Raw genomic sequence first — 55,884 nt, forward strand, 5'->3', positions numbered from 1 at the left:
GCTCGGCGGGGGGGCGTGTAGGTACTCGTGGTCGGTCCGGCCCCCTCCGCCGTGGGCGGGCGGCGCGCTCAGGTCACGAGCGGGCGGCCCGCTCAGGTCATCTGCCGCCTGTTGCCCCTGACCATGTTGTAGACCAGGTCACCGAGCCCGACGACCACGACCGCCCCGGCCAGTTGGAGCAGGTGGCGGATCCAGTCGATCCCCTTGGTGTCGTGCACGCCGATCCAGCCCGCGACGGCGTTGCCGAGGATGGCGCCGATGATGCCGAAAATGGTGGTCAGCCAGAGGGGCTGGTGCTGCTTGCCGGGCAGGATCGCCCGGGCGATCAGACCCAGCACGAACCCGACGATGATCGCCCACAACCAATGCATGCCGCCTCCTCGTGGCGCGATGTGCGCATGTCAGCACAGTCTCGTGCCGGACCCGCGGGCCCGCATTCCGGGTGACTCCAATCGGGCGATACCCGCCCTCCTCGGCGCGACGGACGCGGCGTACGGTGGAAGGGTCCGGACCGGGGAGCGTCCGGCGGGCGGATCGGGTGGTGGAACGTGGAGCGGAAGAAGCGCAACGGTGCCGAGGTCTTCCGGATCACCGGAGCGCGCAAGGGCCTCGCCGAGGACGTGCGGGGCCGGGAGCGCCGGTACGTGATTTCGATGGGGATCAGGACGCTGTCGGTGATCCTGACCGTGGTCCTGTGGAACGTGGAACGGCCTGTGGCGATCGTGACGCTGGTGGTGGGCGCGCTGCTGCCGTACGTCGCCGTGGTCATCGCGAACGCGGGGCGCGAGTCGACGCCTTCGCTGCCCTCGCACTTCATCCCGGCACCTGTGCGCCCCGCTCTGGACCCGGGAAACCTCAAGAAAAGCTCAGATCAATCATGAAGTTCCGGTGCACCGCACCGGGTCCTGCGTGACATACTGCCTACGCGCTCCGCATCCCCCGTCGGAGCGACGGACCGACGCCGGGCAGCTCCCCCCGTGGCTGCTCGGCGTCGCCCTTCCGTTCGTATCGTTTGTAGGGTTGAGGCTGTGAACTCCCCTGATACGAGCGAGACCCCCGTCTGTTCCGGCAAGGGCTGCCGCGATGCCGCGGTCTGGGTGCTGGCGTGGAACAACCCGAAGCTGCACACTCCGGAGCGGCGCAAGACCTGGCTCTCCTGCGAGGAGCACCGGGAGCACCTCACCCATTTCCTGGGGGCCCGGGGATTCCTCAAGGACGTCGTGAAGATCGACGAGTGGGTACAGCCGGAGGGCTCGGAACGACCGTACTGACCGGCCGTTCCGAGCCCTCCGCGCCACCGTCGTACGGGTTCCCCCGGGGCGAACGGTGCCTGACGCGGTACTAGCCGCCGATCGCCGACATCGGGCGGTCGGGCTGGAGGAAGGCGGGGTCGTCCAGACCGGAGCCCGCCTTCTTGCCCCACATCGCCACCTTCCACAGGCGGGCGACCTCCTCGTCCGAGGCGCCGGAGCGCAGGGCCGCGCGCAGGTCGGACTCCTCGGTGGCGAACAGGCACGTACGCACCTGGCCGTCGGCGGTGAGCCGGGTCCGGTCGCAGGCGCCGCAGAACGGCCGGGTCACGGAGGCGATGACGCCGACGGTGGCGGGGCCGCCGTCGACCACCCAGCGTTCGGCGGGGGCGGAGCCGCGCTCGTCGGCGCCTTCCTCGGTGAGGGTGAAGCGGGTGCGCAGCGAGGCGAGGATGTCCCCGGCGGTGATCATGCCGTCGCGCTTCCAGCCGTGCTGGGCGTCGAGCGGCATCTGCTCGATGAAGCGCAGTTCGTACTCGTTGGCCACGGCCCAGGCGAGCAGGTCGGGGGCCTCGTCGTCATTGAGCCCGGGCATCAGGACAGCATTGACCTTGACCGGGATCAGCCCCGCCTCGCGGGCGGCGGCCATGCCGTCGATGACGTCCTTGTGGCGGTCACGGCGGGTGAGGGTCTTGAACACCTCGGGCCGCAGGGTGTCGAGCGATACGTTGACCCGGTTCAGGCCCGCCGCCTTGAGGGCGGCGGCGGTGCGCTTGAGGCCGATGCCGTTGGTGGTGAGGGACATCCGGGGGCGGGGCTCCAGGGCGGCGCACTGCTCGACGATCCCGACCAGGCCGGGGCGGAGCAGCGGTTCCCCGCCGGTGAAGCGGACCTCGGTGATGCCGAGGCTGGTGACGGCTATCCGGATCAGGCGGACGATCTCGTCATCGGTGAGCAGGTCCGGCTTGCCCAGCCACTGCAGCCCCTCTTCCGGCATGCAGTACGTGCAGCGCAGGTTGCACCGGTCGGTGAGCGAAACGCGCAGGTCAGTGGCCACGCGGCCGAAGGTGTCGATGAGCACTGTGGGCCCCCTTCCCTGTCCGGTTCTACAGAGGTTTTCGCCGCTTTGGATAAATGCGAGCGTTGTACTCGAGCCTACGCGACGGTTGTGACATGAAGCGCTGCCCGAAGGAACGAGACGCGGTGTGGCCGTGTCGTAGGGAAGTACGACACGGCCACGCTGGGTGTTCGGCCCCTCTCACAGGAGCACGCTTCACGCCGGAGCACGCTTCTCATGTGAGCACGCTTCTCATGTGAGCACAGTGTCAGTGCGCGCCCGTTCCGGTAAGGGACCGGACCTCCAGTTCCGCGAACTTCTGGGGGTCGGCCGGCTCCTTGGAGAGCAGCGTCCCCAGCCAGCCGAGGAGGAAGCCGAGCGGGATGGAGATGAGGCCCGGGTTCTCCAGCGGGAACCAGTAGAAGTCGGCGTGCTTGAACATCGAGGTGGGCTTTCCGGACACGACCGGGGAGAACAGCACCAGGACAACCGACGAGACCAGGCCGCCGTAGATGGACCACAGCGCGCCCTGGGTGGTGAAGCGCTTCCAGAAGAGGCTGTAGAGAATCGTCGGCAGGTTCGCGGAGGCGGCAACCGCGAAGGCCAGGGCGACCAGGCCCGCCACGTTCATGTCGCGGGCGAAGGCGCCGAGCAGGATGGCGGCCGCGCCGATGAAGACGGTGGACCAGCGGGCGGCCCGCATCTCCTCCTTCTCCGTCGCCTTCCCCTTGCGGATCACGTTCGCGTAGATGTCGTGCGCGAAGGACGAGGAGGAGGCGAGGGTGAGCCCGGCGACCACGGCGAGGATGGTCGCGAAGGCGACCGCCGAGATGACGGCGAGCAGGACCGCTCCCCCGGTGGTGCCGACGCCGCCCAGGTACTCGGCGAGTTGGGGTGCGGCCGCGTTGCCCGCCGGGTTCTTCGCCTTGATCTCCTTCGGTCCGATGAGGGCCGCCGCGCCGAAGCCGAGCGCGATGGTCATCAGGTAGAAGGCGCCGATGATGCCGATGGCCCAGTTCACGGACTTGCGGGCGGCCTTGGCGGTGGGCACGGTGTAGAAGCGGATCAGGATGTGCGGAAGGCCCGCGGTGCCGAGGACCAGGGCGAGGCCGAGCGAGATGAAGTCCAGCTTGGAGGTCCCGGTCGCGCCGTACTTCTGTCCGGGCTCCAGGAACGCGGCGCCCTTGCCGCTCTTCTCGGCGGCCGTTCCGAGCAGGTCGGAGATGTTGAAGTTGAACTTCAGCAGCACCAGGAAGGTCATGAGCAGCGCGCCCGCCATGAGCAGCACGGCCTTGACCATCTGCACCCAGGTGGTGCCCTTCATGCCGCCGATCGTGACGTACACGATCATCAGTACGCCGACCAGCGCGACGATCAGGATCTTGCCCGCGTCGCTGGTGATCCCGAGGAGCAGCGAGACCAGCACACCGGCCCCGGCCATCTGGGCGAGCAGGTAGAAGATCGAGACGACGATGGTGGAGGCTCCCGCGGCGGTGCGCACCGGGCGCTGGCGCATCCGGTAGGCGAGGACGTCGCCCATCGTGTAGCGGCCCGCGTTGCGCAGCGGTTCGGCGACCAGGAGGAGCGCCACCAGCCAGGCGACCAGGAAGCCGATGGAGTACAGGAAGCCGTCGTAGCCGAAGAGGGCGATGGCTCCGGCGATGCCGAGGAAGGACGCGGCGGACATGTAGTCGCCGGAGACCGCGAGGCCGTTCTGGAAGGCGGTGAACTGGCGGCCGCCCGCGTAGAAGTCGGAGGCGCTCTTGGTATGGCGTCCGGCCCAGACGGTGATGCCGAGGGTGGCGGCGACGAACACCGCGAAGAGGGTGACGATCAGCGGCCGGTGCTCGGTGGTCGAACCGGCGGCGAGCTGGACGAGGGTGGTACTGCTCACGCTTCGGCCTCCATGCGGGACTTGATGGCCTCGGCCTTGGGGTCGAGCTTCGCCGAGGCGTGCCGCGAGTAGAGCCAGGCGATGAGGAAGGTGCTGGCGAACTGGGCGAGGCCGAGGACCAGCGCCACGTTGACGTTGCCGAAGAGCTTGGTCCCCATGAAGCCGCCCGCGTAGTTCGAGAGGAACACGAACAGCAGGTACCAGGCGACGAACCCGATGGTGAGGGGGAAGGCGAAGGAGCGGTGGGAGCGGCGCAGGGCGGCGAACTCGGCGCTCTGCTGCTCCTGGACGAACGCTGCGACCGTGGGGCCCGGGTGGTGGTCGGGGCCGACGGCACCCGGGCCGTCGGGGGGCGGCGCTGTTTCGGTGGTCACGGGCGGCTCTCCTTGTGGCGCGGGTGCGGTGGGGACGACGGACAAGACGACCTCCATGAGGGGCGACGGTGACGCTGATCCCCCCTGTCAACGGCACGGTCGGCGCAACGAGACGGTTCAACACCCGCTGAATCTTCGGAGAGTGGGCTTCCGGATCGGCCGGAACGGGGACTGTTTTCTCGAACTGATGGCGCGGAGCCGAACACCGGCGCTAGCTTCACCTGTCATGAACCCGTCCTGACGCACATCCGTGTCAGGACGGCTTTTTCACGATGATGTGGAGACCCCATGGCTCATCTGGGAACCGTCCGCAGGCGCGCGCTCGCCGTGCCCGTCGGCCTGGCGCTCACGGCTTCGCTCGCCTTCCTCCCCTCGGTGGCGGCCTCCGCCGCACCGCTGGGAGCGGCTGCCTCCGCCGAGCCCACCGCCTCGGGACCGGAGCTGTCGTACGTGGTGAACCTGACCGCGTACGCCACGGCCAAGGAGGCGAAGAAGGCCGTCGAGCGCGCCGGTGGCACGGTGGTGACGGCCTATGAGCAGATCGGGGTCGTCGTCGCCCACTCCCAGAACCCCGACTTCGCCAAGGTCCTGCGGGCCCAGCGCTCTCTGGTGGTCTCGGTGGGCGCCACCCGTACGGCCCCGCTCAAGGCGGTGCAGACCGACGAGGAGGGCACCACCCAGAAGCTCAGCGCGGCGGACGCAGCCAAGGCCGCGGCGCAGGCCGCGCCGGGCGAGGAGCCGCTGGAGCCCAACCAGTGGGACCTGCGGGCGATCAAGGCCGACCAGGCACAAAAGATCAATGACGGCAGCCCGGACGTCACGGTGGGCGTCATCGACACGGGGGTCGACGACACCCACCCCGATCTGGCGGCGAACTTCTCGAAGGGGCAGTCGGCCAACTGCGTCGGCGGGGTCGCGGACACCACCGAGGGAGCCTGGCGCCCGTATGCCGACGGCAGCGACCACGGCACCCACGTGGCCGGGACCATCGCGGCCGCCCGCAACGGCATCGGCATCAGCGGGGTGGCGCCCGGGGTGAAGGTCGCCGCGATCAAGGTGGCCGAGCCCGGGACCAGCCTGTTCTTCACCGAGGCGGTCGTCTGCGGGTTCGTGTTCGCCGCCGAGCACCACATCGCGGTGACGAACAACAGCTACTACGTCGACCCCTGGTACTTCAACTGCAAGACGGACGACGACCAGAAGGCCCTCGTCGAGGCACTCACCCGGGCCAGCCGCTACGCGGAGCGCAAGGGCACCCTGACCGTGGCCGCGGCGGGCAACGCGAACTGGGACCTGGCCGCGCCCTCCATCCTGGACGGGACCAGCCCCGACGACGCGACCCCGGTACCGCGCACCATCGACCCGAAGGTCTGCCTCTCGCTGCCCGCGCAGCTGCCGGGCGTGGTCACGGTGACGGCCACCGGCGACCAGGGCCTGCGCTCGTACTACTCCAGCTACGGGCTCGGCGTGGCCGACGTGACCGCGCCGGGCGGCGACAAGTGGCAGGTCCCGGCCACCCCGGACGCCAACGGGCGGGTCCTGTCGACCCTGCCGGGCGGCGGCTACGGCTACAAGCAGGGCACCTCGATGGCGACCCCGCACGTGGTGGGCGTCCTGGCGCTGCTCAAGAGCAAGTACCCCTGGGCCGCGCCCTCGCAGCTCCAGGCGATGCTCAAGGCACAGGCCGACCCGAAGAGCTGCCCGGACAAGATCTACGACGCGACCGGCGCCCTGATCGACGCGGCCACCTGCAAGGCCAAGTGGGGCCAGACGAACTACTACGGCGCGGGCATGGTCAACGCCCTCGACGCGGTGAAGTAACCGGGCGGGACGGCCGGACGACATGAGGAGGGGCCGGGGGGGAGTGTTCCCGCCCGGCCCCTCCTCATGTCACTCCGGTCAGAGCTTGATCATGACCTTGAGGGCGCTGCGGTCGTCCATCGCGCGGTAGCCGTCCGGCACCTCGGCCAGGGCCACGGTCCGGTCGAAGACCGGCGCCGGGTCGATCGCGCCGTTCAGTACGTCCTCCAGCAGCTCCGGGATGTAGGCCCGGACCGGGGCCACACCGCCGCGCAGGGTGATGTTGCGGTCGAACATGACCCCGAGGTCCAGGCCCGTACCGCTGCCGTGCGGCACGCCGACGTACCCGATGGCCCCGCCGTCGCGGGTGATGTTCACGGCGGTGCGCATGGACTGCTCGGTGCCGACGGCCTCGATGACCGCGTGCGCGCCCTGGCCGCCGGTCAGTTCCCGTACGGCCGCCTCGGCGGCCTCTCCGCGCTCGGCGACCACGTCGGTGGCCCCGAAGATGCGGGCTATGTCGGTGCGGGCCTCGTGGCGGCCCAGCGCGATGATCCGCTCGGCGCCCAGGCGCTTGGCGGCCAGTACGCCGCACAGGCCGACCGCGCCGTCACCGACCACGGCGACCGTGGAGCCCTTGCGGACGCCCGCGCCCAGGGCCGCGTGGTGCCCGGTGCCCATGACGTCGGAGAGCGCGAGCAGCCCGGTGAGGAGGTGCTCGTCGGAGGCGGCCGCGGCGGGCAGCTTCACGAGGGTGCCGTCGGCGTGCGGGACGCGCACGGCCTCGCCCTGGCCGCCGTCGAAGCCCACCGAGCCCCAGAAGCCGCCGTGCACGCAGGAGGTGTGCAGACCCTCGACGCAGTAGGCACAGGTGCCGTCGGACCACATGAAGGGGGCCACGACGAGGTCGCCCGCGCGCACCCCGGAGACGGCGGAGCCGGTCTCCTCGACGATGCCGACGAACTCGTGCCCGATGCGCTGGCCCGGCTGCCGCTTGGCCTCGCCCCGGTAGGCCCACAGGTCGCTGCCGCAGATGCAGGCGCGCAGCACGCGGACGACGGCGTCTTCGGGCCGCTGGACCGCGGCGTCGGGCACCTCCTCCACGCGGATGTCGTGCGGGGCATGGATGACGGTGGCGCGCATGGTGCGGTCCTTCGGTTACTTCAGGGAATCAGAGTGGCCAGAGCGGTCAGACTGGTAGGACTTCCCTACGGTACGCCCGGTCGCCCGCGAGGGCTCCGTCAGCCAGCAGGTACTGCGCCGCCGCGTAGGTCGCCATCACCCAGAAGTCGGGCCGGGGCAGCTGCGGCCAGTCGGCGACCCCGGTGGCGATGAGCGTGTCCGAGAGCAGGAACAGCGCCCCGCCGAGCCCGGCCCGCCACCCCAGCGCCCCGGACCGCCAGGCCATCGCGGTGAGCAGGAGGCTGTATCCGGCGACCGGGATCCGCAGCTCCGGCGGGAGGTCCCCCCAGAGCAGGCAGACGGTGGTGACGAGCGCGAGGGCGTACGCCGCCCCGGCGAGCGGGGAGACCGGGCGCCGCCCGAAGAGCACCAGGTAGCAGACGTGCCCGAGGGCGAAGGAGCCCATGCCGAGGAGGAAGGCGGGGTCGGCGTCGAAGAGCAGCGCCAGGTCTCCGCCCCAGCCGAAGAGCAGGGCGCCGGTCAGCGCGCGGGGGGCGCGGCGGCTGAGCGCGTACCCGATGAGCAGGGGCATCAGCAGGGGCTTGAAGACCTGGTGCCCGGTCTCCCACCCGGCGAGCAGGGAGCCCAGGTCGGCGGCGGTGGCGACGACGAACCCGGCCAGGGCGGCGCGGCCCAGGGCGGCGCGGCGCGGCGCGGGACGGGGTACGGGGCGCGGCGCGGCCGGGGCGCTCACGCGGCGGGCTCGGCGGCGCCGGCGGTGGCCGTGACCACGGGAGCGGCGGGAGCGGCGGGAGCCGCAAGAGCCGCAAGAGCCGCAGGAGCCGCGGGAGCGGGCACGGCGGCGCCGGCGGGCTGCCAGCCCGGGCCGCCGAAGACCCGCCCGGCCCGCTCGCGCCAGCTGGTGGCGGCCCGTACGTCCCGGGCGATGGCGGCGTACTCGTGGGTGGCCACGCGCAGCGGGTTGTAGGTCTCGATGTTCTTGGTGAGGCCGAACTCGGGCCGCTCGGTCTCCCCCACCCAGGAACCGAACATCCGGTCCCAGACGATCAGGATCCCGGCGAAGTTGCGGTCCAGGTAGCCGCCCTGCGAGGCGTGGTGGACCCGGTGGTGGGAGGGGGTGTTGAAGACGTACTCGACGGCGCGGGGCAGCTTGCCGATGCGCTCGGTGTGGATCCAGAACTGGTAGACGAGGTTGACCGAGTAGCAGAAGGCCACGGCGGCGGGGTGGACGCCCAGCGCGATCATCGGCAGGTAGAACGGCCAGGAGGTGGCGCTCGTCCAGGGCTGGCGCAGGGCGGTGGTGAGGTTGAACTTGCGGCTGCTGTGGTGCACCACGTGGCAGGCCCACAGGACACGGATGACGTGGTGCCCGCGGTGCTGCCAGTAGTAGAGGAAGTCCTGGGCGAGCAGCATCAGCGGAACCGTCCACCACAGCACGGGCACGCGCAGCGGGGTGAGTTCGTAGACCGCCGTGTAGATCGCGACGGTCGGGATCTTCCACAGCAGGTCGAAGACGAGGCTGCCCAGGCCCATGCCCACGCTGGTCACGGCGTCCTTGGCCGCGTACCCGGCGGCGTCCTCGTCGGGATGGAGCCGGTAGCTCACCAGCTCGATGACCGTGAGCAGCACGAAGGCAGGTATGGACCACAGCACGACATTGGGCAGGTTCGGCATGTCCGCACCATAGAGGCGCGTTCCACCGGCCCGCTAGATGTTGTTACCGATCGGTATTCAACGGTGTTACCCGCGGTACCGGAGATACTGTCCGACCGGGGCGGGGAGGCCATGTGAGCGGTTTAGAGACGGTTCTCTTGAAAGTGGCGGGCACGGCGCTGGGCGCGCTCGTCAAAACGCTGCTGGCGCAGGCTCCGGGGGCGGGCACCACGGCCGATCCGGCCCGCCCGGCCCCGCGCTGGCGCCGCCCGGCGGAACTCGGCGAGGCGGAACTGGCCCGCCTCACCACCACCCTCGCCGGTCGCCTGCACACCCCCGGCTCCCGGCTCCCCGAGCACGAACGGCTGGCCGCGCTGGACGCCGTACAGGACGCCTTCGCCGGGCTCGGCGCACTGGACCCGGACGCCCTGTTCGCGCTGGACCTCGACCCGGACCGGCTCGCCGCGGCGCTGCCCGGCCCGCCGCCGGGCCTGGGCGACGCGGCGCGGGCACTCTACGGGGAGCTGCTGGAACTGTGCTGCCGGCACGCCGTCGAGTACGTCACCACCCTGCCGGGCTTCGGCGCCCGCGCGGACCTGGAGGTGATCCGGCGCACCGGGGACCTGGGCCGCGAGCTGGACGCCGTACGGCCGGGCTGGGTCCCGCGCCCGGATCGGCGGCGGCGGACTTCGAGGAGCGGTACGCGGCCTACATCGCGGTGGCCCACGGGCGCCTGGAGCTGTACGGGCTGACCTTCAGCCAGGCCCGCCAGGATTGGCCGCTGGACCTGGCCTACATCAGCCTCTCGGTCAGCGGCGACCAGCCGTACGAGGAGCTGGGGCGGCAGGCGGTGACCACCGTCGAGACGGCGCTGAGCACCTCCGGACGCGTCCTGCTGCGCGGGCCCGCCGGATCGGGCAAGAGCACCCTCGTCCAGTGGCTGGCGCTGAACGCGGCCCGCCGCAGCTTCGGCCCGGAACTGCGCGAGCTCAACGCCTACGTACCCTTCGTCCTGCGGCTGCGCTCCTTCACCTCGCGCGACGCGCTGCCGATGCCGGAGGACTTCCTGCGCGCCTGCGGGATACCGCTCCACGGGGAGGCGCCGCCCGGCTGGGTCAGTTCGGTGCTGCGCGCCGGACGGGCCCTGATCCTGATCGACGGGGTCGACGAGGTACCGCAGCGGCTGCGCAACCGGACCGAGGCGTGGATCTGGTCGCTGGTCGACGCCTATCCCGAGGCCCGGTACATCGTCACCACCAGGCCCTCCGCGGTGCGCGACGACTGGCTCTCGGGCCACGCCTTCGCCCCCATGTCCCTGCTGCCGATGGAACGCAAGGACGTCCAGGCGTTCCTGACGCACTGGCACGACGCGGCGCGCGCGGAATGCGGATCCGCCGAGGGCCGGGCCGAACTGGACCGCTACGAGACCTCGCTGGGCCAGGCGGTGCGGCTGCGCCGGGACCTCGGCAGGCTCGCCACCAACCCCCTGATGTGCGCGCTGCTGTGCGCGCTGAACCGGGACCGGCACATGCACCTGCCGCGCGCCCGCAAGGAGTTGTACGACGCCGCCCTCGACATGCTGCTCGTCCGCCGGGACAGCGAACGGGAGATCATCAGCGTCGAGGGGGTCTACCTCACCCGGGACGAGCAGACCCTGCTGCTCCAGCGGCTCGCCTACTGGCTGATCCGCAACGGCCAGGTCGAGGCGGACTGCGACGAGGCCGTGGAGATGGTCGACGAGTGGCTGGACGCCATGCCGCAGGCCCGGGCCCAGGGCACTGCCCGGCAGGTCTTCCGGCACCTGCTGATCCGCAGCGGCCTGCTGCGCGAGCCGGTCCCGGGCTCGGTGCACTTCGTCCACCGCACCTTCCGCGACTACCTGGGCGCCAAGGCGGCCGTCGAGGCGCGGGACTTCGGCGTCCTGGTCCGCAACGCCCACGAGGACGACTGGTACGACGTCATCCGGATGGCGGTCGGTCACGCCCGGCCCGACGAACGGGCCCGGCTGCTGCGCCAGTTGCTGCGCCGGGCCGACCGCGCCAAACGGGACAGCAGCCGGCTGGTGCTGCTCGCGGCCGCCTGCCTGGAGCACGCCCCGGAACTGGACCCGGAGGTGTGGCGGGAGGTGGAGACCCGCACCGCCCACCTGCTGCCGCCGCATTCGGTGCGCCAGGCCGAGGAACTGGCCAAGGCGGGCGAGCTGGTCCTGGAGCTGCTGCCGGAGCCCGCGGACCTCACCGAGGCCGAGGCGGCCGCGACGATCCGCACGGCGGCCCTGGTCGGCGGGGACCGGGCGCTCCAGGTGATCGCCGGCTTCCGGCGGGACGACCGCTATGAGGTGAGCCACGAGATCTGCGGCTCGTGGGGCCTCTTCCCCACCGAGGACTTCGCGGACGCGGTGCTCGCCGACGCCCCGGTCCGCAGCGCGCACCTGCACGTCAGCACCCCCGAGCAGCTGGCCGCCTTCGAACGGCTCCCGCACATCCGGCGGCTCCACCTCACCTGGGACAAGGAGGTGCCGCCGGCCGTCACCGCACGCCGTGACCTGGAATGGCTGGTCCTGCACCGCAGTCCCGGGCTGACCGGCCTCTCGGAGCTGACGGACCTCCCCGCGCTGCGCCACCTCGGGGTCTACGACTGCCCGAACCTCACCGGCATCGAGGCGGTCGGCGACATACCGGCGGACAGCCTCGCCTTCGGCTACCTTCGGGACGGCCTCTCGCTCGCCCCGCTGGCCGAGGTCACCGGGCTGCGCTCGCTCGTCATCGGGTACGAGCCCCGGGAGCGCCGGATCGGGGACGTCCCGGCCGCCGGGACCCTGACCTCGCTGTCGCTGTGGCAGGGCGCCCGCGGGCTGACCCTGGACGGGATCGACCGCTGGCCGGGGGTGGAGAGCCTGACGATCGCCGGGCCCTGGCAGTACGGGCAGCTGGTCGCCCGGCTGCCGCTGGGCGGGCTGCGGAGCCTGGAGATCCGGCACACCGCGCCGGTGTCGGTCGCCGCCCTCACCCCGTACCGCTGGCTGACCGGGCTGCACCTGCGCCGCTGCGGGATCGAGGGCACGCTGGAGGCGGTCGCCGAGTTCCCGGCGCTGCGGCGGCTGACGCTGACCGAGTGCTCCGGCCCGGTCGACCTGTCCCCGCTCGCGGCCCTGGACGGGCTGACCGTGGAGCTGGACCGGCGCACCACCTTCACCGGGGCGGAGCGGATCCCGCCCGAGCGGCTCACGTACGTCGGGAACTGACCGCCCCGCCCGAGCGGCTCGGGTACGTCGGGAACTGACCGCCCCGGCCGGGCGGCTCGGGTACGTCGGGAACTGACCGCCCCGGCCGGGCGGCTCGGGTACGTCGGGAACTGACCGCCCCGGCCGGGCCGCACGGGTGGGGCGTACCCGGGCGGCTCGGGTGGGGCGCACCCGGGCCGCCCGGCGGGGAGGCGCCGCTACCAGACGCGGACGGAGGCGCCGCGGGCGAAGGCCGGGCTGGTGGCCTGCGGCGGGATCTCCGTCAGGGGCTCGGCGACCTCCGAGACGAGCGGGCCGTGCTGGGCGGCCAGCTTGTCCAGGAAGGGCAGGTCGAACCCGTAGACCCGGGCCGCGTTGCCGCCGACCATGGCCGCGACCTCCTCCCGGGGCAGGCCCGCGTAGGCGATGCGCAGCCCTTCCCGGGAGTAGGGCGTGGTGCCCTCGTCATGGGGGTAGTCGCTGCCCCACATGATCTTGTCGAGGCCGATCCGGTCGCGCAGCGGCACCTCGTGGGGGCGCATGAAGCTCGCGCCCACGAAGCAGTTGTCCCGCCAGACCTCGCTGGGGCCCTTGCCCATCGACTCCGCGAGGCCAGCGCCGAACTTGGACTCGGCGGTGGTGGCCCGGGCGGCCGCGTTCACCAGACGGGCGTGGTAGTAGTCCAGCATGTCCAGGACGCCCGGGATCCAGCCGGAGCCCTGCTCCGTGAGGACCAGTGTGAGGTCCGGGTGACGGCGGAAGGCACCGCCGAAGACGAGGTGCCACAGGGCGCGGTGGGAGAACCAGGTGGTCTCCACCATGAAGACGGCCCGGGCCGCCGGTTCGTCGCCCAGCGGCGGTGAGGCCGAGCCGCCGTGGTGGTTGACCGGCACGTCCAGTTCCGCGCAGACCGCCCACAAGGGGTCGTACACCTGTGAGTACAGCTCCGGGACACCGCTGCCCGGCGGGGCGCCCGGCAGCAGGATCCCGCCCGTGAGCCCGGCCTCCTTGGTGCGCCGGATCTCCCGGACCGCCTCCTCGACGTCGTTCAGCAGGATCTGCCCCACTCCGGCCCGGCGCCCGGGGGCGTCCGCGCAGAAGTCGGCGAGCCAGCGGTTGTGCGCCCGCAGCCCGGCCCAGCGGAGCTGGAACTCGGCGGCGGTCGGGGGCGGCGCCATCAGGGCGGTGCTGGGGAAGAAGGGCGGGATGGTGTTCGGGAAGAGGACTTCCGCGACGATCCCGTCCGCCTCCAGGTCGCTCAGGCGCCGCCGGGAGTTCCAGTTCCGGTCGGCGGTGTCGGCCAGGAGGTCCTCGTACGGATTGACGTAGGCGGCGGCCCAGGCGTCGAACTCCTCGTGGTGGCGCTCCTCCAGGTACGGCTTGTAGTCCAGCAGGTCGGCGCCCGCGTGGCAGTCCGCCGAGATGACCGTGTAGCGGTCGTCGGACGTCACTGGTCCACCCCCAGCACCGGGAAGTCGCTCCCGGTCAGCCAGTGGCGGCCGGTCTCGCGGGAGCGGGACCAGGAAGCCGCCACGGCCGCCTGGTCGGCGCCCTGGCCCAGTTCGGCCGGGGTCGGGCCGATCCGGCGCGCCAGGGGGCCGAGCGCGGCGGTGTCGAAGCCGAAGACCTCGGCGGCGGCCAGGCCCAGCATCCGGCGGGTCTCCTCGACCGGGATGTCGTGGAAGGTGTTCTTCAGCCAGGTGCGCGTGTTCGGCCAGGTGCCCTCGGGGTGCGGGAAGTCCGAGCCCCACAGGATGTTGTCCACGCCGATCTCGTAGCGCTGCGCCAGTTCACGGCGCTTGGTGTTGGTCGCGCACACGAAGACCTGCCGGTCCAGGTACTCGCTCGGCGGGCGCTTCAGCTCGGCGAACGGCGAGAGCTTCTTGCCGCCGTGCGCGCCGAGGTAGAGCCGGTCCATGAACCACAGCTGGTTCGGCAGCCACCAGCAGCCGGACTCGGCCACCCCGAACTTCAGGCCGGGGTGGCGCTCGAAGACCCCCGACCAGAGCAGGAACCACAGGGGGCGGGCGGGCCACCAGGTGACCTCGGAGACGTAGATGCCGAGGTGGTCGCCGTACTCGTGGCGCGGCGCGGCCCCCGAGTGGGTGACGATCGGCATCGCGGTCTCGGCCGCCGCCGCCCACACGGGGTCGTAACGGCGGTCGTGGTAGGGCGCCTTGTCCACCCACATGGACGGGATCATCAGGGCCCCGAGTCCGGACTCCTTGGCCCGGTGGATCTCGGCGACGACCCGGTCGGGCTCGCCCGTGATGGGCAGCAGGGCCACCCCGCAGTGCCGCTCTGGGTTCTGGGAGACGAACTCGGCGAGCCAGCGGTTGTGCGCCTGCGCGCCCGCCATGCCCAGCTCGGGATCCTGGTCGCCGGAGAGCCCGAGGCCCACGCCGAAGGGCGCGGCGGTCTGGCTGTCGACCGCGTCGGCGTCGGGGAAGACCACCTCGGCGGCCACGCCGTCGCCGTCGAGTTCCTTGAGCCGCTGCGCGGGGTCCCAGCCGCCGCGCAGCCCTTCCTCGTTGTCGTGGAACCACTTCTCCGCGAAGGCCTCGTTGCGGATGCCCAGGCGGGTGGCCTCCTCGCGGCGGGCGTCGCGCTGGCCGAGGAACGCGTCGAACTGGGGGTGGAAGCGGCGGTCCAGATAGGGGCGGTACCGCTCGGTGGGCAGGCCCGCGTGGCAGTCGGAGGAGATGATCAGATACGGGTCTTCGTACGGTATGTCACTCACTGCACGGCTCCTCAGTCGAGGATGAAGCTCTCCAGGTAACCGGGGTTGGCGCGGTCGAGCATGGACTGCGACCGGGCGCGGATCTGCCGGTCGCTGTGCTCGCTGGCCGGGAGCATCCAGAAGCGGTCGGCGCGGATGCCATCGACCACGTGCTCGGCGACGTCCTCGACCGGGGTGAAGTTCACGTCGTGCCCGGCCTGCCTCATCGCCGTCTCGTACTGGTCGAGGCTGCGGTACGGCGCCTTGCGCGGGCGTTCCTTGGCGTACCGGTCGGGCCGGTTGCGGTGGGACTCCCACAGTCCGGTGCGCAGCATGTGCGGGCCGGGGAAGAGGACGGAGGCGCCGACGTCCACGCCCTCGGCCTTGAGGTGGGCGTACAGCGACTCGGTCATGGTGACCACGGCCGCCTTGGTGACGGCGTACACGGAGGCGGTGGGCAGCGGGGCGATGCCGCCGTCGCCGGAGGAGGTGTTGACGACGTGGCCGGGGGCGCCGCCCGCGATCATGCGCGGGACGAAGGCCTGGATGCCGTGGAAGACGCCCCAGACGTTGACGGAGAAGGCCCATTTCCAGTCATTGGGCTCGTGCTCCCACATCCGCCCCTCGGCGCCGGAGCCGACGCCCGCGTTGTTGCACAGCACGTGGACCGCGCCGAAGGTGTCGTAGGCGGCGTCGGCGAGGGAGAGCACGGAGTCGCGGTCGCTGACGTCGACGGCCCGGGCGAGCACCTCGGCTCCGTCGGCGGCGAGTTCGTCGGCGGCCTTGCGCAGGGCCCCCTCCTCGACGTCGGCGAGGACCACCTTCAGGCCCTCGGCGGCGAAGCGGCGGGCCATGGCGAGGCCGATGCCGCTCGCGGCCCCGGTGACGACGGCCACCTGGCGGGCTTCGAGGCGCATCAGACGCTCCCCTCGGGCGGCCCGTCGAGGATCTGCATCGGGTCGTCGTAGCGCTGGTGGATGTACGGGAGGAGGGCTTGGGCGCTGACCCGCTCGACCACCCTGCCCTTCTGGTCGGTGGTCTTCTCGCCGATGGTGATCTCGACGATCCGGCGCACCGGCAGGTCCGCGACCGGGTCGAACATCGACTCCCTCAGGACGATGTCACCGGTGATGTGTTCCAGCTTGCGGACCTTCTCGTTGCGCGTGCAGTGCACGAGGACCGGGTCCGCGTCGAAGCCCTCGCCGTCCACGGCGGGCAGGAACTTGAAGTAGAAGTCGGTCTTGGTGGTGGGCTCGGGCACGGGCAGCTCCCGGTCCACCGCGCCGCGCACCTCGACGAAGGCGATCCCGTGCCGGGCGAGGGAGGCCTGGACGACGAGCCCGTCGCGCTGGACGGCCACCTCGCCCAGCTTCTTCGGCTCGCCGAACACCTCGCGGCCGCCGATCAGGGCGCGCTCGTGGGTCATCGGCATGACGAGCGGGTACCAGCCCTCGACCCCGCCGTGCTGGGCGGCGACGGCCACCGAGCCCGCGCCGAGCGGATAGCCCGGCAGGTCGACCTTGCTGATGTTGGCCCGTACGAGCGGCCGGTCGGCGGGCTTGAGCGGCGGCGGGAGCACCGCGGCGATCACGTCCGGATCGCTCTCCCAGACGGCCACCACACCGGTGGACCAGATGTCGGGGAGCTTGGAACTCTTCTCGCGCGAGGCCGAGATCTCGGCTTCGGTCCGCGCGCCGTACCGTACGCGTGCCATGGGAAGCACCACCCTTCGGTCGGTTCTGTAACACAGTTACACTGCCGACGATGAAGGGTAAAGAGGGCTGCACCGACCAGAACTGACGTACCAACAGATTCGGGGACCACGATGGCCAGAAGCTCGCTCACCCGCGAGGAGGTACTGGAGGCCGCCGCGTCCCTGGTCAAGCAGCACGGACCGGCGGCCCTCACCATGCGCAAACTGGCCGCCGAACTCGGTACCGCGGTGACCTCCATCTACTGGCACGTCGGCAACCGCGAATCGCTGCTCGACGCCCTCGTGGAGCGGACCGTCCGGGACATGGGAGCCGTCCGGCCCACCGGCCGCACCCCGGCCGAGCGGATCGTCTCGGTGGCCCGGATCCTGCGCCGCGAGCTGCGCGCGCGCCCGCACCTGATCGCGATGGTCCACGAACGCGGGCTGACCGAGCGGATGTTCCTGCCCGCGCAGCAGGCGCTCGTGCACGAGGTGCACGCGGCGGGGCTGCGCGGGGCGCGCGCCGCGGACGTGGTCCGCGCGGTGCAGTTCCAGATCGTCGGGTCCGTCCTCATCGAGCGCAACCGCGAACGCTCCCCCGCGCAGTCCCCCGCCGAGGGCGAGGTCTGGGACCCGGCCGCGGCCCCCGACGACCCGGCGCTCTCCCGCGCCCTGGCCCGTCCGGCGGATCCGGAGCGGCTGTTCCTGCTGTCGGTGCGGACCCTGGTGGCGGGACTCCTGGCCCCCGCCGGATGACCGCCGGCGGACCGTCCTCCCCGGGTACTGACGGGGCATCGGGCTCCGGGTGTCAGTCGGGGCGGATATCCTCTGTGACCATGCCCGACGACCGTACGACCGCAGAGACGACGTGGCCGACCGCCTACCCGCAGGGGTACGCGGTCGTCGACGTGGAGACCACCGGGCTCGCGCGCGACGACCGGATAATCTCCGCCGCCGTCTACCGGCTGGACGCGCGGGGCAATGTGGAGGACCACTGGTACACCCTGGTCAACCCGCAGCGCGATCCCGGACCGGTCTGGATCCACGGACTGACCACCGACGTGCTCCAGGACGCGCCGCTCTTCGGTGAGATCGCCGAGGAGTTCGCCGGGCGGCTCGCGGACCGCGTGCTCGTCGCGCACAACGCCATCTTCGACTGGCAGATGATCGCCCGGGAGTACGCGCGGGCCGCGGCGACCGCGCCGGTCCGTCAGCGGCTGTGCACCATCGCCCTGTCGAAGGAACTGAACCTGCCGCTGCCCAACCACAAGCTGGAGTCGCTCGCCGCGCACTTCGGCGTGGTCCAGCAGCGCGCCCACCACGCGCTCGACGACGCGCGGGTGCTGGCCGAGGCCTTCCGGCCCTCCCTGCACGCGGCCGCGCGCGACGGCGTACGGCTGCCGCTGCTGGAGTGCCGCCCGCTGACCGAGTGGTCGGACACCCCCGCCACCCCGCGCGTCGGCTACCAGGCCTCCTACGGCGGCGCGTCCAGCTGGCGCCCCTCGCGCAAGCGGCCGCCGTGCCCGCACCCGAACCCTGGGCGGTACGAGGACGGCAAGCCGCTCCGGCAGGGCATGCGGATCGCGTTCTCCGGAGACACCTCGGTGGACCGGGAGCTGCTGGAGGACCGCGCGGTCGAGGCGGGCCTGCACATCGCGACGAGTGTGTCGCGGCTCACCAGCCTGCTGGTGACCAACGACCCGGACTCGTCGACGTCGAAGACGGTCAAGGCCGCGTCCTTCGGCACCCCGGTCGTCGACGAGGCCGCCTTCACCCAGCTGCTGCGGGACGTGGCTGCGGCAGACGGGTGACCCTCGGGCGACTCGCCCGGCGACCGCTTTCCCGTCCGGCCCGTCCGGTCCCACTCTGTGGCGCATGGCACGTTGCGAGGTTTGCGGAAACGATTACGGCATGTCCTTCGAGGTGCACGCGCAGGGCGCGGTGCACGTCTTCGACTGCTTCTCCTGCGCCATCCACCGCATGGCACCCATCTGCGAGCACTGCCGGGTCCAGATCATCGGGCAGGGCGTCGAGGTCGACCAGCAGTGGTTCTGCGGGGCGCACTGCGCCCGCGCGGAGGGGAAGGTGGGCGTCGTCGACCGCGCCTGACCGGCGCCCGGGCCCGGGCGGGTCACCGCCGCGGGTCACCCGGCGGCCGGGGCCCGCGCGGCGAGGGGTACCGTCAGGGGCGTGTACCGCTTTGTACTGACCCGGCAGTGGCTGGGCCTGCACCTCCTGGCCCTCGTCCTGATCCCCTCGATGATCCAGCTGGGGTTCTGGCAGTTCCACCGCCATGAGCACCGGGTCGCCCAGAACGAGCTGATCGCGGCGAACCTGTCCGCGAAGCCCGCTCCGATGACCGAGCTGACGTCTCCGGGGCACACGGTGCCCCGCGCCGATTTCTGGCGCGCCGTCACCGCCACCGGCACCTACGACACCGCGCACGAGGTCGTCGTACGCATGCGGACCTCGAACGACGAGAAGGTCGGCTTCCAGGTCGTCACCCCGCTGGTGCTGGGTGACGGCCGGGTGGCGCTGGTCAACCGCGGCTGGGTCCCGGGCAACGGCGATCCGCGCGCCTATCCCCCGGTGCCCGCCGCCCCCTCGGGCGAGGTCACGGTCACCGGGAGGCTGAAGGCCGACGAGAGCAGCGGGGACGGCGGGATCCGGGACCGCACGGGCCTCCCGGACCGCCAGGTGATGCTGATCAACAGCGAGCAGCAGACGGCGTACCTCAAGAAGCCGGTGCTCGGTGGCTACCTGGAACTGACCGGACCGGTCCCTCCCGGCGGCAGCCCCGAGCCCGTCGGTGAGCCCGACCACGACTCGATCGGCCCGCACATGGCCTACGCCGTGCAGTGGTGGCTGTTCACCGCCGCCGTGCCGGTGGGCTGGGTGATCCTGGTCCGGCGCGAGAAGCGCGACCGCGAGGAAGCGGCGGCCAAGGCCGCGGCCGCGGGCACCGGTGGGTCCGAGGAGCCGCAGCCGCAGCCCGCGACGGCGTAACGTACCGGCATGGATCTTGGACTGAAGGACCGTGTCTACGTCGTCACCGGAGCCACCCGCGGCCTCGGCTTCGCCAGCGCCCGCGAACTGACCGCCGACGGCGCGCGCGTGGTCATCACCGGCCGGGACGAGAAGCGGGCGGCCGACGCAGCCGCCGCGCTCGGCCCGGACGCGGTCGGCGCCGTCGCCGACAACGCCGACCCGGACGCCCCCGCGCGCCTGGTCGCCACCGCCCGCGAGCGCTTCGGCCGCTTCGACGGCATCCTCATCAGCGTCGGCGGCCCCGCCCCGGGCGCGGGCGCCGACAACACCGACGAACAGTGGCAGAGCGCCTTCGACTCGGTCTTCCTGGGCGCGGTACGACTGGCCCGCACCGCCGCCGCCGAACTCGGCGAGGGCGGGGTCATCGGCTTCGTGCTGTCGGGCTCGGTGCACGAGCCCATCCCCGGGCTGACCATCTCCAACGGGCTGCGCCCCGGGCTCGCGGGCTTCGCCAAGTCCCTCTCCGACGACCTCGGCCCGCGCGGGATCCGAGTGGTCGGCCTGCTGCCCGCGCGCATCGACACCGACCGGGTACGGGAGCTGGACGCCCTCTCGGGCGACGCGGCGGCGTCCCGCGCGGCCAACGAGTCCCGCATCCCGCTGCGCCGTTACGGCACCGACCGGGAGTTCGGCCGCGCGGCGGCCTTCCTCCTGTCCCCGGCCGCCTCGTACCTGACGGGCGTCATGCTGCCGGTCGACGGCGGCGCCCGGCACGGCTTCTGAACCCGGCGGCAGGAGTCAGCTGACCCGCTGGGCACGGTGGTCGGCGACCTGGAAGCGGGCCTCCGCGAGGAGTTCGGGGAGGCCCGCCGAGGCGCGGGCGTGGTCGAGGACCGGGCCCGTCAGGGAGGCGAGGACGTCCGCGGGGACGGCGTGCGGCTCCAAGCGCACCGCGAGCCGCAGCGCCGGGGCCGCGCGGCGTCCGCGCAGGGCGACCCCGCAGTGGGCGACCCCGTCCAGCGCGCCCACCTCGGCGGCCACCGCCTTCTCCAGGGCCCGGCCGCGCAGCAGGGCGAACTCCCCGTCCCCGGTGTCGACCACGACGGCCGCCAGGCGGGAGCGGCGCAGCTGCGCGAGCAGCCACCACAGGGCGAGCAGTACGCACAGGGCCAGGGCGGCGGCGACCGCCCACCACCACCAGGCCTCGGAGTGCCAGTGCCGTCGGCGGGCGGTGCTCAGCAGAGCCGCGTGGCGGCCTTCGAGCGGCCGGTAGCCGGTGAGTACGGCGCCCGCGCCCGCCAGCAGCACCAGCCCGGCGAGGGCGAGCAGGATCCGGTTCACCACCCCGAGCATCCGGATCACCCCTTTCCGGCCGGGCTGACCCGCACGCGGGGTGCGGGCGCGTGCGCCAGGCCCAGTTCGGTGAGGCCGACGGCGAGGACGGCGTCCAGGTCGGCCCGTACGTCGTCCAGTTCACGGAAGTGCGACGCCGCGCGCACGCTCACCCGGGACCGGGTCACCTTCACCCGGGCCGACTGGACCCCGGACACCTCCATGGCCCGGTCGCGCAGCACCAGGGCGGCGGCCTTGCGGCCGATCCCGGCGCGCATCCCGGCGCCCGCGCCCGGCGACCGCATCGGCAGCACCGAACGCAGCCCGGGGGCCAGCGCGAGGAACAGCAGGAGCAGCCCGGCCAGGGCCAGCACCGCGCCCGCGACCACCACACCGGTGTCGGCGGGGGTGTGCCGCTCCAGCAGCCGGGCGAGTTCGCGGCGCCAGCGCATCCCGGGCCGGTGGGCCCGTACGGCGGCGAGGTCGTAGAGGAGGAGCCCTGCGGCGCCCAGCACCACGAGCGCGGTGAGCGCGGCCGGGATGCGGCGGGCCGAGCGGAACCGGGGCACGGAGCCCGGCCGGGCGGTGTCCGGGCCCTCGCCCGGGCCGGGGGCCGCCGTCACCGCAGCCGCTCCCGGCGGGCGGGCCCGGACCGGACCGGGTGCAGCCGCTCCACGTCGATGTCGACTTCCGGGACGGCCATCCCGGCGCAGTCCTCGACCCGGTGCGCGACCTGGTGGCGCACGGCGGCGCACTGGGCGGCGAGGTCGGCGGGGTAGCCGAGTTCGAGGCTGATCCGGACCCGGGCGACGTCGTGGTGCACGGTGACGGTGGCGTGCGGGGGCGCGGCCTCGGCGGGCGGGGCGGCGGGCAGCCCGGCCAGGGCCTCCCGGGCCGCCTGGGCCGCGATCTTGGCCACGACCCGGTCGGCGATCTGGGTGGCGCCCCGGTCGGCGGGAGCCACCTTGGGCGGGGTGCTGCGGGGAGCACCGGCAGGACGGGGCGCGTTCACCGGGGCCTCACCGGCGCCGGTCGTCGCGGTCCCGGCCGCGGCCGTCGCCCCGCGGGGAGCCCCGGTCGCGGGGGCGGAAGAAGTCGCCCGGGTCGAGGTCCCCGTCCAGGAACCGGCCCACGACGAAACCGACGGCGCCGAGCGCCGCCACCAGCAGGAAGGCACCGAACCCGCCGAAGTACCCGGCGAACCCCAATGCCATGCCGGCCAACAGGCCGACGACCGCCATGCTCATACGGAGATCCTCTCGGCGAGATCGTGGTGTGGAGTGTGGAGTGCGAGGTGCGGGGGCTAATGGAGCCGGGGCTCCGGCTCCTCGTCCTCTTCGTCGGGCAGCTTGACGTCGCCGACGGCGATGTTGACCTCGACGACCTCCAAGCCGGTCATCCGCTCCACGGCGGCGATGACGTTCTCCCGGACCGCCCGCGCGACGTCCCTGATCGACACGCCGTAGTCCACGACGATCTCCACGTCGAGTGCGGTCTGCAGCTCACCGACCTCGGCCTTGACGCCCCGGCTGACCGAGGACTTCGCACCGCCGGGGACCCGGTCGCGGACCGCGCCGAAGGTACGGGAGAGACCGCTGCCGTTGCCCATGGCGTGGACGCCGAACACCTCCCGGGCGGCCAGGCCCGCGATCTTCTCCACCACGCCGTCGGCGATGGTGGTGCGGCCCCGGTCGGCCGGGTCCTTCGACAGGCCCCCCGATGCGGATGCGGATGCCGATTCGCTCATCACGGTGTCCTTTCACGCGTGTGGACTCCTGACCACCGTAAGCGCGCATACCCGTCGAAGCGCCGAGGACTACGCCGGACGGCCTACAGAGATTTGTTGATCTTGCTTGACCTCAACCGAGGTCGAGGTTCGAGACTGGAGACGCGGAGGAGATCACCGCAGCGGATCACAGAGGTCACAGGGGTCACAGGGGGATGTCATGCGCGCGATACAGGTGAATGAGTACGGCGGCCCGGAGGTGCTGGTTCCGGTGGAGCTGGCCGACCCGGTTCCGGAAGCGGGCGAGGTACTGGTCCGGGCCGAGGCGATCGACACGATCTACGTCGAGACCCAGATCCGGGGCGGCTGGGGCGAGGCCTTCGGGGTGCACCCGCCCTACGTCCCCGGGGGCGCCGCCGCCGGGACCGTCGTCGCGGCGGGCGAAGGGGTGGACCCGGCGTGGATCGGCCGCCGGGTGGTCGCCGCCCCCGGCACGAAGGGGACGTACGCGGAGCTGATCCGGGTCCCGCTGGACCTGGCCGTCCCGGTCCCGGACGGGCTTGGCACCCGGGAAGCGGCGGCGCTGGCGCACGACGCGGTGACGGGGATGGGGATCGCCGAAGGGGTCGCCGTCACGCCGGGCGAGCGGGTGCTGATCCTCGGCGCGGCGGGCGGGATGGGCACCCTGCTGGTGCAGCTCGCGGTGGCCGCCGGGGCGCACGTGGTGGGCGCGGCCCGGGGCGAGCGCAAGCTGGCGCTGGTACGGGAACTGGGCGCGGCCGCGGTGGTCGACTACTCGCAGCCGGGCTGGACCACGCGGGTCGGGGGCCCGGTGGACGTCCTGCTCGACGGGGTCGGCGGTGAGCTGGGCCTGGCGGCGTTCGCGCTGGTCAAGGACGGGGGCCGGATCTCGGCGCACGGGGCGCCGAGCGGGGGCTTCGCGGAGCTGGACCCGGTGGAGGTGGCGGCGCGGGGGATCGCGCTGCGGGGGATCGCGGAGGTGCGGTTCGGGGTGGCGGACCTCGTACGGCGGGCCGCGGGCGCGCTGGGGGAGGCCGCCGCCGGGCGGTTGCGGCCGGTCATCTCCCGGACCTTCCCCCTCGCCGAAGCCGAAGCCGCCCACCGCGCCATGGAATCCCGCAGCATCCCGGGCAAGGCCCTCCTCCTCCCGTAGCCCGTCGCCCTCGATCGCCGGGCGGGCTGGGGATTCGCCCTCAATCGCCGGGCGGGCTGAAGGTGCCGCCCGGCGGGCGACTCCAGCCTCGCCGGCGTTTGAGGCGCCCCCGGAGGGCCCGCACACCGCGGGATCCGGCCCCTACCGGTCCGCGCCGCCCCCGGCGGGCCCTCAAACGCCGGGCAGGCTGACATGCCGACGGGAGGCCGGAGCCCTGCGGCAGGCTGAAGTCTGCCGACGGAGCCGGAGCCCTGCGGGGGGCCGAAGGGTGCCGGCGGCCCGCGGCTCGCGGCGAGAGGGGTCAGTCGGCCAGGCCGGCCAGGTCGCGGAGGCGACGGGCCTGAGCCGCGCGTTCGGCGGTGCGCTGGTCGTCGTACGGGCGCTCGAGCGCACCCCGCAGCAACGCCTTAGTCTCGATCACCGCATCCCGCGGCGGCGCCACCAGCGCCGCCACCAGGTCCTGCACGGCGGCGTCGAGCTCGGACGCGGGCACCACGAGGTTGGCCAGGCCGATCCGCTCGGCCTCCTCCGCGTGGACGAAGCGCCCGGTGGCGCAGATCTCCAGGGCGCGGGCGTAGCCCACGATGTCGGTCAGCGGCCGCGTACCCGCCAGGTCCGGCACCAGCCCCAGGCTGGTCTCGCGCATGGCGAACTGCACGTCGTCCGCGACGACGCGCAGGTCACAACCGAGCGCGAGCTGGAAGCCGGCGCCGATGGCATGACCTTGCACCGCGGCGACGGAAATGATGTCGTTGCGCCTCCACCAGGTGAAGGCCTCCTGGTACTCGGCGATGGTGGCGTCCAACAGTTCGCCGGAGCCACGCGCCAGGTCCAGGAAGGACGGCTCGCCCTCGAAGCCTTCGGGCGTGAACGCCTTTCGGTCGAGTCCGGCGGAGAAGGACGTGCCTTCGCCGCGCAGCACGACGACCCGGACGGTGCCCGGCAACAACCGGCCGGCCTCTGCCAACGCCCGCCAGAGCGCGGGGGACTGAGCGTTTCGCTTGGCCGGATTGGTCAGTGTCACCGAGGCGACCGTGTCGTCGACGGTGAGCCGTACGCCGTCCTTGTCGAGCAGAGCCATCTGTATGCCTCCGGTGTGCAGTCGGCCGTGGACTCGGCCTTAAGTGACTGCACAGTAACCACCCAGTCGGCCACAGGGCCGACCGGGGGTCACCGAAGGAATCGTAGGAGCGATTCGAACCGGGCCGGATGGCCTGGATCAGGCCGAAGCCACCTTTTTCCCGCGTGTCGCGCCACCGCGACCACGGAGTGAGACTCCGGACTCGCTGAGCATCCGGTGAACGAACCCGTAGGACCGGCCAGTCTCCTCGGCCAGCGCCCGGATGCTCGCCCCGGAGTCGTACTTCTTCTTCAGGTCTGCCGCGAGCTTGTCGCGCGCGGCGCCGGTTACCCGGCTGCCCTTCTTCAGAGTCTCGGCCACCCGTGCCTCCTCATGGGAAGTGCGCTCTGGACTTCTCATGATCACCCCTCCCGGGCTTCCTGGCCACCCATTCAGCAAGGTCGGCGCGAGCGCATTTCTCAGGGAGTGCGCTCCCGAGCAGAACGGAATCTTCCCTTCCGACCCTGGGGTTCCGTCACGCTCCGCGACCCCTGACGGGAATCTCCAGGTCAGGAGGCCCGCGAGAACAACAATCGGCCCCGGGCACACTACGGTGAGTGCGCGGCCGGGGCCGTTGTACAGGGGGCGGGGGTACGAGACGTTCTCACTCAGATGATGGATCACTCGTGAGCCGAATGATCCATAAGGAACTGGATCAACGCGCCGGACCGCGCCCGACCGCTCCCGCAGGAGGTCAGGCCAGGGAGACCAGGTCCCGGTAGTCCGGGCCCCACAGGTCCTCGACGCCGTCCGGCAGCAGGATGATCCGCTCCGGCTCCAGCGCCTCCACCGCGCCCTCGTCGTGCGTGACGAGGATGACGGCGCCCTTGTACGTGCGCAGCGCGCCGAGGATCTCCTCGCGGCTGGCCGGGTCGAGGTTGTTGGTGGGCTCGTCGAGGAGCAGCACGTTCGCCGAGGAGACCACCAGGGTGGCCAGGGCGAGCCGGGTCTTCTCGCCGCCGGAGAGCACGCCCGCGGGCTTGTCCACGTCGTCGCCGGAGAACAGGAAGGAGCCGAGGGTCTTGCGTACGGCGACCAGGTCCAGGTCCGGTGCGGAGGAACGCATGTTCTCCAGCACCGTGCGCTCGGGGTCCAGGGTCTCGTGCTCCTGGGCGTAGTACCCGAGCTTGAGTCCGTGGCCCGGGGTGACCTCGCCGGTGTCCGGCTTCTCGGTGCCCGACAGCAGGCGCAGCAAGGTGGTCTTGCCCGCGCCGTTGAGGCCGAGGATGACCACGCGCGAGCCCTTGTCGATGGCGAGGTCGACGTCGGTGAAGATCTCCAGCGAACCGTAGGACTTGGACAGCCCCTCGGCGGTCAGCGGGGTCTTCCCGCAGGGCGCCGGGTCCGGGAAGCGCAGCTTGGCGACCTTGTCGGAGACGCGGACGGCGTCCAGGCCGGCGAGCAGCCGGTCGGCACGCTTGGCCATGTTCTGCGCGGCGACGGTCTTGGTGGCCTTGGCGCGCATCTTGTCGGCCTGGGAGTTGAGGGCCGCGGCCTTCTTCTCGGCGTTCTGGCGCTCGCGCTTGCGACGCTTCTCGTCGGCCTCGCGCTGCTGCTGGTAGAGCCGCCAGCCCATGTTGTAGACGTCGATCTGGGCGCGGTTGGCGTCCAGGTAGAAGACCTTGTTGACGACGGTCTCGACCAGGTCGACGTCGTGGGAGATCACCACGAAGCCGCCGCGGTAGTTCTTGAGGTAGTCGCGCAGCCAGACGATGGAGTCGGCGTCGAGGTGGTTGGTGGGCTCGTCGAGGAGCAGGGTGTCGGCGTCCGAGAAGAGGATCCGGGCCAGCTCGACGCGGCGGCGCTGACCACCGGAGAGGGTGTGCAGGGGCTGGCCGAGGACCCGGTCGGGCAGGCCGAGGGCGGCGGAGATGGTCGCGGCCTCGGACTCGGCGGCGTATCCGCCCTTGGTGAGGAACTCCGTCTCCTGGCGCTCGTACTGCCGCATCGCCTTCTCGCGGGTGGCGCCCGCGCCGGAGGAGATGCGCTCCTCGTTCATGCGCATCTTCTTGAGCAGGACGTCGAGCCCGCGCGCGGACAGGATCCGGTCGCTGGCCAGGACGTCGAGGTCGCCGGTGCGGGGGTCCTGCGGGAGGTAGCCGACCTCGCCGGAGCGGGTGATGGAGCCCGAGGCGGGCTGCCCCTCGCCCGCGAGGCACTTGGTGAGGGTGGTCTTGCCCGCTCCGTTGCGGCCGACGAGGCCGATGCGGTCGCCCTTGGCGACGCGGAAGGAGGCGGACTCGATGAGGATGCGGGCGCCTGCGCGCAGCTCGACACCGGTGGCGGTGATCACGGAAATACTCCAGGGCGGGGGGGACGGCGGAAGGGGGGCAGGACGCGTGAAGCTTCGACGCCGCTAATCCGCGAGGAGATTTGCCATAGGAGACATTCTACCGGGGGCGCGCAACTACTTTGCGGGGCGCCCACCATCGGGCGGGCGCCGGCCCGGGTCCCCCGTTCGGCCCTCGGATGGCGCCGTCGGGCGCAGGCCCGTACCAGGATGAAGGGGTTGATACCCGCAGGGGCGGGAAGGTGAACCGCCCTGCTTCATGGATAGAGGGCGGTGCGGGATGCAGTTCGACGACAACGCCGATCTGGACACTTCCGAGGTCAAGGACGTGCGGGGCAGCCGCGTCCCGGGCGGGAAGGCCACGATCGGCGGCGGCATCGTGGGCCTCATCGCGCTGGTCCTGGGGCTGCTCTTCGGTGTGGGTCCGGAGCAGCTCGGGCTGTCCGACGGGAGCCCCGAACCCGCGGCGACCTCCTCGTCGGTCGCCCAGGTGCAGCAGACCTGCAAGACGGGGAAGGACGCGAACGCGCGGGAGGACTGCCGCTTGGTCGCTGTGGTCAACAGCACGCAGGACTTCTGGAAGCGGGAGTTCACCAAGCGCGGCGGGCAGTACACCCCGGCGCAGACGGTCTTCTTCACCGGCAGGGTGGGCACCGCATGCGGGACGGCGACCTCGGCGGTCGGCCCGTTCTACTGCCCCGGTGACCGGCAGGTCTATCTGGACCTGGGGTTCTTCAACGAGCTGCGGACGAAGTTCGGGGCGAGCGGCGGCCCCTTCGCGCAGGCCTACGTGATCGCCCACGAGTACGGGCACCACATCCAGAACCTGACCGGCACCCTGCAGAAGGCCCAGGACGGCCGGCAGGGCGCGAACAGCAACGCGGTGAAGGTGGAACTGCAGGCGGACTGCTACGCCGGGGTATGGGCGAACAACGCGACCAGGACCCCGGACAAGACCAGTGGGCGGCCGCTGATCACCAGCCTGACCGAGCAGGACATCAAGGACGGCCTGGACGCGGCGGCCGCGGTGGGCGACGACCGGATCCAGGAGAAGTTCCAGGGCCGGGTCACCCCGGAGTCCTGGACGCACGGCAGCGCCGAGCAGCGCCAGCAGTGGTTCTACCAGGGGTACCGGACCGGTGACATGGCCCAGTGCAACACCTTCCGCTGACTGTCGGACCCGCTGACTGTCAGACCCGCCTGCGAGACTGTGGGGCGGGTCACATTCACGAGAGTCACGAGAGGGAGTGATCGTCATGGCGGGCGTTCCGACCATCTTTCCGACGCTGCTCTACCGCGATGCCACAGCGGCCATCAAGCAGCTCACGGAGGCCTTCGGGTTCACTCAGGCCGCGGTGTACGAGGGTGAGGGCGGCGCGGTCATGCACGCCGAGCTGGCCTACGGCAACGGCATGGTGATGCTGGGCAGCAAGGGCCGGGGCGGGCTCTTCGACGCGGCGATGGCCGACGGCGGTCCGACCGGGGTGTACATCGTGGTCGAGGACGTGGACGCCCACCACCGCCGGGCCGTGGAGCACGGGGTGGAAATCCTGATGCCGCCCACCGACCAGGACTACGGGTCGCGGGACTACATGGCCCGGGACGGCGAGGGCAACATCTGGAGCTTCGGGACGTACGCGCCGCAGGTCTGATCGCCGCCCGGCCCCAGGGCTGGGCTGTCCCGTGATCCCCGGCTGGTGCGCGACGCCGGGTGGGGCGCCTCTCCGCGGCGTCGGATCATCCGCGTACGCCCGGCATGAGGACGACCCTCCGCCATGCGGGGGGCCGCGTCTGACGCGCGCGCCGACCCGCCGCGGACGGCGGGACAGCCCTTAGACCCCGCCGGTGTGGACCTGGAAGGCGGCCCGGCGCATGGCCTTGGCGAGCGCCGGGTCGGGGTGGGCCGCGGCGAGGGCGACCAGTACTTGCACGGTGCGGGGGTGGCCGACCGCGCGGACCTCGTCGAGGAGCCGGGGGACGGTGGTGCGGACGGCCGAGTCCAGGTGCCGGGCCAGCAGCTCCGCCTCGCCGTGGTCGGCGATCGCGGCGGCGGTGTCCACCCACAGCCAGGTGGATTCCTCCCGGGTGAGCACGTCCTGGGCCTCGTCCGGGTCCACCCCGTCGTGCTCGGCGAGCCAGAGCAGGGCGTAGGGGCGCAGCGCGGACTCGCGGACCGCGGCGCGCACCTCGGGTTCGGCCGGGGCGCCGACCACGCGCAGCGCCTCGAAGGCCAGTCCGCGCAGCAGCGCGTCCTCGCCGCGGGCGGCGTGCAGCAGCTCGCTGACGGCGTGCCCGACGGGCCGGGCGGCGAGCCAGGCCTGATATTCGGCGCGGGCCGGGCCCGGGGTGAGCCGGGCGCAGCCGTGCAGCATGGCGGCGGCGGATTGCTCGATGTTCCCGGCCGGGCTCTGGGCGGCCACGCAGATCTGCTCCAGCTTGACCCAGACGGCCCAGCTGCCGAGCGGGGTCAGCGCGGCCTGCGCGGGGCCCAGGGTGACGGCGTCGACGGCGGCGAGACCACCGAGGGCCCAGCGCAGCAGCCGGGCCAGCGGGACCGGGCGGTCGGCGGACGCCGCGGGGGCGCCCTGGCCGTCCGGGGCGGGCCCGGCGGCGACGGGCACGCAGACGGGCGCGCCGGGTACGGGCGCCGGGGTGGCGGACACCGGGGCGTCGTAGGGGACTTCGCAGCGCTCGTCGCGCAGTTCGGTGACGCGCTGGCCCAGCAGGTCCAGGAGCGCGGGGACGGTCACGGGACCGGCCGAGAGCTGGAGCAGGGAGAGCACCTGGGGCATCGCCTCGACCACTTCGGCGACGGCTGCGGGGGCGATGTCGGCGGGGGCCGGGTGGACGAGCGACCAGGCGTCGAAGAGGGCGACCCAGCCGCGCAGCACGGCCGCGTCGTCACGGTCCCAGGCGCGCAGCCGCCAGCCGGGGCGGGCGTGCCCGCCGTGCACCTCGACGAGACCGGCGAGCCGGGCGCGGTCCCAGCCCACCTGGATCTGGCCGTGCGTCAGGCCCAGCTGTCCGGCGGCCCGTTCGACGTCGGCGGCGGGCAGCGCGCCCGCCGGGGCGGGCCGGGAACCGTCGGCCGGGCCGAGGTGGTGCTCGGCCCAGCGGGCCAGGCGCACGGCGTCCACCAGGGAGGCGCGGGCCCGGTTCGCGAGGTCGGGCGCGGCGGGGGTGCCCGCCGGTGGCCGGGGGGTGGGCCGGGTGCTCCGGTCCGTCACCGCCTTGCGGGCCGCGGCGACGGAGCGCGGAGAGACGAGTCGGAGTCTGGAGTCGCGAGCCAACTGCTCATCAGGCTTTCGGGACGTCACGGAAGCAGTCTCGCTCGTCACCGGCCGAAAGCCCAATCGGAACCAGCCGTTACGGCTGGAGAGCAGTAGAACAGAGCGGGACAAACCATCCTTCTGTTCACGGTGGCTACATAAGAGGGGTCAGGAATCGGCGCAGGGCTTCCTCGTAGCCCGCGGGATCGGCGTTCCACATGGCCCCGTGCGGCGCGTCGCGGACGGTGCGCAGCGTGACGAGGTCGGGCCGGGCCGCGGCGAGCCTCCGGGAGGGTTCCCAGGGGGCGAGCGTGTCCTGCGGCCCGTGGAAGATCAGTACGGGCATCCGCAGGGCTCCCGGATCGGCGCCGGGGGGCGGCTGGCCGGCGCGGAGCCCGGACCGGCCCTCGGCGGCCCGGACGGCGAGCGGCAGCAGCGCGGCCGGGATCCGCCGGGCGGCGGCGAGCCCGCGCAGGGTCGTGGGCCAGTCCAGGACCGGGGAGTCGAGGACCAGACCGGAGATCCGGTCGGCGAGGGCGGAGCGTTCGGCGGCGTACAGGGCCATGGTGGCGCCGGTGGACCAGCCGTGCAGGACGACCCGGCGGGCGCCGTAGCGCAGGGCGTAACGGATCGCGGCGTCCAGATCTCGCCATTCGGAGATGCCGAGATGGCCGAGACCATCGGGTGAGCGGGGGGCTCCGAGGTCGCCCCGGTAGGCGAGGTCGAGCACCGGGAGCCGCTGCCCGTTCAGGAAGGGCATGACCACCATTGGGTGTTCACGGGTGCCGCCGAGCCCGTGCACGGTGATAACCCAGGTGTCCCGGGCGGCGGGCACGAACCAGGCGGGCAGGGCGCCCAGTTCCCCGGGGACGTCCACGTCGGCGTGGTCCAGCCCGAGGGCGGAGCGCGGGTCGCCCAGGTGGATCTGCGGCGTGAGGCGGACCTGGGCGCCGGGGGCCAGGACGCCGTGGGTGACCCCGGTCAGGCGGCGCACGACGGTGTCCGGATCGTGCGGGACGTCGGGGAGGACCGCGCCGACGACCGCGTGCACCCCGGGCCCGGCCAGCGCGTAGGTACCGGGCCACCGCGAGGCCGGGTCGGGGGCGTTCCCGGCCGAAGGACGGGGGCGGGTCAGGACCACCCGGTCCCCGGTGACGGAGTGGACGCTGAGCCGGGGGCCGCCGGGGAGCGGGCGGCCGGGCTCGGTGCGCAGGGCGGCGTCGGCGGCGTACCGGCCCGCCACGACCGCGGCCACGCCTGCGGCGACGGTGAGAGAGGTGGTGACGGCCGCTGCCGTCGCTGTAGCGGAGCGCACGGGTCCAGTGTCGGGGAGCGGCGCCGCCCCGGCCAGTGGAGCGCCGCGAAAGGTACCGGTCCCGGCCACGGAACGGATCGCCCCGCCGGACGCCCGGACGGAGTGATCTGGGTCTCCTCCGGGGTGCGCGACGGGGGCCCGCGGGGCCGGAAGTCCCCCGGGTGGCCGACGGTTCACCCGCCTCTGACGTGCATAAATCGATATATCCACTCACCAACCGGGACCAGGTGCCCAAACCCGCCCGGCCCTGATACACCACTCCGCCCGTTTCAGTTCACCTTCCGTTCACTCAGGTTGCCTACGGTCGGCGAGCCACTGACGTCAAACAGAAGCCTGGGTAAATGGAGCACATAACGCTTCTCCTCGGGATCGTGATCATCACCGCTCTCGTGTTCGACTTCACGAACGGTTTTCACGACACGGCCAACGCGATGGCGACCACCATCTCGACCGGCGCGCTCAAGCCCAAGGCGGCGGTGGCCATGTCCGCCGCGCTGAACCTCGTTGGCGCCTTCCTGTCCGTGGAGGTCGCCAAGACGATCTCCAGCGGCCTGATCAACGAGAGCGGCATCCAACCCGAAGTGATCTTCGCCGCCCTGGTCGGCGCGATCCTCTGGAACCTGGTGACCTGGCTGATCGGACTGCCCTCCAGTTCCTCCCACGCCCTGATGGGCGGCCTGATCGGCGCCGCGGTCGCCTCGGCCGGCCTCGGCGCGGTCAACGGCGGCGTCGTCGTCACCAAGGTGCTGCTGCCCGCGCTCGCCGCACCCCTGGTCGCCGGCGTCGCCGCCCTGCTCGCCACGAAGCTGACGTACAAGCTCGGCAAGCAGGTCGGCGAGAAGACCGGCACCAAGGGCTACCGGGCCGGACAGATCGCCTCGGCGGGTCTGGTCTCCCTCGCGCACGGCACCAACGACGCGCAGAAGACGATGGGCATCATCACCCTGGCCCTGGTCAGCGGCGGCGTCCTCGTCCCCGGCTCCAACCCGCCCGTGTGGGTCATCGTCTCGGCCGGCATGGCCATCGCGATGGGCACCTACCTCGGCGGCTGGCGCATCATCCGCACCATGGGCAGCGGCCTGACCGACCTCCAGCCGCAGCAGGGCTTCGCCGCCCAGACCGCGGCCGCGAGCGTCATCCTGGCCTCCTCGCACCTGGGCTTCTCCCTCTCCACCACCCACTCGTGCTCCGGCGCGGTGATGGGCGCCGGTCTGGGCCGCAAGGGCGGCGTGGTCCGCTGGTCCACCGCCTCCCGGATGTTCATCGCCTGGGGCCTGACCCTGCCCGCCGCCGCACTGGTCGCCGCGGGCGCCGAGCTGGTCATGCGGACCGGTGACATCGGGGTCGCGGCCGTCGCGGTCTTCCTCATCGGCTCCTGCGTCGCCATCTGGCTGATCTCGCGCCGCCAGGTCGTCGACCACCACAACGTCAACGAGGCCGAGGCCGGCCCGGGCGAGGCGCCCGGCGTGGTCACCACCGCGATCGCCGCCGTCGCCGTCCCCCCGGCCGCGGGCACCACCGCCGCGGTCACGGACGAGAGCTTCAAGGCGACCATCCCCACCCCGGCCGCTCCCCCGGCACCGGCGGCTCCCGCCGCCGCGGTCTGACCACAGAGGAATCGGCAGTATGAAGATCGACTGGGCAGCACTCGGCTCCGTGTTCGGCGTCAGCCTCTCCGCGACCGTCGCCCTCGTGACCCTGTTCACCCTGGGCATCGTGGGTCTGTCGAAGCACGAGGCCGCGACCGGCCAGGGGGGCACCGCCCACCTGGCGCGCACCGGCGCCTACGCCTGCTTCGCGCTGTGCGCGGTGGCCGTCGGCTACGCGATCTTCCTGATCGTCAACTGACCCACCCGCGCACCACCGGCACCACCGCGCACGAAAGCTCCCTCCGGCCCACCGCCGGGGGGAGCTTTCGCAGGTCCGGCGACAGGGGACGGGCAGGTCAACGGCAAGTTGACGGGCGTTCGCGGTGCGTGGTGGACTGCCGGAGCCAATACGGCGGCATGAAGAGGAAGTCCGGTGCGAATCCGGCGCGGTCCCGCCACTGTCACCGGGGAGCCAACGCCCCCCGGAAGCCAGGAACTCTCGCCACCGGACACGTCGAACCAGGGCGCGGACCCTGAGTGAGGACCTACCTGCCACATGCGTGCCGATCGCGTTTTCGCGTACGGCGCGACGGCCGGCCTGATCGGCGACCGGATCCTCGGTGATCCGCGCCGCGGGCATCCCGTCGCTGCTTTCGGGCGGACCGCCGCCACCGTTGAACGAGCCCTGTGGGGTACGAGCCGGGCCCGGGGCGTGGTGCACGCCCTGGTGTGCGCCGGGGGCGCGGCCGCCATCGGCGCGCTCGGCGCCCGCGCCGTGCGCTCCGGGCCCGCCGCCGCCCGTATCGCCCTGACCGCCGCCGCGACCTGGGCGGTCGTCGGCGGTACCTCGCTGGGCCGCGAGGCTCGCGCCATCGGCGGCGCGCTCGCCGCCGGGGACACCGAGGTGGCCCGCGAGCGGCTGCCGCACCTGTGCGGGCGCGACCCGCAGGCCCTGGACGAGCAGCAGATCGCCCGCGCCGTCGTGGAGTCGGTCGCCGAGAACACCTCCGACGCCGTCGTCGGCGCCCTGGTGTGGGGCGCGCTGGCGGGGGTGCCCGGGCTGCTGGGCTTCCGCGCGGTGAACACCCTGGACGCGATGGTCGGCCACAAGTCCCCCCGCTACCTGCGCTACGGCTGGGCCTCGGCCCGGCTCGACGACGTCGCGGGCTGGCCGGGGGCGCGGCTGACGGCGCTGGCCGCCGTACTGGCCGGCCCCGACCGGCGCGGCGCCGTACGGGCCTGGCGCGCGGACGCGGCCGCCCACCCCAGCCCCAACGCGGGCCCGGTGGAAGCCTCCTTCGCGGGGGCGCTCGGGGTCCGGCTCGGCGGAACCCTGGCGTACGCCGGGCGCGTGGAGCACCGGGCGGTGCTGAACGGGGACGGGGGGCGGCCCGTCGAAGTCGCCGACATCGAACGGGCCGTACGGCTCTCCCGGCAGGTCACCTGGATCTCCCTGGGAGCCTGCGTGGCCCTGCGGCTCCTGGTCTCCCGGCTGTCACCCGGCCCGTCGGGCCGTACTACGAAGGGACGCGCATGAGCGGCGCGCGGCGCGGCGGCGGACTCCTGGTCGCCGGCACCACATCCGACGCGGGCAAGAGCGTGGTCACCGCGGGCATCTGCCGCTGGCTCGCCCGCCAGGGCGTGAAGGTGGCGCCCTTCAAGGCGCAGAACATGTCGCTGAACTCCTTCGTCACCCTGGAGGGCGCCGAGATCGGCCGCGCCCAGGCGATGCAGGCCCAGGCGGCGGGGGTCGAGCCGACCGCGCTGATGAACCCGGTGCTGCTCAAGCCCGGGAGCGACCGCAGCAGCCAGGTGGTGCTGCTGGGCAAGCCGGTGGGTGAGATGAGCGCGCGCGGGTTCTTCGGGGAGTCCGGGGCTGCCTCCTCCGGCAAGGCTCTGCACGGCGGCAGGCAGGAGCAGTTGCTCGGCGTCGTCACGGACTGCCTGGAGCAGCTGCGGGGCACGTATGACGCCGTGATCTGCGAGGGGGCGGGCAGTCCGGCCGAGATCAATCTGCGGCGCACGGACATCGTGAACATGGGCATCGCGCGGGCCGCGCGCTTCCCCGTGGTCGTGGTCGGGGACATCGACCGGGGCGGGGTCTTCGCCTCCTTCTTCGGTACGACGGCCCTGCTGTCCCCCGAGGACCAGTCGCTGATCGCGGGCTACCTCGTGAACAAGTTCCGCGGTGACGTGTCCCTGCTGGAGCCCGGCATGGAGATGCTGCGCGGGCTGACCGGCCGGGCCACCTACGGCGTCCTGCCCTTCCAGCACGGCCTCGGCATCGACGAGGAGGACGGGCTGCGGGTCTCGCTGCGCGGCGCGGTGCGCGAGTCGGTGACGGCGCCTCCGGTCGGCGAGGACGTGCTGCGGGTCGCGGTCTGCGCGGTGCCGCTGATGTCGAACTTCACGGACGTGGACGCGCTGGCCGCCGAACCCGGGGTCGTGGTGCGGTTCGTGGACCGCGCCGAGGAACTGGCCGACGCCGACCTGGTCGTCGTACCGGGGACGCGCGGCACCGTGAAGGCGCTGGCCTGGCTGCGCGAGCGCGGGCTCGCCGACGCGCTGGCCCGGCGGGCCGCCGAGGGGCGCCCGGTGCTGGGCATCTGCGGTGGCTTCCAGGTGCTGGGCGAGTCGATCGAGGACGAGGTCGAATCGCGGGCCGGGACCGTGGACGGGCTCGGGCTGCTGCCCGTACGCGTCCGTTTCGAGCGGGAGAAGACCCTGTCGCGGCCGAGCGGGCGCGCGCTGGGCGAGAGCGTCGAGGGGTACGAGATCCACCACGGCGTGGCCGATGTGCGGGGCGGGGTTCCGTTCCTGGACGGGTGCCGGGTCGGGGAGGTCTGGGGCACGCACTGGCACGGGTCGCTGGAGAGCGACGGCTTCCGGCGGGCCTTCCTGCGGGAGGTCGCGCGCGCGGCCGGACGGCGGTTCGTGCCCGCGCCGGACACCTCCTTCGGGGCGCTGCGGGAGGAGCAGCTGGACCTGCTGGGCGATCTGATCGAGGAGCACGCCGACACCGGGGCGCTGTGGCGGCTGATCGAGGGCGGGGCCCCGGTGGGCCTGCCGTTCCTGCCGCCGGGCGCGCCGTGACGGCCCGCCGGGCCCCGCGGGCGGCCGTCCCCTCCCCGCTCCTTCCCGGCACCGGGCCCTGCCCGGACCCGGTCCTCGAGCACCGGACAGGCCGGAAGACCCGGCATTCGTACGCACCACACGTCCCGCCCAGAGGAGTGAGCACTCGATGAGTCAGCCCTATCCGTTCACCGCGGTGGTCGGCCAGGCCGATCTGCGGCTGGCACTACTGCTCAACGCCGTGAGCCCCGCCGTCGGCGGTGTGCTCGTGCGCGGGGAGAAGGGGACCGCCAAGTCCACCGCCGTGCGGGCCCTGTCCGCGCTGCTGCCGCAGGTCGAGGTCGTGCCCGGGTGCCGCTTCTCCTGCGCGCCGACGGCGCCGGACCCGGCCTGCCCCGACGGTCCGCACGAGGCGGGCTCCGGGACCGCCCGGCCCGCGCGGATGGTGGAGCTGCCGGTGGGCGCCTCCGAGGACCGGCTCGTGGGGGCGCTCGACATCGAACGGGCCCTGGCCGAGGGCGTGAAGTCCTTCGAACCGGGTCTGCTCGCCGACGCGCACCGCGGGATCCTGTACGTCGACGAGGTCAACCTGCTGCACGACCACCTCATCGACCTGCTCCTCGACGCCGCCGCGATGGGCGCCTCCTACGTCGAGCGCGAGGGCGTCTCCGTGCGGCACGCCGCCCGCTTCCTGCTCGTCGGCACGATGAACCCGGAGGAGGGCGAGCTGCGTCCGCAGCTGCTGGACCGGTTCGGGCTGACCGTCGAGGTCGCCGCCTCCCGCGAACCCGCCCAGCGGGTGGAGGTGGTGCGGCGCAGGCTCGCGTACGAGGACGACTCCGCCGCCTTCGCCGCGCGCTTCGCCGGGGACGAGGCGGACGTACGGACCCGGGTGGTGGCGGCGCGGGCGCTGCTGCCGCAGGTGGTCCTCGGGGACGGCGCGCTGATGCGGATCGCCGCGACCTGCGCCGCGTTCGAGGTGGACGGGATGCGGGCCGACATCGTGATGGCGCGCACCGCCACCGCGCTGGCGGCCTGGGCCGGGCGGACGGACGTACGCAAGGAGGACGTCCGGCAGGCCGCGCTGCTGGCGCTGCCGCACCGGCGGCGGCGCAACCCCTTCGACGCGCCGGGGCTGGACGAGGACAAACTGGACGAGATCCTCGACTCCTTCCCCGACGAGGAGCCCGAGCCGGACCCCGACCCGGAGCCGGAGCCGGAGCCCGACGGCCCGGACGACGGCGGACCCGAGGGCGGACCGGACGGCGGACCCGAGGGCGGTCCCGACGGAGACGGCGGGGTGCCGCCACAGGGCCACGGGCAGGACCCCGCGTCCCGCCCCGCCCAGGAACCGGACGGCGGCGCCACGGACCCGGCCGACCCGGCGGACCCCCAGCGGGACCCCGAACCCGCGCCGGCCCGCGCCGACGCGGCCGAGGCGCCGACCCAGGCGGCCGTTGCGGCCGCCGACCCCTTCCGGACCCGGATGCTCAGCGTCCCGGGGCTCGGTGAGGGCGCGTCCGGACGGCGCTCGCGGGCCCGTACCGCGCACGGGCGCACCACCGGCGCGCAGCGCCCCCGGGGGCACCTGACCACGCTGCACCTCGCCGCGACCATCCAGGCGGCCGCCCCGCACCAGCTGGCGCGCGGGCGCACCGGGCGCGGGCTGGTCGTGCGCAAGGACGATCTGCGCCAGGCCACCCGGGAGGGGCGCGAGGGGAACCTCGTGCTCTTCGTCGTCGACGCCTCGGGCTCGATGGCGGCCCGCAAGCGCATGGGCGCGGTCAAGGGCGCGGTCCTCTCGCTGCTGCTGGACGCCTACCAGCGGCGGGACAAGGTCGGTCTGATCACCTTCCGCGGGTCCGGCGCCGAGCTGACGCTGCCGCCCACCTCCTCGGTGGACGCGGCGGCGGCCCGGCTGGAGCAGTTGCCGACCGGCGGGCGCACCCCGCTGGCGGCCGGGCTGCTCAAGGCCCACGACGTCCTGCGGATCGAGCGGCTGCGCGATCCCTCGCGCCGTCCGCTGCTGGTGGTCGTCACCGACGGGCGGGCCACCTCGGCGGGTCCGGCGGGCGGTGACGCCCGGGCGCTCGCGCGCCGGGCCGCGCTGCTGCTCCGCGGCCAGGACACCGCCTCGGTGGTCGTGGACTGCGAGGCGGGGCCGGTGCGGCTCGGGCTGGCCGGGGTGCTGGCCGCCGATCTGGGCGGGCCCGCGGTGACCCTCGACGGACTGCGGGCCGACTCGTTGGCCGGGCTCGTCAAGAACGTGCGTACAGCGGTGTCGGCCCAGCCCCGGACCGGCCGCCAGAGCGACAACTCCAGCCACAGGAAGGCCGCGTAATGCCCCAGGGACAGCCGACCGTCGTTCCCGACGACGGTCTCACGACACGCCAGCGCCGCAACCGCCCGCTGGTCTTCGTCCACACCGGACCCGGCAAGGGCAAGTCGACGGCCGCCTTCGGGCTGGCGCTGCGCGCCTGGAACCAGGGCTGGCCGGTCGGGGTGTTCCAGTTCGTCAAATCGGCGAAGTGGAAGGTCGGCGAGGAGAACGCGCTCAAGGCCCTCGGCGAGACGGGCAAGGGCGGCCCGGTCGTCTGGCACAAGATGGGCGAGGGCTGGTCCTGGGTCCAGCGTGACGCGCAGCTCGACAACGAGCAGGCGGCGAAGGAGGGTTGGGAGCAGGTCAAGCGCGACCTGGCCGCCGGGACGCACACCCTGTACGTCCTGGACGAGTTCACCTACGCACTGCACTGGGGATGGATCGACGTGGACGAGGTGATCGAGGTGCTGCGGAACCGCCCCGGGACCCAGCACGTGGTCATCACGGGCCGCAACGCCCCCGAGAAGCTCGTGGAGTTCGCGGACCTGGTCACCGAGATGACCAAGGTCAAGCACCCCATGGACACCGGCCAGAAAGGCCAGAGAGGCATCGAGTGGTGATGTCCGTGAACGTCCCGCGCCTGGTGATCGCCGCGCCGTCCTCCGGCAGCGGAAAGACCACGGTCGCGACGGGCCTGATGGCGGCCTTCACGGAGCGCGGTCTCGCCGTGTCCCCGCACAAGGCCGGTCCGGACTACATAGACCCCGGCTACCACGCGCTGGCCACCGGGCGGCCCGGGCGCAACCTGGACGCCTTCATGTGCGGGCCGGAGCTGATCGGCCCGCTGTTCGCGCACGGGTCGGCCGGGTGCGACCTCGCCGTGATCGAGGGCGTGATGGGCCTCTACGACGGGGCCGCCGGGCGGGGCGAACTCGCCTCGACCGCGCACGTGGCGAAGCTGCTGCGGGCCCCGGTGGTGCTGGTCGTGGACGCGTCCTCGCAGTCCCGGTCGGTGGCGGCGCTGGCCCACGGCTTCGCGTCCTTCGACCCGCGGGTGCGGCTCGGGGGCGTGATCCTGAACAAGGTGGGCTCCGACCGGCACGAGGTGATGCTGCGGGAGGCGCTGGAGGAGGCCGGGATGCCGGTGCTCGGCGTACTGCGCCGGGCCCCGCAGGTCGCGGCGCCCTCGCGGCACCTGGGGCTGGTCCCGGTCGCCGAGCGCCGCGCCGACGCGCTGGCGTCGGTGGCCGCGCTGGCCGAGCAGGTGCGGGCGGGGTGCGATCTGGAGGCCCTGATGGCGCTGGCCCGTACCGCGCCGGCGCTGACGGACGAGGCGTGGAGCCCGGAGCGGGAACTGCCCGCCGCCCCGGCGTCCGGGCGGCGGCCGGTGGTCGCCGTCGCGGGCGGGCCCGCCTTCACCTTCTCCTACGCCGAACACGCCGAGCTGCTGACCGCGGCCGGGGCGGAGGTCGTCACCTTCGACCCGCTGCACGACGAGGCCCTGCCCGAGGGCACGGCGGGGCTGGTCATCGGCGGCGGCTTCCCCGAGGTGTACGCGCCCGAGCTGTCCGCCAACGAGCCGCTGCGCGTCGCGGTGGCCGCCTTCGCCGCGTCGGGGGCGCCGGTCGCCGCCGAGTGCGCCGGGCTGCTCTACCTGGGGGGTTCCCTGGACGGGAAGCCGATGTGCGGGGTGCTGGACGCCGACGCGCGGATGTCGGACCGGCTCACCCTCGGCTACCGCGAGGCGGTGGCCCTCTCGGACAGCCCGCTGGCGCTGACCGGGACCCGGCTGCGCGGGCACGAGTTCCACCGCACCGTGATCGAGCCGGGCGCCGGGCGCGCGCCCGCGTGGGGGTTCACCCACCCCGAGCGCCGGGTGGAGGGCTTCGTCCGGGGCGGTGTGCACGCCAGCTACCTGCACACGCACTGGGCGGCGGAGCCTTCGGTGGCACGGCGCTTCGTGGACTCGGCGCGCGCCGCGCGGGGCGGGCGCGCCGAGGGCCCGTCGGCGGTGGAAGGACCGGTGGAAGGACCGGCGGAAGCCCGGTGACCTCAGTCCGCGAGTCCGACGACCAGCCAGATCCCGGCGACCCCGCCCACCGTGCACATCAGCGTGGACAGGGCGGGGTGCCGGTGGTGCGCCTCGGGCAGGATCTCGGCCGACGCGAGGTAGAGCAGCACTCCGGCGAAGAAGCCGAGGTATCCCCCCAGCGGTTCCTCCGGAAGGGTGAACAGCAGAGTGGACAGCGCGCCGACGACGGGGGCCACGGCATCCGCGAAGAGCATCATCAGGGCCTTGCGGCGGGCGTTCCCGTAGAGGCTGGTCAGGGTGTAGGTGTTGAACCCGTCGGCGAAGTCGTGGGTGATCACGGCCAGGGCGACGGCCACCCCCATCCCGCCGCCGACCTGGAACGCGGCGCCGAGCGCCACCCCGTCGGCGAGGCTGTGGCCGACCATCGCGCCCGCCGCGGTGAGGCCGACCTCGGGGACCCGGCCGCCGTGTTCCCCTTCCCCGGTGCCGTTCTCGCCGCCGTGGGAGGCCTGGCGCACGGCCAGCACCCGTTCCACGACGTGCGCGACGAGGAACCCGGACACGAAGAGCAGCAGGGCCAGCGGTACGCCGAACACCTCGTGCCCGGCCGCCCGCATCGCCTCCGGCAGCAGGTCCAGGCCCACCACCCCGAGCATCAGTCCGCCGGCCAGGCCCAGCACGAGGTGGCGGCGGTCGGTGACGCGTTGCGCCGTCCACCCGCCCGCCAGCGTCATCAGGAACGCGCCCAACGCCACGATCACCGCCATAGGCCCCTGAATACCGACTGCCGGGCCCGGGCGCGACTTCGCGTCCGGGTGGCGCGCGATGAGATGTTGACGGCTGACGATGTCGAGGGAGCGAGGACCCCGGGTGGGCGAGCAGGGCGGTAACAACGGGTACGAGCGGGTCGTGGTCGGGATCGGCGGCCGTGCGGGGGTCTCGGCGGCGGAGGTCCGCGCCCTGGTCGAGGAGACGCTCCGGGACGCCGGGCTGCCCCTGGCCTCGGTCGCCGCACTGGCGACGGTGGAGTCGAAGGCGGCCGAGGCCGGGATCTCGGGCGCCGCGGAGGGTTTCGGCGTACCGCTGCTCACGTACGGGGCCCAGCAGCTGGCCCGGATCGCCGTACCGCATCCGAGCGAGGCCGCGCGGAACGCCGCCGGGACCCCCTCGGTGGCCGAGGCGGCGGCGCTGGCGGGGGGCGGCGAGCTGCTCGTGCCCAAGCGGAAGTCGGCGGCGGCGACCTGCGCGGTGGCCCGGGCCGAGGCGCACGACCTGCGCCACCACGGGGACGCGGAGCTGGTGGACGCGGGCGGGTCGCTGGTGGACCTGGCCGTCAACGTACGGTCGGACACTCCCCCGGCCTGGCTCAAGGAGCGGATCGCCGCCTCGCTGGACACCCTTTCGGCGTATCCGGACGGGCGGGCGGCGCGGGCCGCGGTGGCCGCGCGGCACGGGCTGCCGGTGGAGCGGGTGCTGCTGACGGCCGGGGCGGCCGAGGCGTTCGTGCTGATCGCGCGGGCCGTGGGCGCCGTACGGCCGGTGGTGGTGCACCCGCAGTTCACCGAGCCGGAGGCGGCCCTGCGGGACGCCGGGCACCGGGTGGAGCGGGTGCTGCTGCGCCCGGAGGACGGGTTCCGCCTGGACCCGTCGGCGATACCCGAGGACGCGGACCTCGTGGTCGTCGGCAATCCGACCAACCCGACCTCGGTCCTGCACCCGGCGGCGGCGCTGGCCGCGCTGGCCCGGCCGGGGCGGACGCTGGTGGTGGACGAGGCCTTCATGGACGCGGTGCCGGGCGAACGCGAGGCGTTGGCCGGGCGCACGGACGTACCCGGACTGGTGGTGCTGCGGAGCCTGACCAAGACCTGGGGGCTGGCGGGGCTGCGGATCGGTTACGTACTCGCCGAGCCCGGGGTGATCGCGGCGCTGGCGGCCGCGCAGCCGTTGTGGCCGGTGTCGAGCCCGGCGCTGGCGGCGGCCGAGGCCTGCGTGGAGCCCGCGGCGCTGGCCGAGGCGGAGGCCGCGGCCCGGCAGATCGAGGTGGACCGCGACCACCTGCTGGCCGGGCTGGCCGAGTTCGACGAGGTCGCGGTGGCGGGGGTGGCCGCGGGGCCGTTCGTCCTGATCCGGGTGGACCGGGCCCCGGAGGTGCGGGCACGGCTGCGGGCCCTCGGGTTCGCGGTGCGGCGCGGGGACACCTTCCCGGGGCTGGACCGGTCCTGGCTGCGGCTGGCGGTGCGCGACCGGGCGACGACGGGACGGCTGCTCCAGGCGCTGGACCACGCGCTGACGCTGACCTCTTCCTGAGCCCGCCGGGCGACCGGGCCGCGGCGCGCGGCCGCCTGCCCGCTTGCCCGCTTGCCTGCCCGCTTGCCTGCCCGCTTGCCCGCTTGCCTGCCCGCTTGCCTGCCTGCCTGCCTGCCTGCGGACGCCCACGGCAACGCCGCAGGTCACGGGCCGGACTCGGGCGTGTCCGCGTCCTGTGCGGCTCGCCCCGTTCCGCTCGCCCGAAGCGAACGGCCGTGCGAGAGTTGCCCGACAGGCGCAGGGGCCGCAATGGGCCGAAATCATAGGTTCCGGGGGGGAACACCAGGATGAGAGCATCCACCAGGGCAGCGGTGGGCGTGGCGGCGCTGGCGGTGGTCGCCGGTGGCCTCTACGTCGTGCCCGACCTGATCGACAAGGGGAGTTCGGCGGCCGGGCAGAGGCTCGGCGGCGACACCGTCGAGCCCGTCGAGTCCGGCGCGAGCACGCCGCCCGGCGCCCGGCCCTTCACGCTCGTCGGTACGGGCGACATCATCCCGTACCCCTCGATCATCGAGCGCTCGGCCCTCGACGCGGGCGGCGACGGGCACGACTTCCGCAAGATACTCGCGGGCGTCAAACCCGTCGTGAGCGCTGCCGACGTGGCGATCTGCCACCACGAGATACCGTACGGCGAGCCCGGCGGCCCCTTCACGGGCTACCCCACCTTCAAGGCGCCGCACGAGCTGGCCGACGCACTCAAGGACACCGGTTACGACAGCTGCTCGACGGCGTCGAACCACACGCTGGACGCCGGGTACCCCGGCCTCGCCCGGACGCTCGACCACCTCGACCGGGTCGGCGTCAAGCACACCGGCTCGGCCCGCAGTCCCGAGGAGGCGAAGGCCCCGGCCCTGTTGGGCGCGGGCGGCGCGAAGATCGCCCAGCTGTCGTACACGTACGGCACGAACGGCATCCCGGTACCCGAGGACAAGCCCTGGTCGGTCAACCTCATCGACCAGCGGCGGATCATCGCCGACGCCCGCGCCGCCCGGGCGGCGGGCGCGAACGTGGTGGTGCTCAGCGTCCACTGGGGCACCGAATGGCAGACCGCCCCGGACCAGCAGCAGGGGGAGCTGGCGCGGGAGCTGACCGCGTCGAAGACGGACGGCCAGCCGGACATCGATCTGATCCTGGGCACCCACAACCACGTTCCGCAGCCGTACGAGAAGATCAACGGCACCTGGGTGGTCTACGGGATGGGCGACCAGGTCGCCAGCTTCGTGCCGCCCGAGATGAAGCGCGGCAACATGGGCTCGATCCCGCGCTTCACCTTCAGTCCGTCGGCCGACCGGCCCGGGCACTGGGACGTGACCAAGGCCGAATTCCTCACCCAGTACTCGGACATGGACCCGCCGTTCCGGGTCGTCTGCGCGGCCTGCGCCGCTTCGGACGCCGGCCTGAGCGCCGCGAAGCGGACCGAGTACGCCGCCGTGGACAAGCAGGTGACGGAGGCCGTGCTGTCGCGCAAGGCGGGCGAGGCGGGGCTCACGCACGCCACCCGCTGACACGTCCCGAGCGGGAGGCGCGGCGCGCTACTGGATCCGGCCGCGGCCCCGGGCGCGGGTCAGGAGGAGGGCGGCGGCGCCCGCGCCCAGCAGGAGCAGCGCGCCGCCCGCCACGTACGGGGTCGCCGAACCGGCGCCGGTCTCGGCCAGGTCGGCGCCGGCCCCGCTTCCGGTTCCGGTTCCGCCCGACTGCGGCGTGACGTCGGCGACCGCGGCGGGCTTCGCGGAGGCCTGGCCGGAGGGCGCGGTGGAGGGGGCGCCGGAGGGCGCGGGACCGGCCGGGGCCGTGCAGTGGGCCTCGGCCAGGACGACCTCTCCGGTCACCTCGGCGACGTTCAGCTTGCCGGGGTTCACCGACACCTTGAGCCGCAGGGCCGCGGCGGCGGCGGTGGTCGAGGTGGTGCGCGTACCGGACAGCTCCAGGGAGACCTCGCCCACGCCCGGGACCTCCACCCGGGTCGGGCCGCCCGCGGAGAGGGTGATCCTCTTGCCGAGCGCGGTCACCGTGCCGAGCACGTTCGAGGTGGCCACGGGCGTGCGGCCCGGTTCGCACACGGCCTTCGAGGTGACCTTCTCCACCTCGATCAGGGAGAGCGCGGGCAGGCCGGGGACATGGACCCTGGCGTGGGCGAGGTTGGCCTCGGCGCGGGCCCCGGTCCGGTCCGCCGTCGCCTTGGAGGTGGCCACGTCGGCGCGCAGGACGCTCACCGGCTGCCCCTGGTCGACCCCGTCGAGGGTCACGGTCAGGGCGGTCTTCGCGGCGTCGGCGGGGGCGCTGACCTCGTTGAGGGTGGCGGACAGGGGCACGTGGACGGTCTTGTTGAGCAGGCCCACGTCGAGTCCGGCGCGCAGGACGACGGCGCCCGCCGTGCCCGTGTTCGTGCCCGTGTTCCCGGCGCCGGAGCCGCCCGTGGCGTGGGCGGCGGGCGCGGTGAGCAGGGCGACCGCTCCCGCGGCGAGCAGGACGGCCGCGGGCATGCGGAAGGTGTTGCTGTTCAAGGTGGTGGAACCCCCAGGGAGATGGGAGCCGTCGCGCCGCCGATGGGGGACATCGCGGGCGCCGACGACTGAGACTCCGAAAGCTTTACGCACTGAGAGTGAATGAGTGACAACCTGACGTGAGTTCACCCCAAAGGGTGGTTTCCACGCACATATTCGAATCCTGAGGCACCAGGAGTGCGCTGACGTCACATCAGCCACGAACAAGTGGGGGGTTCCGACCGGGTCTCGGCTGGCTCCAGTTGCTTGGGGCTGGTTTCGGCCATGCACAACGACCAGGCGTACGGGAATGTCACGCCCCGTCAACCGGGCGCCGCGGGCAACCCCTCAGCCTCGGCCCCCAGTCACGGTCCCTCAGCCTCGGCCCCCCAGTCACGGTCCCTCGGTCACGGCTCCCCGTCCCGGCCCCTCAGCCGCGGATGCGCCCCGCCAGCACCACCCGGCGCGGGGCGGCCAGCACGGACACATCCGCGCGCGGATCCGATCCATAGACCACCAGGTCCGCCGGAGCGCCCTCCTCCAGGCCGGGCCTGCCCAGCCAGGCGCGGGCCCCCCACGCCGTCGCCGACAGCGCGGCCGACGCCGGGATCCCGGCCTTGACCAGCTCGGCGACCTCGGCCGCGACCAGCCCGTGCGGCAGCGAACCGCCCGCGTCCGTACCGACGTACACCGGCACGCCCGCGTCGTACGCCGAGCGCACCGTGTCGTAGCGCCGCTCGTGCAGCCGCCGCAGATGGGCCGACCAGCGGGGGAACTTGGCTTCGCCGCCCGACGCGAGCTTCGGGAAGGTCGCGATGTTCACCAGTGTCGGCACGATCGCCACCCCGCGCTCGGCGAAGAGCGGAATGGTGTCCTCGGTCAGGCCGGTGGCGTGTTCGACGCAGTCGATGCCCGCCTCGACGAGATCGCGCAGCGAGTCCTCGGCGAAGCAGTGGGCGGTGACGCGCGCGCCGAGCCGGTGCGCCTCGGCGATGGCCGCCTCGACCTCGGCGCGCGGCCAGCACGCCGTCAGGTCGCCGACCTCGCGGTCGATCCAGTCGCCGACCAGCTTCACCCAGCCGTCGCCGCGCCGGGCCTCCCGGCCGACGTACTCCACGAGGTCGGCGGGCTCGATCTCGTGGGCGTAGTTGCGGATGTAGCGGCGGGTGCGGGCGATGTGGCGGCCCGCCCGGATCACCTTGGGGAGGTCCTCGCGCGCGTCGATCCAGCGGGTGTCGGACGGTGAACCGGCGTCCCGGATCAGCAGGGTGCCCGCCTCACGGTCGGTCAGGGCCTGCTTCTCGCTGGTCGCGTCGTCGACCGGACCGTGCGCGTCCAGTCCCACGTGACAGTGCGCGTCGACCAGACCCGGCAGCGCCCATCCGGTCACCGTGGTGACCTCGTGCGCGCCGGAGACGGCGCGCGGGCGCTCGTACGAGATCCGGCCGCCGACGACCCACAGCTCGTCGCGGACCTCGTCCGGCCCGACGAGCACCCGCCCCTTCACGTGCAGCACATCGCTCATGGCCGCACTGTAGCCACCCGCTCGGTACGCTCTGGCGGTAACCCCGAACGAAGAGAGCACCACCGTGACCAGCACCGCGCCCCACCCTCTGCTCGACCTGCCGCCGCTGACCGCGGAGCGCTTCGCGTCGATCGAACGGGGGGTCGCGGACCTCCTGTCCACCCGCCAGGACGTCGTGATCACCCAGGGCGAGGCACTGCTGCCGCTGGAGGGCTGCATCCGGTCGGGGGCGCGGCCCGGTTCGACCGCGCTGAACATCGTGACGGGGCCGTACGGGACCACCTTCGGCAACTGGCTGCGCGACTGCGGCGCGACGGTGGTGGACCTCGCGGTGCCCTTCGACACCGCGGTGAGCGCGGAGCAGGTGGCGCGGGCCCTCGCCGCGCACCCGCAGACCGACTTCGTCTCGCTCGTCCACGCGGAGGCGGCGACCGGGAACACGAACCCGGTCGCGGAGATCGGCGAGGTGGTGCGGGAGCACGGCGCGCTGTTCATGCTCGACGCGGTGGCCTCGGTGGGCGCGGAGCCGCTGCTGCCGGACGCGTGGGGCGTGGACCTGTGCGTGATCGGCGCGCAGAAGGCGATGGGCGGACCGGCCGGGGTCTCGGCCGTGTCGGTCTCGGAGCGCGCCTGGGACCGTTTCGCGCGGAACCCGGCGGCGCCCCGGCGCTCGTACCTCTCGCTCCTGGACTGGAAGGAGCGCTGGATCGACGGCGGCCGCACGACGCTGCCGCACGCTCCGGCGCAGTTGGAGATGCTGGCCCTGGAGGCCTGCCTGGCCCGGATCGCCGAGGAGGGCCCGGCGGCCGCCGCGGCCCGCCACGCGGCGGCCGCGGCCGCGACCCGGGCCGGGTCGGTGGCGCTGGGAGTGGCCCCGTACGTCCACGACGCGGGCGACGCGGCCCCGGTCGCCACCACCCTGCGGGTGGCCGACGCCTCGGCGGTGGCCGCGAAGGCCCTGGCGGCCGACCCGCGGGTCCCGCTGGCCGCGGGCGGCGGGGCGCTGGCCCAGGAGATGATCCGGGTCAACCACTACGGTCCGGCGGCCTCGCTCGATGTGGTGCGCGCCTCGCTGTCGGCGCTGGCCGCGGCCCTCTCCGTCCCGGCCGCCCCCGCCCTGGAGGCGGCCGGCGCGGCGTGGGGCTAGGCGGATCGGGGCTGGTCGGATCAGGGCTGGTCGGATCAGGCGGGCGTGGACAGGGCGTCGAGCGCCCGGTCCACGTCCGCCTCCGTGTTGTACAGGTGGAACGAGGCCCGCAGCGCCCCCGCGCGGGCCGCCGTCACGATGCCCGCCGCCAGCAGGGCGGCCCGGCGGTCGGCCAGGCCGGGGACCGAGACGATCGGGGCGCGGCCCGGTACCGGCTCGTGGCCCAGGGCGGTCAGGCCGGCCCGGAAGCGGGCGGCCAGCGCGGTGTCGTGGGCGTGGACCGCCTCGATGCCGACCCGTTCCAGCAGGGCCAGCGCGGGCTCGGCCGCGTGGTAGGCGAGGAAGGCCGGGGATTCGTCGAACCGCCGCGCGTCGTGGGCCAGTTCCGCCCCCGGGCCGTAGATGGAGTCCCACACCGAATGGGCCGACACCCATCCGGCGTGCAGCGGCACCAGCGTCTCCTGCGCCTCCTCCGAGACCGTCAGGTAGGAGACCCCGCGGGAGGCCAGCAGCCACTTGTACCCGGCGGTCACCGTGTAGTCGTACGGCGACGCGTCGAACGGCAGCCAGCCGACCGCCTGCGTCGCGTCCACCAGCATCCGCGCCCCGTACCCGGTGCTCGCCTCGCGGACCGCCGCGAGATCGGCCACCCGCCCGTCCGCGGACTGGACGGCGCTCAGCGCGACCAGCGCCGTCCCCGCGCACACGGCTCCGGCGACCGACTCCAGGGGCACGAACCGCAGCTTCAGGTCGCCCCGCACCACGAAGGGGTTCAGCACCGAGGCGAAGTCGTCCTCCACCAGGACCACTTCGGCCCCGGCGGGCAGCGCGGCGGCGATCAGCCCCACATGGGTGGAGACGGCCGAACCGAGGGCCACCCGCTGCGGCGCGACCCCGGTCAGGCGCGCGAAGGCCTCGCGGACCCGGCCCACCGTCTCGAAGTCTCCGAAGCCCGCGGGATGCCCGGCCCCGGCCGCGTCGGCCAAGGCGTGCACCGCCGCCACCGCGGCGCGCGGGAGCACGCCGCAGGTGGCGGTGTTCAGGTAGGTGGTGGTGTGCGCGAACTCCGCACCGGTCACGTCGGCGAGGGCAAGATCCATGCCCCCACTCTGCCCCGGCGACCACCCGGCGTCCATGGCGGGTTGAGCCACCCAGGGCCGGGCCGGCTCCGGCTCGGGCGGGTGGCTCAGGCCTGGCCGGGCACCGCGCACGCGCCGTCCGGCTCGCAGGCCTCCGCCGCGGCGGAGGTCTCCACCGCCTCACGACCGGCCCACGCCTGCTCCAGTGCCTGGGTGAACACCTCGGCGGGCTGGCCGCCCGAGATCCCGAAGCGCCGGTCGAGGACGAAGAACGGCACGGCGTTCGCGCCCAGTTCGGCGGCCTCGCGCTCGTCGGCCCGTACGGCGTCGGCGTAGGCGGTGGCGTCGGCGAGCACCGCGCCCGCCTCCGCCTCGTCCAGCCCGGCCTCGACGGCCAGCGCGAGGAGCGTCGCGGAATCGAAGACGGACCGCTCCTCGGCGAAGTTCGCCCGGTAGGCGAGGTCCAGCAGCTCCTCCTGGCGGCCACGGGCGGCGGCCAGGTGCAGCAGGCGGTGGATGTCGAAGGTGTTGCCGTGGTCACGACCCTCGGTGCGGTACGCCAGCCCTTCGGCACGGGCACTCGCGGCCACGTGCTCCTCCATGCCGCGCGCCTCGTCGACGGTGCGGCCGTACTTCTTGGCCAGCATCTCGACGACGGGAGCGACGCTCCCCTTGGCGCTGTTCGGGTCGAGCTCGAAAGAGCGGAAGACCACCTCGACCTCGTCGCGGTGCGCGAAGGCGGCCAGCCCCTTCTCGAAACGGGCCTTGCCTATGTAGCACCAGGGGCAGGCGATGTCGCTCCAGATCTCGACGCGCATGATCCTTCTTCTCTCCGGGTCCGGGATGGGCTGTCGCGGGTGCGGAGGGGTCACCTCCGCCGTCCCGGGGGCACAACGCCCGGCCCGTGCGACTCATTCCCCGTCGGCGCCTCCGTCGGCGGCGACGCCGGCTTCCGCGTCGGCGGGCACCGTGGCTTCCGCGTCGGCGGGGACCGTCAGCCAGAGGGTGCGGTGCGAGCCCGCCTGGAGGGTCTGCGGGTCGGGGCGCCAGCCGTGGGCGGCGTAGAAGGCCTGGGCGCGCAGGTTGTGCTCGTAGACCTCGAGGCGGACCCGGGGCACCCCCGCCCGGCGCCAGCGGTCGAGGCAGGCGGCGTGCAGGGCGGCGCCGGTGCCGCGCCGCCAGTGGGCGGGGTCCACGTGGAGCTGGGTGAGGGTGGTCTCGCCGGCCGTGGTGCGGAAGGCGGCCACCCCGGTCAGCTCGCCGTCCTGTTCGGCGCAGAGCACCCCGCCGTCGCCCCGGTCGCCGCCGCCGCGCGCGACGGCGCGCGACCAGCCCTCGCGCGTACGGGCCAGCTCGGCGCCGCCCGCGTAGGCGTCCTCGGGGATCCGGCCCCGGTAGTAGGTGGCGCGGGCCCGGGTGTGCAGGGCGGCGATCGCGTCGAGATCGGCGGGAAGCGCGGTTCTGATCATGGGGAAAACAACGCGCCGGGGACCGTGGCGGTTCCCGGCGCGTTCGCACTTCAGTACGTCGCGTGCTCGCGGCTGCGGCTCCAGCGGCCGCTCGGCGCCCGCTCGGCCGGTGGCGGCGCGGCCGGTGGCGCGGCTACTTCTTGAGCCACGCCTCCATCATCTTCTGCGCCACGGGCGCGGCGAGCAGACCGCCGCCGATCTCGGAACGGTCCGTGTCCGAGTTCTCGACCATCACGGCCACCACGATCTGCTTGCCGCCGCTCGTCTTGCCGTAGGACGTGAACCAGGCCAGGGGCGCGAGGCTGTTGTTGACGCCGCGCTGCGCGGTGCCGGTCTTGCCGCCGACCTCGGCCCCGGACACCTTGGCGGGCTTGCCGCCGCCGTCCGACACCACCGTCTTCATGGCGTCGCGGACCATCGTGGCCGTCTTCTCGCTCATGACCTGCTGGGACTTCGCGTCCTTGAAGCTCTCCAGGACGTTGCCGTCGGAGTCGGTCACCTCGGAGACCACGTGCGGGGCGACGAGCTTCCCGTCGTTCTCGATCGCGGCCGTCACCATCGCCATCTGGAGCGGAGTGGCCTGGACGTCGAACTGGCCGATGCCCGTCTGCGCCACCTGGTCCTTGGACATCTTCTTCGACGGGTACTTGCTCGTCGGAGAGGTGCCGATCGGGATCTTGGTGTCGGCGTTGAAGCCGAGCTTCTCCGCCGTGGCGCGCATCTTGTCCTGGCCGAGCCGGTAGGCCAGCTCGGCGAACACGTTGTTGCAGGACTTCTTGAGGCCGTCGCGCAGTGTCACGTTGTTGCAGCCCGGGGTGGCGACCTCGCTCTTGAGGACGGTCGTGGTGCCCGGGATCGTGTACGGGTCCGGAATGCCGGTCGGCTGGTCGATCGAGCTGAACAGACCGTTCTCCAGCGCGGCCACCAGGGTGACCAGCTTGAAGGTGGAGCCGGGCGCCTGCGGCTTGCGCAGCGCCACGTTCAGGATCGGCTCGCCCTTGTTCTCGGAGAGCTTCGTCCAGGCCGCCTCGGCGTCCTTGCCGCTGCCGGTGATGCTGCCCGGGTCGTAGGACGGATTGTTCACGATGCCGAGGATCTCGCCGGTGCCCGGGTCGATCGCGACGGCCGCGCCCTGCTTGCCCTGGAGGGCGTCGTACCCGGCCTTCTGGACGTCCTTGTCGATGGTCGTCAGGACGTTGCCCGGGGCCGCCCGCTTGTTCGTGAGGACGTCCATGAACGACTTCAGCCGGTTGTCCGAGCCGTTCAGGATGTTCTTGTAGATCCCCTCCAGCATCGTGGAGGTGTACACCTGCGAGGTGTGGCCGGTGATCGGCGCGTACAGCGGGCCGTCCTTGTAGGTCCGCTTGTACCCGAAGTCCTTGCTCCCCTCGGTCTTCGTCGAGCCGGTGATCGCCTCCCCGCCCACGATGATGTTGCCCAGCGGGTTCTCGTACTGCCCGATGATGTTCCGCCGGTTGTGCGTGTCGTCTGCGAGGGCCTGGCCTTGGTACGCCTGCACCCAGGTCACCCGCACCAGAAGGGCAAGCACCAGAAGCAGACAGAAGACCGACGCGCGCCTGATCGTCTTGTTCATCTCTGGGAATGACGCACCAGCGGTGCCGGTCGTTCCACTCTGCCCCGATTGTGGCGGGGTTCTCAGCTTTTCTTCATGAGGAAGCCCCCCTCGTAGGCGGCGATCACCGCCTGGGTCCGGTCGCGGGAGCCGGTCTTGGCCAGGACCGCCGCCACGTGTGTCTTCACCGTCTGCGGGCCGACCCCGAGCCGCTCGCTGATCTCGTGGTTCGACAGTCCGGTGGCCATCAGCCGCAGTACTTCCGCCTCCCGGTCGGTCAGCCGGGCCGCCCAGGACGCGGTGGCCGGACCGCCGGCGCCGTGGGCGGCGGCCAGCGCCCGGACGGCCGCCGGGAACAGCAGCGAGTCGCCCCGGGCGACCAGCCGCACCGCGCCGATCAGCTCCTCCGGGTGGGCGCGCTTGAGCAGGAACCCCGCGGCGCCCGCGCGCAGCGCGTCGTACACGTACGAGTCGTTCTCGAACGTGGTGACCACCACGATCCGGGGCGGCTCCGCCATGGTGGCGAGGATCTGCTCGGTGGCCCGGATGCCGTCGATCCCCGGCATCCGGACGTCCATGAGGACGACATCGGGGGCCAGCGCCCGCACCAGGGAGAGGGCCTCGGCCCCGGACGCCGCCTCCCCGACCACGTTCAGGTCGGGTTCCGCGTCGAGGATGACCCGCAACGCCGTACGGACCATCCGCTCGTCGTCGGCGACCACGACCCGCAGCCCCGCCCCGCTCCCCGCCCCGTTTCCCTGCCCGGGACCCGCTGGCGCGGTCATCGGGGGGTCCCGCCGAGGGGAAGGACGGCGCGCAGGTGCCAGTGCCCGTCCGGCCGGGGGCCCGCCTCCACGCGGCCCCCCAGCAGGGCGGCGCGCTCGGCGGAACCCCGCAGACCGCGGCCCCCACCAGTGCGGGGCTCCCGCCCCGTCGCGTCCGCGGGACCCGCGGGACCCGCGGGGCCTGCCGGGGGGTTGGTCATGCTCAGCTCCAGTTCACGCAGTAGGTCGTGCTCGCCTCGGGGCCCGCGCCCGTGTCCCTCGTCGTGTACGAGGATCCGCAGGTCGACGGGGCCGCCTCCGTGCCGCAGGGCATTGGTCAGGCCCTCCTGGACGATCCGGTACGCCTCCCGGGACACGATCGCGGGCAGCTGCCCCCAGTCGCCCACGGGCCCGGGATCCTGGCGGACCGTGATGGGGATCCCGGCGGCCCGACACCGGGCCAGCAGCCCCTCGAGGTCGGCGGCCAGGGTGGGGGCGGGGGCGGCGCCGGACCATTCGCCCCCTCCCCCCGCCCCGCCCACGCCGTCCCCGTCGCGGAGGAGGCCCAGGACGGTGTCCAGCTCGCCCACCGTGCGGCGCGTGGTGTCCTCGATCGCGGCCAGCGCCTCCCGGACGAACTCCGGGTCCGTGTCCAGTACCCGCCGCGCCGCCCCCGCCTGGAGGGTGACCGCGCTCAGCGCGTGCCCCACCGCGTCGTGCAGTTCCCGGGCCAGCCGGTTGCGCACCGCGAGGTCGGCGGTCCGTTCCTCGGCGGCGGCCAGCCGGTCCGCCGCGGTCGGCCCGAGGAGTACGGGCGCCACCCGGGCCAGCAGGGCCCCGGCCCCCACCGCGCAGAGCCCCAGCCCGGCCAGCAGGCCGACCCCGGCGAAGGGGGCGACGTACAACGGGGCCTGCGTGCCGAACCAGCCGAGACCCACCGGGGGCTTCCGCAGCGCGCTCACGACCGGCAGGACGACCAGCATCACGGCCATGGGCGGCACGGCCAGGGTCATCCCGCTCACCAGCGCCCCGACGCCCAGGTGCAGGGTCCACCAGACGGAGGCCCGCCCCCGCGCCGCCCAGGACCGGCCCGGACCCGAGGCCAGCCGCTCCTCCGGCACCCCGCACAGGGCTCGCACCGCGGCCACCGACATCGGCCTGACCAGGGGGAACACCGCGCTGACGGCCGCCAGTGGCAGCGCCACCACATAGGCGACCAGGCTGAGCGGGAGGGAGGCGAGGGCATTGACCCCGCCCGAGACGACCCCGACCACCACCTGAGCCAGCAGGAAGTAGGGCATCAACAGCGCCCCACCGAGCACCAGGTGCACCCATCTCAGCCCCGCCGTCGCCAGACTTCCCCTCGACAGTCCGGCCCGGACCCCGGCAGGCCTCACGCCGAACGGTCGGCGCGGCGGGCCGCGTACGGGAGGGATCCCCGGGCTGCGGGCCCGGCGGTGAGGAACCTGGTGAGCACGGCGGCCGCCAGCAATCCGGTGATCATCTGGCCAGCGTAGATCAGGTACATGACGCTCGTGGTCCCCCCTTCGCCCTCGAACTGCCCGCCCAGTGACGTGACCAGCATCCAGCCTCCCCAGCACAGCGTCGCCGCCGAGCCGACCCAGCCGAGGGCCAGCGGCCACCTCGCCCAGCCCTCGCCACCCCCGCCCCCGCCCCCGCCCCGGGCCCGGCTCCGGCCCCGGGCCAGCAGCAACGCTCCCGCACCCGCGGCGAACGCGCACGCCGCGTGGGCCACCGACACCACGCTCAAGTCCCCGGTGCGCTCGGCGCCCCGCGCCGCGCCGAGCCCGGCCGAGCCCCCGCACGCCCAGTACAGGTGCGCCGCACAGATCACCAGACCCGCCATCGCCGCGGCTCCCGCCACCACCCCCGTGGACGGCGGGAGCCGCTGATCCGGTACGCCCCGCCATATGTGCCCCCAGCGCTGACGCGCGTAGGGCACGAACAGCCCGGCCAGGGCGAGTCCTTGAACGGTGAAGCCGGCGTAGACGACGGTGAACACCCACGCGTCGAGGAAGGGCCTCGGGGTGGCCTGCGGCATGGTCGGCCCCCCTGCCGCACCCAGCGCCCCCACGAGCAGTTGGCCCGGGAACCCGATGAGGATCGGGGTGAGCAGTCCGGTGGCCACGAAGACGGGCAGGGCGAGCGGCCAGGCCGGTATCCGGACACCCCAGGGGCGGGTCAGTACGAGGACGAGCAGGATCACGCACCCGTCCATCGCCAGCGTGACGGAGTTGGCCACGAGGAGGATCGGCCCCGCATCCCGCAAGACGCTGTCGTCGGGTATGCCGATGGTGCTCCCGGCCACCCAGGCGGCCTTGAGGGCCAGATAGGGCGCGGTGGCGGCCAGCGCCACCACGCGCAGGACCCGGCGCCCCGCACCCAGAGCGGGTGGTGCGGGGCCCGCCGGATCCTCCGGCCGCGCCGGCCCCACCGCCTGCGCCTCCCGCGTCGGGTCCGTCGGCCGCGTCTCCCGCATCGGC

At 73.3% G+C, this 55,884-nt stretch carries 53 protein-coding genes, 1 pseudogene and 1 riboswitch; of the genes and pseudogenes, 23 read left to right on the forward strand and 31 right to left on the reverse strand.

The features are described from left to right. Positions 1-92: 92 nt before the first annotated feature. Positions 93-371, reverse strand: coding sequence for a GlsB/YeaQ/YmgE family stress response membrane protein (locus QMF80_RS10555; protein ID WP_283451939.1), 279 nt, complete (start codon positions 369-371; stop codon positions 93-95). A gap of 177 nt (positions 372-548) precedes the next feature. Between QMF80_RS10555 and QMF80_RS10560 the strand changes: the two genes are divergently transcribed. Next, positions 549-881, forward strand: a complete 333-nt coding sequence (locus QMF80_RS10560; RefSeq protein WP_283451941.1) for a DUF3099 domain-containing protein — start codon at positions 549-551, stop codon at positions 879-881. A 147-nt stretch (positions 882-1,028) separates the two neighbouring features. Then, positions 1,029-1,271 (forward strand): hypothetical protein, encoded by a 243-nt coding sequence (locus QMF80_RS10565; protein WP_283451942.1) that lies wholly within the window; start codon positions 1,029-1,031, stop codon positions 1,269-1,271. Positions 1,272-1,341: 70 nt separating this feature from the next. Here QMF80_RS10565 and moaA read toward each other — a convergent pair whose 3' ends face one another. The 3 genes from moaA to QMF80_RS10580 all read right to left on the reverse strand — a co-directional run bounded on the left by moaA (position 1,342) and on the right by QMF80_RS10580 (position 4,575). After that, positions 1,342-2,331 carry a GTP 3',8-cyclase MoaA gene (gene moaA / locus QMF80_RS10570; protein ID WP_283451944.1) on the reverse strand — a complete coding sequence of 330 codons (990 nt, stop codon included), beginning with the start codon at positions 2,329-2,331 and terminating at the stop codon, positions 1,342-1,344. A 244-nt stretch (positions 2,332-2,575) separates the two neighbouring features. Next, on the reverse strand, positions 2,576-4,201 hold the full coding sequence (locus tag QMF80_RS10575; protein ID WP_283451946.1) for a monocarboxylic acid transporter: 1,626 nt from the start codon (positions 4,199-4,201) through the stop codon (positions 2,576-2,578). After that, positions 4,198-4,575 carry a DUF485 domain-containing protein gene (locus tag QMF80_RS10580; RefSeq protein WP_283451947.1) on the reverse strand — a complete coding sequence of 126 codons (378 nt, stop codon included), beginning with the start codon at positions 4,573-4,575 and terminating at the stop codon, positions 4,198-4,200. The genes QMF80_RS10575 and QMF80_RS10580 overlap by 4 nt, the downstream gene beginning before the upstream one ends. A 288-nt stretch (positions 4,576-4,863) precedes the next feature. On the opposite strand from QMF80_RS10580, the gene QMF80_RS10585 reads away from it, so the two are divergent. Then, positions 4,864-6,396, forward strand: a complete 1,533-nt coding sequence (locus QMF80_RS10585; RefSeq protein ID WP_283451950.1) for a S8 family peptidase — start codon at positions 4,864-4,866, stop codon at positions 6,394-6,396. A 78-nt stretch (positions 6,397-6,474) separates the two neighbouring features. Here the strand turns inward: QMF80_RS10585 and QMF80_RS10590 are convergent, their stop codons facing one another. The 3 genes from QMF80_RS10590 to QMF80_RS10600 are packed head-to-tail and all read right to left on the reverse strand — an operon-like array spanning position 6,475 to position 9,192. After that, positions 6,475-7,518 carry a zinc-dependent alcohol dehydrogenase family protein gene (locus QMF80_RS10590; RefSeq protein ID WP_283451952.1) on the reverse strand — a complete coding sequence of 348 codons (1,044 nt, stop codon included), beginning with the start codon at positions 7,516-7,518 and terminating at the stop codon, positions 6,475-6,477. A 46-nt stretch (positions 7,519-7,564) separates the two neighbouring features. Further along, positions 7,565-8,251 (reverse strand): lysoplasmalogenase, encoded by a 687-nt coding sequence (locus tag QMF80_RS10595; protein WP_502962817.1) that lies wholly within the window; start codon positions 8,249-8,251, stop codon positions 7,565-7,567. After that, positions 8,248-9,192: a sterol desaturase family protein gene (locus QMF80_RS10600; protein ID WP_283451953.1), complete on the reverse strand. Its 945-nt coding sequence runs from the start codon at positions 9,190-9,192 to the stop codon at positions 8,248-8,250. The genes QMF80_RS10595 and QMF80_RS10600 overlap by 4 nt, the downstream gene beginning before the upstream one ends. Positions 9,193-9,305: 113 nt before the next feature. Between QMF80_RS10600 and QMF80_RS10605 the strand changes: the two genes are divergently transcribed. Together QMF80_RS10605 and QMF80_RS10610 are read left to right on the forward strand one after the other, a co-directional pair. Then, complete coding sequence (locus tag QMF80_RS10605) at positions 9,306-9,923, forward strand: NACHT N-terminal Helical domain 1-containing protein (RefSeq protein ID WP_283451955.1); 618 nt, start codon at positions 9,306-9,308, stop codon at positions 9,921-9,923. Next, the gene (locus QMF80_RS10610) at positions 9,890-12,415 is read left to right on the forward strand and encodes an NACHT domain-containing protein (RefSeq protein WP_283451957.1); all 2,526 of its coding nucleotides are present in this window, start codon (positions 9,890-9,892) and stop codon (positions 12,413-12,415) included. Before QMF80_RS10605 ends, QMF80_RS10610 begins: the two co-directional genes overlap by 34 nt. Positions 12,416-12,612: 197 nt before the next feature. Here QMF80_RS10610 and QMF80_RS10615 read toward each other — a convergent pair whose 3' ends face one another. The 4 genes from QMF80_RS10615 to QMF80_RS10630 are packed head-to-tail and all read right to left on the reverse strand — an operon-like array spanning position 12,613 to position 16,827. After that, positions 12,613-13,845: an amidohydrolase family protein gene (locus QMF80_RS10615; protein WP_283451960.1), complete on the reverse strand. Its 1,233-nt coding sequence runs from the start codon at positions 13,843-13,845 to the stop codon at positions 12,613-12,615. Next, positions 13,842-15,134 carry an amidohydrolase family protein gene (locus QMF80_RS10620; RefSeq protein WP_502962818.1) on the reverse strand — a complete coding sequence of 431 codons (1,293 nt, stop codon included), beginning with the start codon at positions 15,132-15,134 and terminating at the stop codon, positions 13,842-13,844. The genes QMF80_RS10615 and QMF80_RS10620 overlap by 4 nt, the downstream gene beginning before the upstream one ends. Positions 15,135-15,145: 11 nt before the next feature. Further along, positions 15,146-16,030: an SDR family NAD(P)-dependent oxidoreductase gene (locus QMF80_RS10625; RefSeq protein WP_283451962.1), complete on the reverse strand. Its 885-nt coding sequence runs from the start codon at positions 16,028-16,030 to the stop codon at positions 15,146-15,148. Continuing rightward, on the reverse strand, positions 16,030-16,827 hold the full coding sequence (locus QMF80_RS10630; protein WP_283451964.1) for an acetoacetate decarboxylase family protein: 798 nt from the start codon (positions 16,825-16,827) through the stop codon (positions 16,030-16,032). The genes QMF80_RS10625 and QMF80_RS10630 overlap by 1 nt, the downstream gene beginning before the upstream one ends. A 111-nt stretch (positions 16,828-16,938) precedes the next feature. Between QMF80_RS10630 and QMF80_RS10635 the strand changes: the two genes are divergently transcribed. From QMF80_RS10635 to QMF80_RS10655, 5 genes are all read left to right on the forward strand, one after another. Next, positions 16,939-17,562 (forward strand): TetR/AcrR family transcriptional regulator, encoded by a 624-nt coding sequence (locus QMF80_RS10635; protein ID WP_283451966.1) that lies wholly within the window; start codon positions 16,939-16,941, stop codon positions 17,560-17,562. 80 nt (positions 17,563-17,642) lie between these two features. Continuing rightward, positions 17,643-18,617 carry a DEDDh family exonuclease gene (locus QMF80_RS10640; protein ID WP_283451967.1) on the forward strand — a complete coding sequence of 325 codons (975 nt, stop codon included), beginning with the start codon at positions 17,643-17,645 and terminating at the stop codon, positions 18,615-18,617. Positions 18,618-18,681: 64 nt separating this feature from the next. Continuing rightward, positions 18,682-18,915 carry a metallothionein gene (locus tag QMF80_RS10645; protein ID WP_283451969.1) on the forward strand — a complete coding sequence of 78 codons (234 nt, stop codon included), beginning with the start codon at positions 18,682-18,684 and terminating at the stop codon, positions 18,913-18,915. A gap of 81 nt (positions 18,916-18,996) precedes the next feature. Next, positions 18,997-19,812: an SURF1 family cytochrome oxidase biogenesis protein gene (locus tag QMF80_RS10650; RefSeq protein WP_283451971.1), complete on the forward strand. Its 816-nt coding sequence runs from the start codon at positions 18,997-18,999 to the stop codon at positions 19,810-19,812. 9 nt (positions 19,813-19,821) lie between these two features. Next, positions 19,822-20,577 carry an SDR family oxidoreductase gene (locus QMF80_RS10655; RefSeq protein ID WP_283451973.1) on the forward strand — a complete coding sequence of 252 codons (756 nt, stop codon included), beginning with the start codon at positions 19,822-19,824 and terminating at the stop codon, positions 20,575-20,577. Positions 20,578-20,592: 15 nt separating this feature from the next. On the opposite strand, the gene amaP is transcribed toward QMF80_RS10655, so the two are convergent. The 5 genes from amaP to QMF80_RS10680 are packed head-to-tail and all read right to left on the reverse strand — an operon-like array spanning position 20,593 to position 22,873. Continuing rightward, positions 20,593-21,147, reverse strand: coding sequence for an alkaline shock response membrane anchor protein AmaP (amaP, locus tag QMF80_RS10660; RefSeq protein ID WP_283451974.1), 555 nt, complete (start codon positions 21,145-21,147; stop codon positions 20,593-20,595). A gap of 5 nt (positions 21,148-21,152) precedes the next feature. Then, positions 21,153-21,749, reverse strand: coding sequence for a DUF6286 domain-containing protein (locus QMF80_RS10665; RefSeq protein ID WP_283451976.1), 597 nt, complete (start codon positions 21,747-21,749; stop codon positions 21,153-21,155). After that, positions 21,746-22,138, reverse strand: a complete 393-nt coding sequence (locus QMF80_RS10670) for a hypothetical protein (protein ID WP_283451978.1) — start codon at positions 22,136-22,138, stop codon at positions 21,746-21,748. Before QMF80_RS10670 ends, QMF80_RS10665 begins: the two co-directional genes overlap by 4 nt. Before the next feature lie 7 nt (positions 22,139-22,145). Beyond that, complete coding sequence (locus tag QMF80_RS10675; protein ID WP_283451980.1) at positions 22,146-22,373, reverse strand: hypothetical protein; 228 nt, start codon at positions 22,371-22,373, stop codon at positions 22,146-22,148. A gap of 56 nt (positions 22,374-22,429) precedes the next feature. After that, positions 22,430-22,873 carry an Asp23/Gls24 family envelope stress response protein gene (locus QMF80_RS10680; protein WP_283451982.1) on the reverse strand — a complete coding sequence of 148 codons (444 nt, stop codon included), beginning with the start codon at positions 22,871-22,873 and terminating at the stop codon, positions 22,430-22,432. 199 nt (positions 22,874-23,072) lie between these two features. On the opposite strand from QMF80_RS10680, the gene QMF80_RS10685 reads away from it, so the two are divergent. After that, positions 23,073-24,026, forward strand: a complete 954-nt coding sequence (locus QMF80_RS10685) for a zinc-binding dehydrogenase (protein WP_283451984.1) — start codon at positions 23,073-23,075, stop codon at positions 24,024-24,026. Between the two features lie 301 nt (positions 24,027-24,327). Here the strand turns inward: QMF80_RS10685 and QMF80_RS10690 are convergent, their stop codons facing one another. The 3 genes from QMF80_RS10690 to QMF80_RS10700 all read right to left on the reverse strand — a co-directional run bounded on the left by QMF80_RS10690 (position 24,328) and on the right by QMF80_RS10700 (position 27,439). Then, on the reverse strand, positions 24,328-25,107 hold the full coding sequence (locus tag QMF80_RS10690) for an enoyl-CoA hydratase/isomerase family protein (RefSeq protein WP_283451986.1): 780 nt from the start codon (positions 25,105-25,107) through the stop codon (positions 24,328-24,330). Positions 25,108-25,245: 138 nt separating this feature from the next. Continuing rightward, positions 25,246-25,467: a helix-turn-helix domain-containing protein gene (locus QMF80_RS10695; protein WP_283451988.1), complete on the reverse strand. Its 222-nt coding sequence runs from the start codon at positions 25,465-25,467 to the stop codon at positions 25,246-25,248. Between the two features lie 373 nt (positions 25,468-25,840). Beyond that, a complete protein-coding gene (locus QMF80_RS10700; protein WP_283451990.1) occupies positions 25,841-27,439 on the reverse strand; it encodes an ABC-F family ATP-binding cassette domain-containing protein in 1,599 nt (532 codons plus the stop codon). 277 nt (positions 27,440-27,716) lie between these two features. Here QMF80_RS10700 and ypfJ point away from each other — a divergent pair, with 277 nt between their 5' ends. Next, positions 27,717-28,607, forward strand: a complete 891-nt coding sequence (gene ypfJ, locus QMF80_RS10705; RefSeq protein ID WP_283451992.1) for a KPN_02809 family neutral zinc metallopeptidase — start codon at positions 27,717-27,719, stop codon at positions 28,605-28,607. 85 nt (positions 28,608-28,692) lie between these two features. Further along, positions 28,693-29,088, forward strand: coding sequence for a VOC family protein (locus QMF80_RS10710; protein ID WP_283451993.1), 396 nt, complete (start codon positions 28,693-28,695; stop codon positions 29,086-29,088). A gap of 180 nt (positions 29,089-29,268) precedes the next feature. Here the strand turns inward: QMF80_RS10710 and QMF80_RS10715 are convergent, their stop codons facing one another. Both QMF80_RS10715 and QMF80_RS10720 read right to left on the reverse strand, forming a co-directional pair. Further along, positions 29,269-30,753: a hypothetical protein gene (locus QMF80_RS10715; protein WP_502962819.1), complete on the reverse strand. Its 1,485-nt coding sequence runs from the start codon at positions 30,751-30,753 to the stop codon at positions 29,269-29,271. A gap of 106 nt (positions 30,754-30,859) precedes the next feature. Further along, positions 30,860-32,020, reverse strand: a complete 1,161-nt coding sequence (locus tag QMF80_RS10720; RefSeq protein ID WP_283451994.1) for an alpha/beta hydrolase family protein — start codon at positions 32,018-32,020, stop codon at positions 30,860-30,862. A gap of 341 nt (positions 32,021-32,361) precedes the next feature. On the opposite strand from QMF80_RS10720, the gene QMF80_RS10725 reads away from it, so the two are divergent. From QMF80_RS10725 to QMF80_RS10755, 7 genes and pseudogenes are all read left to right on the forward strand, one after another. Then, a complete protein-coding gene (locus QMF80_RS10725; RefSeq protein ID WP_283451996.1) occupies positions 32,362-33,627 on the forward strand; it encodes an inorganic phosphate transporter in 1,266 nt (421 codons plus the stop codon). Between the two features lie 19 nt (positions 33,628-33,646). Next, on the forward strand, positions 33,647-33,868 hold the full coding sequence (locus tag QMF80_RS10730) for a hypothetical protein (RefSeq protein WP_283451997.1): 222 nt from the start codon (positions 33,647-33,649) through the stop codon (positions 33,866-33,868). A 116-nt stretch (positions 33,869-33,984) separates the two neighbouring features. Continuing rightward, positions 33,985-34,129, forward strand: a riboswitch (cobalamin riboswitch). A 36-nt stretch (positions 34,130-34,165) separates the two neighbouring features. Beyond that, positions 34,166-35,146 carry a cobalamin biosynthesis protein gene (locus QMF80_RS10735; RefSeq protein WP_283452000.1) on the forward strand — a complete coding sequence of 327 codons (981 nt, stop codon included), beginning with the start codon at positions 34,166-34,168 and terminating at the stop codon, positions 35,144-35,146. Next, a pseudogene (locus QMF80_RS10740) lies at positions 35,143-36,790 on the forward strand (cobyric acid synthase); the annotation flags it as partial. The gene QMF80_RS10735 and the pseudogene QMF80_RS10740, both read left to right, overlap by 4 nt. Positions 36,791-36,850: 60 nt before the next feature. Continuing rightward, positions 36,851-39,022: a putative cobaltochelatase gene (locus tag QMF80_RS10745; RefSeq protein WP_283452004.1), complete on the forward strand. Its 2,172-nt coding sequence runs from the start codon at positions 36,851-36,853 to the stop codon at positions 39,020-39,022. Continuing rightward, complete coding sequence (gene cobO / locus QMF80_RS10750) at positions 39,022-39,621, forward strand: cob(I)yrinic acid a,c-diamide adenosyltransferase (protein ID WP_283452006.1); 600 nt, start codon at positions 39,022-39,024, stop codon at positions 39,619-39,621. The genes QMF80_RS10745 and cobO overlap by 1 nt, the downstream gene beginning before the upstream one ends. After that, positions 39,621-41,051, forward strand: coding sequence for a cobyrinic acid a,c-diamide synthase CobB (locus tag QMF80_RS10755; protein ID WP_283452009.1), 1,431 nt, complete (start codon positions 39,621-39,623; stop codon positions 41,049-41,051). The genes cobO and QMF80_RS10755 overlap by 1 nt, the downstream gene beginning before the upstream one ends. Positions 41,052-41,053: 2 nt before the next feature. Here QMF80_RS10755 and QMF80_RS10760 read toward each other — a convergent pair whose 3' ends face one another. Continuing rightward, positions 41,054-41,800, reverse strand: a complete 747-nt coding sequence (locus QMF80_RS10760) for a ZIP family metal transporter (RefSeq protein WP_283452011.1) — start codon at positions 41,798-41,800, stop codon at positions 41,054-41,056. A 79-nt stretch (positions 41,801-41,879) separates the two neighbouring features. Here QMF80_RS10760 and cobC point away from each other — a divergent pair, with 79 nt between their 5' ends. Then, positions 41,880-43,340, forward strand: coding sequence for an Rv2231c family histidinol phosphate aminotransferase CobC (cobC, locus tag QMF80_RS10765; RefSeq protein WP_502962820.1), 1,461 nt, complete (start codon positions 41,880-41,882; stop codon positions 43,338-43,340). Between the two features lie 287 nt (positions 43,341-43,627). Then, positions 43,628-44,845, forward strand: a complete 1,218-nt coding sequence (locus QMF80_RS10770) for a CapA family protein (protein ID WP_283452016.1) — start codon at positions 43,628-43,630, stop codon at positions 44,843-44,845. Positions 44,846-44,872: 27 nt separating this feature from the next. Here the strand turns inward: QMF80_RS10770 and QMF80_RS10775 are convergent, their stop codons facing one another. After that, on the reverse strand, positions 44,873-45,844 hold the full coding sequence (locus tag QMF80_RS10775) for an SCO1860 family LAETG-anchored protein (RefSeq protein WP_283452017.1): 972 nt from the start codon (positions 45,842-45,844) through the stop codon (positions 44,873-44,875). 409 nt (positions 45,845-46,253) lie between these two features. After that, entirely contained in the window at positions 46,254-47,348 is a 1,095-nt protein-coding gene (locus tag QMF80_RS10780; RefSeq protein WP_283452018.1) for an amidohydrolase family protein, read from the reverse strand. A gap of 64 nt (positions 47,349-47,412) precedes the next feature. On the opposite strand from QMF80_RS10780, the gene QMF80_RS10785 reads away from it, so the two are divergent. Then, on the forward strand, positions 47,413-48,495 hold the full coding sequence (locus tag QMF80_RS10785) for a pyridoxal-phosphate-dependent aminotransferase family protein (RefSeq protein WP_283452019.1): 1,083 nt from the start codon (positions 47,413-47,415) through the stop codon (positions 48,493-48,495). Between the two features lie 35 nt (positions 48,496-48,530). On the opposite strand, the gene QMF80_RS10790 is transcribed toward QMF80_RS10785, so the two are convergent. From QMF80_RS10790 to QMF80_RS10820, 7 genes are all read right to left on the reverse strand, one after another. Next, positions 48,531-49,595 carry an aminotransferase class V-fold PLP-dependent enzyme gene (locus QMF80_RS10790; RefSeq protein WP_283452021.1) on the reverse strand — a complete coding sequence of 355 codons (1,065 nt, stop codon included), beginning with the start codon at positions 49,593-49,595 and terminating at the stop codon, positions 48,531-48,533. A gap of 86 nt (positions 49,596-49,681) precedes the next feature. Beyond that, complete coding sequence (locus QMF80_RS10795) at positions 49,682-50,392, reverse strand: DsbA family oxidoreductase (protein ID WP_283452023.1); 711 nt, start codon at positions 50,390-50,392, stop codon at positions 49,682-49,684. 93 nt (positions 50,393-50,485) lie between these two features. Continuing rightward, positions 50,486-51,043 carry a GNAT family N-acetyltransferase gene (locus QMF80_RS10800; protein ID WP_349372198.1) on the reverse strand — a complete coding sequence of 186 codons (558 nt, stop codon included), beginning with the start codon at positions 51,041-51,043 and terminating at the stop codon, positions 50,486-50,488. Between the two features lie 133 nt (positions 51,044-51,176). Then, complete coding sequence (locus QMF80_RS10805) at positions 51,177-52,637, reverse strand: peptidoglycan D,D-transpeptidase FtsI family protein (protein WP_283452025.1); 1,461 nt, start codon at positions 52,635-52,637, stop codon at positions 51,177-51,179. A 62-nt stretch (positions 52,638-52,699) separates the two neighbouring features. Next, entirely contained in the window at positions 52,700-53,401 is a 702-nt protein-coding gene (locus QMF80_RS10810; RefSeq protein WP_283452027.1) for a response regulator transcription factor, read from the reverse strand. Continuing rightward, entirely contained in the window at positions 53,398-54,681 is a 1,284-nt protein-coding gene (locus tag QMF80_RS10815; RefSeq protein ID WP_283452148.1) for a sensor histidine kinase, read from the reverse strand. The genes QMF80_RS10810 and QMF80_RS10815 overlap by 4 nt, the downstream gene beginning before the upstream one ends. 92 nt (positions 54,682-54,773) lie before the next feature. Beyond that, positions 54,774-55,880, reverse strand: coding sequence for a hypothetical protein (locus tag QMF80_RS10820; protein ID WP_283452028.1), 1,107 nt, complete (start codon positions 55,878-55,880; stop codon positions 54,774-54,776). Positions 55,881-55,884 lie beyond the last annotated feature (4 nt).

This window comes from Streptomyces sp. G-G2 (assembly GCF_030063135.1).
In the GTDB taxonomy this organism is placed as follows: Bacteria; Actinomycetota; Actinomycetes; order Streptomycetales; family Streptomycetaceae; genus Streptomyces.

Excerpts from the sequence above, each read along its gene's own strand:
- QMF80_RS10680 (WP_283451982.1), bottom strand. The coding sequence starts at position 22,873 with ATGAGCGAATCGGCATCCGCATCCGCATCGGGGGGCCTGTCGAAGGAC.
- QMF80_RS10555 (WP_283451939.1), bottom strand. The coding sequence starts at position 371 with ATGCATTGGTTGTGGGCGATCATCGTCGGGTTCGTGCTGGGTCTGATC.
- QMF80_RS10645 (WP_283451969.1), top strand. The coding sequence starts at position 18,682 with ATGGCACGTTGCGAGGTTTGCGGAAACGATTACGGCATGTCCTTCGAG.
- cobO (WP_283452006.1), top strand. The coding sequence starts at position 39,022 with ATGCCCCAGGGACAGCCGACCGTCGTTCCCGACGACGGTCTCACGACA.
- cobC (WP_502962820.1), top strand. The coding sequence starts at position 41,880 with ATGTCGAGGGAGCGAGGACCCCGGGTGGGCGAGCAGGGCGGTAACAAC.
- QMF80_RS10690 (WP_283451986.1), bottom strand. The coding sequence starts at position 25,107 with ATGGCTCTGCTCGACAAGGACGGCGTACGGCTCACCGTCGACGACACG.
- QMF80_RS10640 (WP_283451967.1), top strand. The coding sequence starts at position 17,643 with ATGCCCGACGACCGTACGACCGCAGAGACGACGTGGCCGACCGCCTAC.
- QMF80_RS10780 (WP_283452018.1), bottom strand. The coding sequence starts at position 47,348 with ATGAGCGATGTGCTGCACGTGAAGGGGCGGGTGCTCGTCGGGCCGGAC.
- QMF80_RS10635 (WP_283451966.1), top strand. The coding sequence starts at position 16,939 with ATGGCCAGAAGCTCGCTCACCCGCGAGGAGGTACTGGAGGCCGCCGCG.
- ypfJ (WP_283451992.1), top strand. The coding sequence starts at position 27,717 with ATGCAGTTCGACGACAACGCCGATCTGGACACTTCCGAGGTCAAGGAC.
- QMF80_RS10730 (WP_283451997.1), top strand. The coding sequence starts at position 33,647 with ATGAAGATCGACTGGGCAGCACTCGGCTCCGTGTTCGGCGTCAGCCTC.
- QMF80_RS10755 (WP_283452009.1), top strand. The coding sequence starts at position 39,621 with ATGTCCGTGAACGTCCCGCGCCTGGTGATCGCCGCGCCGTCCTCCGGC.
- QMF80_RS10600 (WP_283451953.1), bottom strand. The coding sequence starts at position 9,192 with ATGCCGAACCTGCCCAATGTCGTGCTGTGGTCCATACCTGCCTTCGTG.
- QMF80_RS10630 (WP_283451964.1), bottom strand. The coding sequence starts at position 16,827 with ATGGCACGCGTACGGTACGGCGCGCGGACCGAAGCCGAGATCTCGGCC.
- QMF80_RS10710 (WP_283451993.1), top strand. The coding sequence starts at position 28,693 with ATGGCGGGCGTTCCGACCATCTTTCCGACGCTGCTCTACCGCGATGCC.
- QMF80_RS10655 (WP_283451973.1), top strand. The coding sequence starts at position 19,822 with ATGGATCTTGGACTGAAGGACCGTGTCTACGTCGTCACCGGAGCCACC.
- QMF80_RS10815 (WP_283452148.1), bottom strand. The coding sequence starts at position 54,681 with ATGCCCTACTTCCTGCTGGCTCAGGTGGTGGTCGGGGTCGTCTCGGGC.
- QMF80_RS10770 (WP_283452016.1), top strand. The coding sequence starts at position 43,628 with ATGAGAGCATCCACCAGGGCAGCGGTGGGCGTGGCGGCGCTGGCGGTG.
- QMF80_RS10590 (WP_283451952.1), bottom strand. The coding sequence starts at position 7,518 with ATGCGCGCCACCGTCATCCATGCCCCGCACGACATCCGCGTGGAGGAG.
- QMF80_RS10585 (WP_283451950.1), top strand. The coding sequence starts at position 4,864 with ATGGCTCATCTGGGAACCGTCCGCAGGCGCGCGCTCGCCGTGCCCGTC.
- QMF80_RS10790 (WP_283452021.1), bottom strand. The coding sequence starts at position 49,595 with ATGGATCTTGCCCTCGCCGACGTGACCGGTGCGGAGTTCGCGCACACC.
- QMF80_RS10675 (WP_283451980.1), bottom strand. The coding sequence starts at position 22,373 with ATGAGCATGGCGGTCGTCGGCCTGTTGGCCGGCATGGCATTGGGGTTC.
- QMF80_RS10725 (WP_283451996.1), top strand. The coding sequence starts at position 32,362 with ATGGAGCACATAACGCTTCTCCTCGGGATCGTGATCATCACCGCTCTC.
- QMF80_RS10735 (WP_283452000.1), top strand. The coding sequence starts at position 34,166 with ATGCGTGCCGATCGCGTTTTCGCGTACGGCGCGACGGCCGGCCTGATC.
- QMF80_RS10805 (WP_283452025.1), bottom strand. The coding sequence starts at position 52,637 with ATGAACAAGACGATCAGGCGCGCGTCGGTCTTCTGTCTGCTTCTGGTG.
- QMF80_RS10745 (WP_283452004.1), top strand. The coding sequence starts at position 36,851 with ATGAGTCAGCCCTATCCGTTCACCGCGGTGGTCGGCCAGGCCGATCTG.
- QMF80_RS10685 (WP_283451984.1), top strand. The coding sequence starts at position 23,073 with ATGCGCGCGATACAGGTGAATGAGTACGGCGGCCCGGAGGTGCTGGTT.
- amaP (WP_283451974.1), bottom strand. The coding sequence starts at position 21,147 with ATGCTCGGGGTGGTGAACCGGATCCTGCTCGCCCTCGCCGGGCTGGTG.
- QMF80_RS10795 (WP_283452023.1), bottom strand. The coding sequence starts at position 50,392 with ATGCGCGTCGAGATCTGGAGCGACATCGCCTGCCCCTGGTGCTACATA.
- QMF80_RS10820 (WP_283452028.1), bottom strand. The coding sequence starts at position 55,880 with ATGCGGGAGACGCGGCCGACGGACCCGACGCGGGAGGCGCAGGCGGTG.
- QMF80_RS10760 (WP_283452011.1), bottom strand. The coding sequence starts at position 41,800 with ATGGCGGTGATCGTGGCGTTGGGCGCGTTCCTGATGACGCTGGCGGGC.
- QMF80_RS10810 (WP_283452027.1), bottom strand. The coding sequence starts at position 53,401 with ATGACCGCGCCAGCGGGTCCCGGGCAGGGAAACGGGGCGGGGAGCGGG.
- QMF80_RS10800 (WP_349372198.1), bottom strand. The coding sequence starts at position 51,043 with ATGATCAGAACCGCGCTTCCCGCCGATCTCGACGCGATCGCCGCCCTG.
- QMF80_RS10625 (WP_283451962.1), bottom strand. The coding sequence starts at position 16,030 with ATGCGCCTCGAAGCCCGCCAGGTGGCCGTCGTCACCGGGGCCGCGAGC.